At 63.1% G+C, this 57,671-nt stretch carries 42 protein-coding genes (2 of these 42 running past the window's edge); 20 read left to right on the top strand and 22 right to left on the bottom strand.

Annotated elements, in window-relative coordinates:
• The 7 genes from BGP00_RS02295 to BGP00_RS02265 form a co-directional block, all read left to right on the top strand.
• A protein-coding gene (locus BGP00_RS02295; protein WP_168601613.1) for a sensor histidine kinase crosses the window boundary here: on the top strand, nucleotides 1–262 show its 3' end. The gene continues 1,139 nt to the left of window position 1, outside the view; the window shows 262 of its 1,401 coding nt (coding positions 1,140–1,401); its start codon lies off the left edge, out of view; the stop codon is at nucleotides 260–262.
• A 145-nt stretch (nucleotides 263–407) separates the two neighbouring features.
• A complete protein-coding gene (locus tag BGP00_RS02290) occupies nucleotides 408–1,766 on the top strand; it encodes a 2-hydroxycarboxylate transporter family protein (protein WP_292925696.1) in 1,359 nt (452 codons plus the stop codon).
• Nucleotides 1,767–2,058: 292 nt separating this feature from the next.
• Nucleotides 2,059–4,278 carry a TonB-dependent receptor gene (locus BGP00_RS02285; protein ID WP_292921684.1) on the top strand — a complete coding sequence of 740 codons (2,220 nt, stop codon included), beginning with the start codon at nucleotides 2,059–2,061 and terminating at the stop codon, nucleotides 4,276–4,278.
• Nucleotides 4,279–4,375: 97 nt separating this feature from the next.
• Nucleotides 4,376–5,521, top strand: a complete 1,146-nt coding sequence (locus BGP00_RS02280) for a PepSY-associated TM helix domain-containing protein (protein ID WP_292921686.1) — start codon at nucleotides 4,376–4,378, stop codon at nucleotides 5,519–5,521.
• Nucleotides 5,522–5,539: 18 nt separating this feature from the next.
• On the top strand, nucleotides 5,540–6,547 hold the full coding sequence (locus BGP00_RS02275) for a LysR family transcriptional regulator (protein WP_292925695.1): 1,008 nt from the start codon (nucleotides 5,540–5,542) through the stop codon (nucleotides 6,545–6,547).
• A gap of 128 nt (nucleotides 6,548–6,675) precedes the next feature.
• Nucleotides 6,676–7,812: an alkene reductase gene (locus tag BGP00_RS02270; protein ID WP_292921690.1), complete on the top strand. Its 1,137-nt coding sequence runs from the start codon at nucleotides 6,676–6,678 to the stop codon at nucleotides 7,810–7,812.
• Nucleotides 7,809–8,993: an MFS transporter gene (locus BGP00_RS02265; RefSeq protein WP_292921692.1), complete on the top strand. Its 1,185-nt coding sequence runs from the start codon at nucleotides 7,809–7,811 to the stop codon at nucleotides 8,991–8,993. Before BGP00_RS02270 ends, BGP00_RS02265 begins: the two co-directional genes overlap by 4 nt.
• 49 nt (nucleotides 8,994–9,042) lie before the next feature.
• On the opposite strand, the gene BGP00_RS02260 is transcribed toward BGP00_RS02265, so the two are convergent.
• The 3 genes from BGP00_RS02260 to BGP00_RS02250 all read right to left on the bottom strand — a co-directional run bounded on the left by BGP00_RS02260 (nucleotide 9,043) and on the right by BGP00_RS02250 (nucleotide 15,237).
• A complete protein-coding gene (locus BGP00_RS02260; RefSeq protein ID WP_292921694.1) occupies nucleotides 9,043–10,614 on the bottom strand; it encodes a sulfatase-like hydrolase/transferase in 1,572 nt (523 codons plus the stop codon).
• Nucleotides 10,615–10,624: 10 nt separating this feature from the next.
• On the bottom strand, nucleotides 10,625–12,223 hold the full coding sequence (locus BGP00_RS02255; protein ID WP_292921696.1) for a carboxylesterase family protein: 1,599 nt from the start codon (nucleotides 12,221–12,223) through the stop codon (nucleotides 10,625–10,627).
• 104 nt (nucleotides 12,224–12,327) lie between these two features.
• Complete coding sequence (locus BGP00_RS02250; RefSeq protein WP_292921698.1) at nucleotides 12,328–15,237, bottom strand: TonB-dependent receptor; 2,910 nt, start codon at nucleotides 15,235–15,237, stop codon at nucleotides 12,328–12,330.
• A gap of 212 nt (nucleotides 15,238–15,449) precedes the next feature.
• Here BGP00_RS02250 and BGP00_RS02245 point away from each other — a divergent pair, with 212 nt between their 5' ends.
• On the top strand, nucleotides 15,450–15,608 hold the full coding sequence (locus BGP00_RS02245; RefSeq protein WP_292925694.1) for a hypothetical protein: 159 nt from the start codon (nucleotides 15,450–15,452) through the stop codon (nucleotides 15,606–15,608).
• A gap of 105 nt (nucleotides 15,609–15,713) precedes the next feature.
• On the top strand, nucleotides 15,714–16,646 hold the full coding sequence (locus tag BGP00_RS02240) for a LysR family transcriptional regulator (RefSeq protein WP_168601619.1): 933 nt from the start codon (nucleotides 15,714–15,716) through the stop codon (nucleotides 16,644–16,646).
• A 16-nt stretch (nucleotides 16,647–16,662) separates the two neighbouring features.
• Here the strand turns inward: BGP00_RS02240 and BGP00_RS02235 are convergent, their stop codons facing one another.
• Nucleotides 16,663–17,583 carry an alpha/beta hydrolase gene (locus tag BGP00_RS02235; protein WP_292921701.1) on the bottom strand — a complete coding sequence of 307 codons (921 nt, stop codon included), beginning with the start codon at nucleotides 17,581–17,583 and terminating at the stop codon, nucleotides 16,663–16,665.
• 146 nt (nucleotides 17,584–17,729) lie between these two features.
• Nucleotides 17,730–20,072, bottom strand: coding sequence for a TonB-dependent receptor (locus tag BGP00_RS02230; protein WP_292921703.1), 2,343 nt, complete (start codon nucleotides 20,070–20,072; stop codon nucleotides 17,730–17,732).
• A gap of 264 nt (nucleotides 20,073–20,336) precedes the next feature.
• Between BGP00_RS02230 and BGP00_RS02225 the strand changes: the two genes are divergently transcribed.
• On the top strand, nucleotides 20,337–21,503 hold the full coding sequence (locus BGP00_RS02225; protein WP_292921705.1) for a glycoside hydrolase family 68 protein: 1,167 nt from the start codon (nucleotides 20,337–20,339) through the stop codon (nucleotides 21,501–21,503).
• Here BGP00_RS02225 and BGP00_RS02220 read toward each other — a convergent pair.
• Nucleotides 21,485–22,489: a LacI family DNA-binding transcriptional regulator gene (locus BGP00_RS02220; RefSeq protein ID WP_292921707.1), complete on the bottom strand. Its 1,005-nt coding sequence runs from the start codon at nucleotides 22,487–22,489 to the stop codon at nucleotides 21,485–21,487. The two genes, BGP00_RS02225 and BGP00_RS02220, sit on opposite strands and share 19 nt — an antisense overlap.
• 67 nt (nucleotides 22,490–22,556) lie before the next feature.
• Nucleotides 22,557–23,627: an alpha/beta hydrolase gene (locus BGP00_RS02215; RefSeq protein ID WP_292921709.1), complete on the bottom strand. Its 1,071-nt coding sequence runs from the start codon at nucleotides 23,625–23,627 to the stop codon at nucleotides 22,557–22,559.
• A 73-nt stretch (nucleotides 23,628–23,700) separates the two neighbouring features.
• On the opposite strand from BGP00_RS02215, the gene BGP00_RS02210 reads away from it, so the two are divergent.
• Nucleotides 23,701–24,204 (top strand): DUF3237 domain-containing protein, encoded by a 504-nt coding sequence (locus BGP00_RS02210; RefSeq protein WP_292921711.1) that lies wholly within the window; start codon nucleotides 23,701–23,703, stop codon nucleotides 24,202–24,204.
• Between the two features lie 3 nt (nucleotides 24,205–24,207).
• On the opposite strand, the gene BGP00_RS02205 is transcribed toward BGP00_RS02210, so the two are convergent.
• Nucleotides 24,208–25,938, bottom strand: a complete 1,731-nt coding sequence (locus tag BGP00_RS02205; RefSeq protein ID WP_292921713.1) for a tannase/feruloyl esterase family alpha/beta hydrolase — start codon at nucleotides 25,936–25,938, stop codon at nucleotides 24,208–24,210.
• A 65-nt stretch (nucleotides 25,939–26,003) separates the two neighbouring features.
• A complete protein-coding gene (locus tag BGP00_RS02200; protein WP_292921715.1) occupies nucleotides 26,004–26,903 on the bottom strand; it encodes a LysR family transcriptional regulator in 900 nt (299 codons plus the stop codon).
• Nucleotides 26,904–27,034: 131 nt separating this feature from the next.
• Between BGP00_RS02200 and BGP00_RS02195 the strand changes: the two genes are divergently transcribed.
• The 6 genes from BGP00_RS02195 to BGP00_RS02170 all read left to right on the top strand — a co-directional run bounded on the left by BGP00_RS02195 (nucleotide 27,035) and on the right by BGP00_RS02170 (nucleotide 34,102).
• Complete coding sequence (locus BGP00_RS02195; protein ID WP_292921717.1) at nucleotides 27,035–29,371, top strand: TonB-dependent receptor; 2,337 nt, start codon at nucleotides 27,035–27,037, stop codon at nucleotides 29,369–29,371.
• 23 nt (nucleotides 29,372–29,394) lie between these two features.
• On the top strand, nucleotides 29,395–30,831 hold the full coding sequence (locus tag BGP00_RS02190) for a sulfatase-like hydrolase/transferase (protein ID WP_292921719.1): 1,437 nt from the start codon (nucleotides 29,395–29,397) through the stop codon (nucleotides 30,829–30,831).
• A 205-nt stretch (nucleotides 30,832–31,036) separates the two neighbouring features.
• Complete coding sequence (locus BGP00_RS02185; RefSeq protein ID WP_292921721.1) at nucleotides 31,037–31,594, top strand: peroxiredoxin; 558 nt, start codon at nucleotides 31,037–31,039, stop codon at nucleotides 31,592–31,594.
• A 39-nt stretch (nucleotides 31,595–31,633) separates the two neighbouring features.
• Complete coding sequence (locus BGP00_RS02180; protein WP_292921723.1) at nucleotides 31,634–32,875, top strand: thioredoxin family protein; 1,242 nt, start codon at nucleotides 31,634–31,636, stop codon at nucleotides 32,873–32,875.
• Nucleotides 32,876–32,910: 35 nt separating this feature from the next.
• Nucleotides 32,911–33,468, top strand: coding sequence for a sigma-70 family RNA polymerase sigma factor (locus tag BGP00_RS02175; protein WP_292921725.1), 558 nt, complete (start codon nucleotides 32,911–32,913; stop codon nucleotides 33,466–33,468).
• Between the two features lies 1 nt (nucleotide 33,469).
• A complete protein-coding gene (locus BGP00_RS02170) occupies nucleotides 33,470–34,102 on the top strand; it encodes a DUF1109 domain-containing protein (RefSeq protein ID WP_292921728.1) in 633 nt (210 codons plus the stop codon).
• Nucleotides 34,103–34,287: 185 nt separating this feature from the next.
• Here the strand turns inward: BGP00_RS02170 and BGP00_RS02165 are convergent, their stop codons facing one another.
• Genes BGP00_RS02165 through BGP00_RS02150 form a run of 4 tightly spaced genes read right to left on the bottom strand, consistent with a single transcriptional unit; the run spans nucleotide 34,288 to nucleotide 37,867 of the window.
• Nucleotides 34,288–35,322: an aromatic ring-hydroxylating dioxygenase subunit alpha gene (locus BGP00_RS02165; RefSeq protein ID WP_292921730.1), complete on the bottom strand. Its 1,035-nt coding sequence runs from the start codon at nucleotides 35,320–35,322 to the stop codon at nucleotides 34,288–34,290.
• Nucleotides 35,319–35,747, bottom strand: a complete 429-nt coding sequence (locus BGP00_RS02160; RefSeq protein ID WP_292921732.1) for a DoxX family protein — start codon at nucleotides 35,745–35,747, stop codon at nucleotides 35,319–35,321. The genes BGP00_RS02165 and BGP00_RS02160 overlap by 4 nt, the downstream gene beginning before the upstream one ends.
• A gap of 1 nt (nucleotide 35,748) precedes the next feature.
• Nucleotides 35,749–36,825, bottom strand: coding sequence for a fumarylacetoacetate hydrolase family protein (locus BGP00_RS02155; protein WP_292921734.1), 1,077 nt, complete (start codon nucleotides 36,823–36,825; stop codon nucleotides 35,749–35,751).
• 37 nt (nucleotides 36,826–36,862) lie between these two features.
• Nucleotides 36,863–37,867, bottom strand: a complete 1,005-nt coding sequence (locus BGP00_RS02150) for a VOC family protein (RefSeq protein ID WP_292921736.1) — start codon at nucleotides 37,865–37,867, stop codon at nucleotides 36,863–36,865.
• 105 nt (nucleotides 37,868–37,972) lie between these two features.
• Between BGP00_RS02150 and BGP00_RS02145 the strand changes: the two genes are divergently transcribed.
• Nucleotides 37,973–38,833, top strand: coding sequence for a LysR family transcriptional regulator (locus tag BGP00_RS02145; RefSeq protein WP_292921738.1), 861 nt, complete (start codon nucleotides 37,973–37,975; stop codon nucleotides 38,831–38,833).
• A 37-nt stretch (nucleotides 38,834–38,870) separates the two neighbouring features.
• Here BGP00_RS02145 and BGP00_RS02140 read toward each other — a convergent pair whose 3' ends face one another.
• The 3 genes from BGP00_RS02140 to BGP00_RS02130 form a co-directional block, all read right to left on the bottom strand.
• Nucleotides 38,871–41,252 carry a TonB-dependent receptor gene (locus BGP00_RS02140; protein ID WP_292921740.1) on the bottom strand — a complete coding sequence of 794 codons (2,382 nt, stop codon included), beginning with the start codon at nucleotides 41,250–41,252 and terminating at the stop codon, nucleotides 38,871–38,873.
• Nucleotides 41,253–41,373: 121 nt separating this feature from the next.
• Nucleotides 41,374–42,450, bottom strand: a complete 1,077-nt coding sequence (locus BGP00_RS02135; protein ID WP_292921742.1) for an amidohydrolase family protein — start codon at nucleotides 42,448–42,450, stop codon at nucleotides 41,374–41,376.
• Complete coding sequence (locus BGP00_RS02130; protein ID WP_292921744.1) at nucleotides 42,447–43,499, bottom strand: aromatic ring-hydroxylating dioxygenase subunit alpha; 1,053 nt, start codon at nucleotides 43,497–43,499, stop codon at nucleotides 42,447–42,449. Before BGP00_RS02130 ends, BGP00_RS02135 begins: the two co-directional genes overlap by 4 nt.
• A 208-nt stretch (nucleotides 43,500–43,707) precedes the next feature.
• Between BGP00_RS02130 and BGP00_RS02125 the strand changes: the two genes are divergently transcribed.
• Nucleotides 43,708–44,832 (top strand): helix-turn-helix transcriptional regulator, encoded by a 1,125-nt coding sequence (locus BGP00_RS02125; RefSeq protein ID WP_292921746.1) that lies wholly within the window; start codon nucleotides 43,708–43,710, stop codon nucleotides 44,830–44,832.
• 48 nt (nucleotides 44,833–44,880) lie between these two features.
• Here the strand turns inward: BGP00_RS02125 and BGP00_RS02120 are convergent, their stop codons facing one another.
• From BGP00_RS02120 to BGP00_RS02100, 5 genes are all read right to left on the bottom strand, one after another.
• Nucleotides 44,881–47,073, bottom strand: a complete 2,193-nt coding sequence (locus BGP00_RS02120) for a TonB-dependent receptor (RefSeq protein WP_292921748.1) — start codon at nucleotides 47,071–47,073, stop codon at nucleotides 44,881–44,883.
• A gap of 25 nt (nucleotides 47,074–47,098) precedes the next feature.
• Nucleotides 47,099–48,334, bottom strand: a complete 1,236-nt coding sequence (locus BGP00_RS02115) for a serine hydrolase (protein ID WP_292921750.1) — start codon at nucleotides 48,332–48,334, stop codon at nucleotides 47,099–47,101.
• A gap of 221 nt (nucleotides 48,335–48,555) precedes the next feature.
• Nucleotides 48,556–50,565, bottom strand: coding sequence for an SPFH domain-containing protein (locus BGP00_RS02110; RefSeq protein ID WP_292921752.1), 2,010 nt, complete (start codon nucleotides 50,563–50,565; stop codon nucleotides 48,556–48,558).
• 114 nt (nucleotides 50,566–50,679) lie between these two features.
• The gene (locus BGP00_RS02105; RefSeq protein ID WP_292921754.1) at nucleotides 50,680–51,327 is read right to left on the bottom strand and encodes a hypothetical protein; all 648 of its coding nucleotides are present in this window, start codon (nucleotides 51,325–51,327) and stop codon (nucleotides 50,680–50,682) included.
• 115 nt (nucleotides 51,328–51,442) lie between these two features.
• Entirely contained in the window at nucleotides 51,443–52,963 is a 1,521-nt protein-coding gene (locus tag BGP00_RS02100; protein ID WP_292921755.1) for a carboxylesterase family protein, read from the bottom strand.
• A 384-nt stretch (nucleotides 52,964–53,347) separates the two neighbouring features.
• Here BGP00_RS02100 and BGP00_RS02095 point away from each other — a divergent pair, with 384 nt between their 5' ends.
• Nucleotides 53,348–55,663, top strand: coding sequence for a TonB-dependent receptor (locus BGP00_RS02095; RefSeq protein WP_292921757.1), 2,316 nt, complete (start codon nucleotides 53,348–53,350; stop codon nucleotides 55,661–55,663).
• A gap of 54 nt (nucleotides 55,664–55,717) precedes the next feature.
• Here BGP00_RS02095 and BGP00_RS02090 read toward each other — a convergent pair whose 3' ends face one another.
• Nucleotides 55,718–57,671: the 3' portion of a TonB-dependent receptor gene (locus BGP00_RS02090; protein WP_292921759.1), read on the bottom strand. 317 nt of this gene lie beyond the right edge of the window; the window shows 1,954 of its 2,271 coding nt (coding positions 318–2,271); its start codon lies beyond the right edge, outside the window; the stop codon is at nucleotides 55,718–55,720.

Here is a 57,671-nt window from a genome sequence, read left to right as displayed (position 1 = left end):
CGCCATCACCGTTTCGGTCGAGCCCGATCACGAGTTGGTCTGGGTCTCGATCGAGGATCAGGGGCCGGGCATTCCCGAGGCCGACCGGGCCAAGGTCTTTACCCGTTTCGCCCGTCTGGACCGCGACGCCGACAAGCCGGGCAGCGGGCTGGGTCTGCCGATTGCGGCCCGGCTTTCGGCCGTGCTGGATGCTCGAATCGCGCTGGATTCGGGCCGGGGCGGCGTGGGCTTGCGCGCCAGAATCGGCTTTCCACCCGCTTGACAGGGTGATGTCAGCAATTTGCGCTAGGGTGGCCGCAAGATAGCCGGTCCGTCCAAGGGCCGCTTGTGGCGAATGGCGCATTTGTGTTCCCCCCGTTTCCCGAACGCTTCTGCGCCTTTCCATCACGCCTGTGTGGAGAGATTGAATGACCAACGCCATGCCGCAAGTTCTGGAGCCACCCAGCCTGCCTGATGAAAAGGCGGCGCAGGGGGGGAGCCTGCGCGAATTGTGGTGGCGGGCCATGGATTGGCGGATCGGCATCGTCCCGGTTCCGGTCGGCTTGATGCTGCTGGGCTGCGTGGCGGCCTTTGTTGCCTTGGGCAAGGTGCCCACCGACATTACCATGATGATCCCGGTCTTGGCGGCGGGGGGTTTTGCCTGCGCCGAAATCGGCAGGCGCCTGCCGCTGCTGCGCCGTGTCGGGGCGGCGGCCATTCTGGCCACTTTCGTGCCCTCGCTGCTGGTGCGTCTGGGGGTTTTGCCCGCTTCCCTGACCGGCGCGATCACCACCTTCACCGATCAGAGCAACTTTCTCTATCTCTTCATCGGCTCGATCATTGTGGGCAGTATTCTGGGCATGGATCGGGTGATGCTGATCCGGGGTTTTCTCAAGATTCTCGCGCCTATTCTGGCCGGATCGCTGGCCGCTTTTGCGGTGGGCACGATGACCGGCATGATGCTGGGGCTGGGCCTGCGGCATACGATGTTCATGGTGGTTTTCCCGGTGCTGGCGGGCGGCGTGGGCGAGGGCGCGATCCCGCTGTCCATCGGCTATTCGGCCTTTTCCAGCCATCCGCAGGGCGAATATCTGGCTGAAATCCTGCCCGCCGTGATGTTTGGCAGCCTGACGGCGATCGTGCTGGCGGGCGGACTGAACCTGATCGGCAAGCGTCGGCCCCATCTGACGGGGCGCGGCATTCTGCAACCGGGCGCGCATGATATGGGCGAGGCGGGCAAGCCGCTTCCGGTGGCCGATTTGCAGGGGATCGGCGGGGCGCTGGTGCTGGCAATGACGCTCTATCTGGTGGGCGAGCTGATTCAGGATGTCACGCGCTTTCCCGGCCCGGTCACGATGCTTGGCCTGGCGGTGCTGATCAAGCTGCTGCGTTTGGCCACGCCCATGATGGAGGCCGCCGCCTATCGCAATTACCAGTTCTTTGCCCAGATCGTCACCTATCCGCTGCTGTTTGCCATTGGCGTTGCCAAAACGCCCTGGGACAAACTGGTCAGCGCCTTCAACCTGCCCACGATCACCACCATTGTCGTCACGGTCGTGACGCTGACGGCGACCGGATTTTTCACCGGGCGCATGGTCGGCCTGTTTCCCGTCGAGGCCGGGATCATCACCGCCTGTCGCGCCAGTCAGGGCGGTACGGGCGATGTGGCGATCCTTTCGGCCTGCGACCGAATGGTGCTGATGCCCTTTGCCCAGGTGGCCACCAGAATTGGCGGCGCGCTGACGGTGACCGTGGCGCTTGCGCTGTTTGTGTGGTGGCATGTTTGATGAGCGCAGTTAAAGATATTTTATGCAGCGCCCTGATTGACAGGACCATGTCAGCAAAAATGCATATACTTTGCCCATAGTCCGGCAAATGACTGAAAAAGCTGTTTGAAACAAAAGTCATGCCGGGAATGAAACCGACCGGGGCAGCGCAGGCGGGGTGCGCTCAAAAGAGTCGGTTCCTATAAAAACAAGCAAAAATTTATGGAGGGGAATTATGAAATCAGCACTTCGCGGCTTGCTCCTGGGCGCATCCCTGTTGCCCGTGACAGCATTTCTCATGCCGTCTGCGGCCATGGCTCAGACCGCGCCCGACAGCGGCAAGCCGACCGCCCCGGAAATCATCGTCACCGGTCGTTTCATCGCCAGCGGCGCGGCCAGCGCGACCAAGCAGAATGTCTCGACGCTGGAAACGCCTTTTTCGGTCTCGGCCTACACCGGCGATTTCATGAAGGCCGTTCAGACCACGCAGGTCGCTGATCTCTATCGCTATATGACCGGTCTGCAAAAGGCGGGTTCGACCGGCTATGACATCACCCTGCGCGGATTTTCCACCACGGCCAATGACCGCAACACGGTGATGGTCGACGGCCTGCCCGGCCTGTCGGTGCGTTTTGGCTCGCCGCCCACGGTGGGCACCGAACATGTCGAGGTGGTCAAGGGTGCGGCCTCGCTGCTCTATGGCTCGGTGCAGCCGGGCGGCTTTGTCAACATGATCACCAAGAAGCCCTCGGCCATCGCCTCCACCGAAATTTCGGCGCGCGGCACGGTGGGCGGTTCCTCGCGGGCCTCGCGGGTGCAGGGCGGCGATCTGGCGCTTGACAGCACCGGCGCGCTGACCGGCGATGGCGCCTTGCTCTATCGCTTTGTGGCGCAGGGCAGCACCGACAATTATTTCCGCGACCGCCAGTATGAGCGCGGCCTCTATCTGGCGCCCAGCCTGACATGGCATATCGGCGCTTCCTCATCGCTGATGCTTCAGGTCGAATATCGCAAGGTCAAGACCAGCTATGCCAATGTCTATCTGCTGGCCCCCTCGCTGGCGGGCGGGACCAGTGTGGGCTGGCTGGCGCCGTATAACACCAATTACAGCTCGCCCACCGACAATCTGCGCGAGGAAGGGCTGACCGAATCGCTCACCTTTACCCATGATTTCGGCCGGGCGGTGAAATGGACCGTGGCGCTGCGCAATGTGGACCACATCGACACGGCCAGCGCCTTTGACATCAGCGGTTATAACAAGAAGGACACCACCTTCTCGACGCTGGACCTGCGGGCGCGCGGCCAGCACAATTACCGCAGCTATGCCTTTGCCGACACCTATCTGACGATCAAGGGCGATACCGGGCCGATCAATCACCGCCTGATCGTGGGCGCCAGCATCGGCAAGGAGGTGGATGATTTCACCCGCCTGCAATATTGCCAGATCAATTCGCCCGACAAGCCCAATGCCGATGCGACCTGCAACCCGACGAGCGCGCAATATACGATCTCGGTCCAGCACCCCGATTTTTCGGGTATCCCGCCGCTGTCCTATTTCGGCGCCGGCGCGCTCAGCCCGAAGAACCGCAGCCGCAGCTATGGCATCAATGTGGACAAGGGGGCCTATATTTCGGACCTCATCACCTGGCTGCCCCAGTTGAAGACCACGCTGGGTCTGCGTTATGCCACGGCCAATCAGACGCAATATGCCAACCTGCTGCAAGCCCCGCCGGTTCCGGGCGACACGCAGGTCAGCAATTCGGCCGTTCTGCCGCAGGCCGGTCTGATCTATCAGCCGACCAAGCATCTCTCGTTCTATGCCAGCTACAGCACCTCCTTCTCGCCGGTGCCGGGCGGGACGCAGGACGTGAACGGCAATTTCAACTTCAAGCCCACCCGCGGCACCGGCTATGAAGTGGGCGCCAAGACCGAACTGGGCCATGGCCTGTTGACGGCCACACTGGCCTTGTTCCGCATCGACCAGACCAACATCATCGTGCCTTCGACATCGACGGCCTGTTCGACGGGTTCGTGTTCGCAACAGATCGGCGCGGCCCGTTCGCGCGGCATCGAGCTGGAATTCACCGCAAGGCCGCTGCCGGGCTGGTCGCTGATCGGGGGCTGGGCGCATACGCTGGCTCGGGTGACACAGAACAATGATCCTGCCAGCGGCCCGATCCCTGGCGGCGCCATGCCCAATGCGCCCGAAGACGCGGTGCATCTGTGGTCACGCTATGATTTCAGCGCGGGCGCGCTCAAGAATCTGGGGCTGGGTATCGGCTATTCCTATACCGGCGCGCGCATCGCCTATACGCCCACGGCCGCCTTGCCCACGCCCTTTACCGTGCCGTCCTATACGGTGGTCGATCTGGGCGTCTATTACACGTTCAATGAGCACCTGCAGGGCACGCTCAAGGTCAACAACCTGTTCGACCAATATTACTACGCCAGCGGCAATGTCGTTTCGGGCATGGTCAATGTCATTCCCGGCACGCCGCGCACGATCATGGCCAATCTGAGCTATCGGCTGTGAGGAGCGGGGCGCGGGCGGCGTTTGGAACCGGCCGCCCGCGCTCCATCCGTCCGGTTCCCGATGATGCAGGCCGCCGCAATATTCAGGAGGATTGGCTGTGAAACTGACAAGACGCACATGGATACCCGTGCACCGCTGGAGCGGTTTGACGCTGGGCCTGATTCTGATCTTTTCCGCCTTTACCGGGCTGGGGCTTGCTTTTCGCACCCAGTTGGAAGGGATGGTCTATCCCGGCATGGGCGCGGGGCAGAATTGCGCAGCCCCGGTCGCGCTCAGCCGGATGGCGCAGGTCGCCCAGCGGGCCCATCCGCAGTCCAAGGTGGATTACCTGCGCGTGAAGATGGGCAGCGGCCTGCCCACGGCGGTCCGCTTCTTTGACAAGGAAACCTATTATTTCAACGCCTGCAACGGCTCGATCGTGGCGCAGCAAAGCCGATATGGCGGCTTTTTCGGCTTCACCGAATGGCTGCACAAGGGCGCATGGATCAAGGAGATCGGCGGCATCATCATGGGCATCGGCGCGCTGACCTGCGTGTTGATGCTGGCGGGGCTGGGCGTCTATCTGTGGTGGCCGCGCGGGCCGCGCACGTTCAAACAGGCGCTGACCATCGACAACCGCGCCAAGGGCAAGGCCTATACGCTGGGCCTGCACCGCACGGTGGGCGCATGGGCGGTGGCGCCGCTGCTGCTCAGCGCAATCACCGGCATTCCGATCGCCTTTGAGCCCTTGCAGAAAGCGATGATCGGCAAGGAGCATGTCCGCCTGCCCGGCGCCCCGAAAACGGCCGCGCCCAAAATGGCGGCGGGCGAGGGCAAGGCGAAATGGATTCCGGCCAGCGATGCGGTGATTGACGCTACATGGGCCGGGATCATGGCTAAGACCCATCAGCCCAGCGAAGTGTTGTTCCATGTGGCCCACAAGCCGGGTGAGCCGCTGGAAATCTACGTGATCGACGGCAATGCCCCCCATGCGCAGGCCCGCAGCATGATCTATGCCGACCCCGCAGACGGCGCGATCATCAAGACCCGCCCCTATGACAGCGCCCCCTTCACCTATCGGCTCTATTACTGGATGCTGGCGCTGCACAACGGGCTGGTGGGCGGATTGCCGGGCCAGATCATCCTGTTCCTTGGCTGCGCCGGGGCGGTGTTCATGGGCGTGACCGGCGTGATGTCCTATTTGCAGACCCCGGCCAAGAAGGCCCGCAAAACCGCTGTTGCCCGGTCCGAGCGGATGGCCTGAACGGGAGGTGCAGGGGGCTTGCGTCCGATCTTTGGCGCAACCCCCACCTTCGCTTGGCTTTTTCCGCTCACCGGCTATGACGATGCCATGGATATGTTTGCAGCCCTGCGCGCCTTCGTGGCTGTGGTGGAGGAGGGTGGTTTTGCGCCCGCCGCGCGGCGGGCCGGACAGGCGCCATCCTCCTTCACCCGCCACGTCGATGCGCTGGAATCCTCTCTCGGGGTCAGCCTGCTCAACCGCTCCACGCGCAATGTCTCGCTGACCACGGCAGGGGAGAGCTATTACCCGCGCGCCACCCGCCTGCTGGCCGAACTGGACGAGGCCAACAGCCGCATCCGCGAGCGAGAAGGCCCGCCGCGCGGCCGTTTGCGGGTCAGCCTGCCAGCCTCCTTTGCCCGGATGCACATCACGCCCTTTCTGCCGCGCTTCATGGCGGAATATCCGCTGATCGAGCTGGATCTGGTGATGAGCGATGCTTTGGTCAATCTGGTGGAGCAGCGGATCGACGTTGCGGTGCGGCTGGGCGCGCTGGATTCCTCCAGCCTGATCGCGCGGCGATTGGCGCCCCACCGCCGCATCGTCTGCGCCAGCCCGGCCTATCTGGCGCAGCATGGCGCTCCCGTCGCGCCGCAGGATATCGGCACCCATGCCTGCCTGACATTCGCCTTTGCCGATGGCGAAAGGCTCTGGCGGTTCAGTCAGGGCCAGCGCGCCGAACAGGTCCGGGTCAAAGGCCCGCTGCGCGCCAATCAGGCCGAGGCCCTGAAAGAGGCCGCGCTGGCCGGTTTCGGGCTGGTCATGCTGCCCACATGGCTGGTGGGCGAAGAGATTGCGCAAGGCATGTTGCAGCCGGTGCTGACCGACTGGCAGGCGGATATCAGTCGACCGGGCGCGACCGCTCTGCCCGATGGCGGCATCCACGCCCTTTATCTGCCCGATCGCAAGGAATCGCCCAAGGTTCGCGCCTTCGTCGATTTTCTGGCCGAGCGCTTTGGCGCGCCGCCCTACTGGGACCGCGCGCTTTGATCTTTGCATCCTGCGCAAAGATGTTCGCCGAAATGGCCTGATTATCAAAGTCTGCGAACAGGTGCACATCACAGGCACCAACCCCGGACGCGACCCCAACGGCCCCGTCCCAACGGAAAGCCCTGTTGATGAACGATCTGCTCTTTACCCCCACCCGTATTGGCGCGCTCGATCTGCCCAGCCGGATCGTCATGGCGCCGCTCACCCGCTCGCGCGCGGCGCCGGGCAATGTGCCTTCGCCGCTGGCCATTGACTATTACCGCCAGCGCGCGTCGGCTGCGCTGATCATCACCGAAGGCACCCAGATTTCCCAGCAGGGCCAGGGCTATGCCTGGACCCCCGGCATTCACACGCCCGCCCAGATCGAAGGCTGGGCCAAGGTGGCCGAGGCCGTGCATCAGGAGGGCGGGCGCATCGTGATGCAGCTTTGGCACGTCGGGCGCATATCGCATGGCGTGTTTCAGCCGGGCGGGGCGCGCCCTGTTGCCCCCACGATCATGCCGGTGCCGGCCAAGGCCTTCATTCCCGGCCCGGACGGCAAGGGTACTTTCGTCGATGTGCCCGAACCGCAGGAATTGAGCATCGCGGGCATTCAGATGATCATCGCCGATTATGTTCAGGCCGCCCGCAATGCGATGGCCGCCGGGCTGGATGGCGTGGAACTGCACGCGGCCAACGGCTATCTGCTCGACCAGTTCCTCAACAGCGCGAGCAACTGGCGCACCGACCGCTATGGCGGCTCGCCGGAAAACCGGGCAAGGCTGCTGCTCGAAGTGGTCGATGCGGTTTCCGCCGCTATCGGCAGCGAGCGGGTAGGGGTGCGTCTGGCGCCCATGGGCAAAGCTTTCGGCATGGACGAGGCCAATCCCGAGGCGCTGTTTCAGCATGTGGTCGGCGAACTGGATCAGCGCCATCTGGCCTATCTCCATCTGGTGGAACCGGTGGTGAACGGGCGCGAAATTGCCGCCGAGCCCGATCCGCGCGCGCAGGCCCTGATGCGGGACATCCGCGCCCGCTTTTCCGGCCCGATCATTCTGGCGGGCGGCTATACAAGGTGGAACGCGGAAAAGGCGCTCTGCGATGGGCGCGGCGATCTGATCGCCTTTGGCCGCTCGTTTATTGCTAATCCCGACCTTCCCGCGCGGTTGCTGGCTGATGCCCCGCTCAACGAGGCCGACCCGGCAACCTTTTATGGCGGCGACGCCCGTGGCTACACCGATTATCCCCCTTTGGCCGAACTGGCCGCGCAAGAGGTGGTGTCATGACCGCCACGCCCGCCCGGACCATGCCTCCCGGCCTGACCTTCAGCATGGCCGCCGCCACGGGTCTGGCCGTGGCCAACATCTACTATAATCAGCCGATGCTGGGCCTGATCCAGCGCGCCCTGCCGGGGGCCGCCGCCGGTTTTGTGCCCACGGTTACCCAGCTTGGCTATGCTCTGGGCCTGTTTCTGCTGGTGCCGCTTGGCGATCTGCTGGAGCGCAGGCGGTTGATCGTGGGTCAGTTCGTGGTCCTTTCGGTGGCGCTGGGCCTTGCGGCCCTCGCCCCGACGGGGGCGGCCCTGTTGCTGGGGTCGCTGCTGGTGGGGGCCTTTGCCACGGTGGCGCAGCAGATCGTGCCGATGGCCGCCCATGTGGCCCCGCCCGCCCAGCGCGGCGCGGTGATCGGCAAGGTGATGGCCGGGCTGCTGCTGGGCATTTTGCTCAGCCGCACGCTGGCCGGTTTTGTGGCGCAGCAGTCCGGGTGGCGCAGCATGTTCTGGCTGGGCGTGCCTTTGGCCCTGTTTGCCGCCGGGCTGTCGCGGGTCAAATTGCCTGTGTCCCAGCCGGACCGGGGCCTCTCCTATCCCGGTCTGATTGCCTCCTTGTGGCATCTCTGGTGTGACCTGCCGGTCCTGCGTCGCGCAACGCTCACCCAGGGGCTGCTTTTTGCCGCCTTCAGCGCCTTTTGGAGCACGCTGGCCTTGCAGGTTCAGCAGATGGGCTATGGTCCGTCGGTGGCGGGGCTGTTCGGTATCGTGGGCGCCGCAGGGGTGCTGGCCGCGCCTCTGGCGGGCCATTTGGCCGACAGGCGCGGGCCGGGCGCGGCCATTGTCGCGGGCACTTTGCTGACCATCGTCGGTCTGGCGATCGCCGGCCTACCCCTTGGCATCGCCGGATTGGCGCTGGGCTGCATCGTGCTCGACCTTGCCGTGCAGGGCGCGCTGATTTCCCACCAACATATCATCTATGCGCTCCGGCCAGATGCCCGCGCCCGGCTCAACACGCTGTTCATGGGCGGCATGTTTCTGGGCGGTGCCGGGGGATCGGCTCTGGCCATCACCGCATGGCAGATGATGGCGTGGCAGGCCGTTTGTCTGCTGGGCAGCGCCCTGGCCGCCGTGGCCTTCCTTCTCCATATGGTGGCTTCAAGGCGTTCCCCCGCTGGCGCGCGCCTGTCCCGCTAAAGGCGGCCGGGGGGAGACCCGGCCACGCCTGAAGGCATATATGGAATGATCACCGCTTTTCGAATTGGGGCATGACATAATAGGGTGGTGTTTCGCGCCCGTCCCGTTCGATCGGCGGCACGCCGGTGGTCGAGATGTAATGGGCCATCAGATTGTCGGCCATGGCGTTGCGGACCTTGGCCAGTTTGGGATCATCGATCAGGTTGCGCAGTTCAAGCGGGTCGCGCTTGCGGTCATAGAGTTCGTACTGCCCGCCCGGACGCGCCACGAATTTATGAGTCTGGGTGGTCACGGCGGCGGCGCGGCGGACGGTGGCGGGCTGGCCCACCTGCAGGTCGTGCTTGGCGGTATAGAGATTGGCGGGCCCTTCCATTGCCGGTTCAAAGGCCTGCGGCTCGAACGTGTCATAGCCCGCCTCGGTATAGGCGGCGCGGGTGGGGTCGCCCGCCGCGCCCATGATCTGGGGCACCAGGCTGCGGGCGAAATGGGTATGCCGGGCCTGCACATGGCCCGCTTCCAGCATCGTGGCCATCACGTCATAGAGTTCGACCATTTCGGGCACCACATGGCCCTGCGCCCCGCCGGGCATACGGATCATCAACGGGACATGGGTCAGATTGCCCTCCAGCCCGCCCGGCCATTTTTCGACCATGCCGTAATCGCCCGCATAATCGCCATGATCCGAGGCGGCGATGACCATCGTGTCCTTTGCCCGTCCGGTGCGCTCCATCGCCTCCATCAATTGGCCGAACAGCCAATCGGCATAGCTGACCTGACCGTAATAGGTGGCGCGGATCTGGCGGAAATCGGCATCGGTGGCCTGATCGAGGTGATAGGCCTTGCGCACCGCCTCATGAAACATCGGCTTTTGGGCCAATCCGGGCGGGGCCAGCGGCGGCAGGCTTTCCGGCTTGTAGAGATCGTGGAAGCCCTGTGGCGCCAGATAGGGCGGATGCGGCTGATTGAGGGCGATGAACAGACAGAAGGGTTTGTCCTGTTCGCCCCGTTCAAGGATGCGGATCGCCTGCTGGATCAGCAGATAGTCCGAAGTGGCCTTGGGATCGACCTTGGCGTTGATCAGCATCAGGTTGGGCTTGCCCGTATCGAAGGCAGGACCACGCCCTCCCGCACGCGCCCATGTGTTCACCTCGCCATGCCATTCGGTCAGGCTGAGCGGAAAGCTCTCGGGCGCCAGCGCGTCATTCTTGCCCAGCCAGAACGTGTCATAGCCGCCATCCTTGAGATAGCGGAACAGATTGGGTTCGTCGCGGCGCAGGAAGTAATAGAGGCTGCGATGGCCGGTGTTCGACACCGGCAGGCCCGTCAGCAGGCTGCACCGTGACGCGCCGCATACCGGATGCTGGACATGGCAATCGGCAAAGCGCGTGCCCTGCCGGGCAAAGGCATCCAGATTGGGCGTTTTGCACACAGGATTGCCATAGGAACCCAGCGCGTCGGCGCGGCATTCATCCATGAAGAACAGGATCATGTTGGGCCGCCGGGCGCCGTCTTTGGGCGCGGCCATCGCCGGGCCGAACATCGCCCCGGCCAGCCCCCCGGCCACGCCGCCCAGCACATCCCTGCGCCCCAGATGGATGGATTTGCGTATTGGGTCAGACATGACTTTCTCCTCAATCCCTGAGAGCGCCGCCGGTTGGCCGGGGCTGGTTTTCCTTGCGAAAGAATTCGAACTTTGCGCGGTCGGGCCATGGCGCGGGCTTTGCCGAGGCGCCAAGTTGCAGCAGAATCGGCGAGGCCGCCACATAGGGCCGCCAGTGCAGGGCGGGCGTATCGGGATTGCCGGTCCGGGCAAAGGCAATCAGCGATTGCGTCATCGCCTTGCTGAAGGCGACATCATCGGCCGTCCATGCGCGGGTCTTGCGATAGAGGTTGAAGCTTTCCAGTGTGCCCAGCCAGAAGGGAACCTCGGATGTGTGATAGGCCCCCGCCGTGGCCGGATCGAGGTCGGAAAAAGCGGCCCCGGCCGCATAGGTGTGGGGGCGGGCGAATTCATAGGAATAGACCCGAGCATGGCCATGGGCGGTCATGGCATCGGCCCACAGACCCATTGAGGAGGCCATCGTGCTGTCGCGGTCGGCGGCGCGGGCAGAATCGCGCGCTTCGCCATCATTTCCGGCCGGATAGAGCGCCAGGAACTCTGCCGCGCGGGCTCCGTATCGCGCCTCGACCTTGGCGCGATAATCGGCCAGATCGCGCACCGGGCCCAGCCCGCCAAAGGATTCATCATGGGTAAAGCCGATCAGGGCGGGCACATCATGATGCGCGCCGCGGGCCAATGTCTGCTCGATGCTCTGGGGCAGGACATAGCCATCCTGCGAAGGCCCGATCTTGGGCCCGTCGGGCGTGCGAGGCACGACGATCCTGTCGGCGGGCATCGCGCGCAATTCGGCAAGGCTCTTGGCGCGCAGGACCGATTGCAGCTTTACCCCCTCGCGCTCCGCCTCGGCCAGCGGCGGGGTGGCGCTGGGGCCGCCCGCAATGGCGCCGCTCATGCCCACCACCCGGTGAAACAGATGCGCGGTCAGCGGACTGGCCTGAAGCGCCTGCACCGACATCGAGCCTGCCGATTGACCCATGATCGTGACATTGGACGGGTCGCCGCCGAAGCGGGCGATGTTGCGCGCCACCCATTTCAGCGCCGCGATCTGGTCCATAAAGGCATAATTGCCCGAGGTCCGGTACGGCGATTCAGCCGAGAGTTCGGGATGGGCCATGAAGCCCAGCGCCCCCAGCCGATAGTTGAAACTGACGAAAACAGCGCCCTGACGGGCCACCGCCTCGCCGCCATAGATCGGCATGGCCGAGGAGCCGATATAAAAGCCGCCGCCGTGGATATAGACGATCACCGGCGCCTTTTGCAGTCCGGGCCGGGTCCAGACGTTGAGATAGAGGCAATCCTCGCTGGTGATTTCGGCGCCGGAATATTGGTTGGCGCGCAGGTTGCGCTGGGGCTGCATGCATTGCGGCGCGTGGCGGTCGGCGTGATAGATGCCCTGCCAGGCGGCCACCGGCTGGGGATCTTTCCAGCGCAGATCGCGCACCGGCGGGGCGGCATAGGGGATGCCCAGAAAGGCCTGCACACCCGAGGCCAGATGGACCCCCTCGACCCGGCCGCCCTCGGTCATGGCCGCAGGCGGGGGGACGGGGGCGGCAGAAGCGGCGGAAACCGGGGCAAGCAGCAAACAGGCAAGAGCAAGCCGGAACGTCATGGCGGTGGCACCTTTGACCAGAATGGAAGCATAGGCCGTTGGCGCCAGCCCCGCCCCCCAGCGGTGCCGGCGCCTGCCGGGCGAAATGGCCGCCCGGCCCGAGATCAGAACCGGAAGCGCACGCCGCCCTTGTAGGTGCGCCCCATCAGGTCATAGTAGGCGCTGCCGTTGGCGGGCAGCGGCGGGTCCTTGTCCAGCAGGTTGGCCACGTTGAAATAGACCATATAGCGGCCATCCGGGCCAAAGCTGTAGCGCAGGCCAAGGTCGACATAGGCCACCGCCGGGATGTTGTTGTTGCTGATGCTGGTGCTCAGCGCGGGGTTGTATCCGGCCTGATCGGGCCCGAACAGGCCATTGTTCTGGTGCGAGGGCGAGACGTAGCGGATATTGCCGTTGATGCCAAAACCGCCCACTTCGTAATCCAGCGTGGTGTTGACCAGCCATTTGGGCAGGCCCGCCGGACCGCCAAAGGCCGCCCCCGTTTGCCCCGCGCGGTCGATGCCGTTGGGGAAGAGGGTGGAAATATCGGTCGAGGACCAGAACGACATCACATGCGTTGCCAGCATGTTGACCGTCAGGCGGCCCTTCAGCCCGAATTCCTCCATGGGCTGGCGATAGGTGGCCTGGAAATCCAGACCCTTGGTGCGAAACACCGCCACATTGGCCGTCACGCCCTGCACACCCGTCATCTGCCCGGCCACGGGGTCATTGTTGGCAAAGCTGATGAGCGAGCACCACGAATTGCCGGTATAGGACCCGCCGATGAAGCAGTTGTTGACCACGCCCTGCGTGCTGGTCGAGGTGATCGCGCCTTCGATGCGGATGTTGTAGTAATCCGCCGACAGGTTGAGCTTGCGGAAGAACGAGGGCCGCCAGGTCACACCCACGGTCTGGGTGGTGGAGGTTTCGGGCTTCAGATTGGGATTGCCGCCCACGATGAAACCGGCATTGTTGGTGGGCCGCGCCACGCCGCTGCGCGGATCGGTGGGCAGGGGCAGGGATTGGGTCTGGGGCGTGTAAAGCTCGATCAGGTTGGGCGCGCGGATATCGCGCGAACGCGTCGCGCGGAACATCAGCCCGTCCACCACTTCCCAGGTCAGACCCGCCTTCCAGGTCGTCACGCTGCCCGATGTGCTGTAATCGGTGATGCGGGCCGCGCCGTTGAACTCGATCTTTTTGGCAAAGGCCATGTCGCGCGCCAGCGGCACGATGGTTTCGACATAGGCTTCCTTCACGTTCTGGCTGACCGTGGGCAGCGACGAACCGGTGCCCGAGAGCCACCCGGAAGCCTGCGAAAGCGCATCGGTCACCAGACGCACCGATTCCTTGCGATATTCCGCGCCCACGCCCACCGAAACCGGCCCGGCCCAGGTCGAGAAAGGCTCGCCCTGAAGATTGGCGGCAACGTCATGCAGCACGGTCTTGCCCGAACCGGTGGCGGTGCCAAGGATATAGCCTGCCGCCGCCGCAGAGACGTTCGGGCTGCCCAGAATATTGATCGGCGCGCATCCCGCCGCCACCGCCGCCGCGTTGCGGCAAACGATCTGGCCGCCCACATTGACCGCATCCAGCGCATTGCGGAAATTGGCACTGTTGAACGTGTTGGCGATGGTGACATGCGATGTGTTCTGGCCGAACAGATAGGACACGTCCCATTTCCAGTTCGTTCCAAACCGGCCCTTCAGCCCGGTCTGCACGCGCACCAGTTCATTCTGGATGGTGCGGACGCTGGGGCCGAAACCCTGGCCCGAATAGCCGATCGACAGGCCGCCTGCCGGGACCAGCGCCAGTTGCGCCGGGGTCAGCGCCTGCGCCAGATAGGCGTTGTCCTTGGCAATGGTCAGCCCCGGCCCCGCGCCCGCGCCATCGCGACGGATGATGAGAATGCCGGTCGTTTTCACATTGGAATAGAGCGGCTCGACATAGGCCGTCAGATTGTCGTTCACATCGAACGAAACCTTGCCCATCGCGTTGTAGCGCGTCTGGGCCGGGCGCAATTGCTGGGTGTTCAGGTTGTTGATGCCCGCGGCCGCATTGGCGGCAAGGCTGCTGGGGGTGAAGAAATCGAGGCTGGCGGTCATGTTGCTCAGGCCGCGATTGAAGGTCGTGGTGGTGACCCCGCCATTGGCGCCCGGTACAAAGGCCAGCCCCTGCAGAGCGCCCGGCGTCAGGATCAGGCCACCGCTGGTGGCGGTGCCGAAATAATTGCCATAGGGGGCAAGGATCGTGTTGGGCGTGCCGGTCGGGCGGTTGGTGATGGTGGCGTTGTTCCACGCATCGCGGCCCCATGCGCGGGCGGTGTTATAGGCCGCCGTGCCGCCATCGTCATTATATTCGCCGCCCACCACGATATGACCCCGGCCATCGGCGAATTTCGCGCCATAAGCCAGCGTGGCGAACTTGTTTTTGGCATCGCCATAGCGGGTTTCGCCATATTGGGCCGAACCCTTGAGGCCGACAAAGCGGTCATCGATCTGGAAATTGATGACGCCCGCGATCGCGTCTGAACCATAAGCCGCCGAAGCGCCGCCCGTCACCACATCGGAATTCTTGATGAGGACAGTGGGGATGGTGTTAAGGTCCGTCGTGCCCGCCGTGGTGGTGACACCGGGCACCATGGTTTGCGGCATGCGCCCGCGATCCAGCAAAACAAGCGTGCGGATCGGCCCCAGACCGCGCAGGTCCGCCAGAAACGCACCCGTATTGCCCAGACCGCCCGCATTGGGCGAAACCGCCGCGCGGAATGCGGGCACTGCGTTCAGCGCGTCGCCGATGTTGACGGTGGCGCGTTGCTGAATGAACTCCTGCCCGATCACGGTGGTGGGCGTGGGGGCGGTATAGCCGTCGCGGGCAATGCGCGTGGCGGTCACCACGATGTCGGATGCGGCGGGCGTGTTGTCCTGTCCGGCCGTTCCAGACGCGGGCGCGGTTTGCGCCAAGGCAGCCACAGGCAGGGAAACCGCGGCGGCTCCGATCAGCCAGGCAAGGCGCCGGGCCGAAGCCCGTTGCGCCATGGTGCGCGCCGGCAAGCGGGATGAAAGCTCGTGATAGCTCATTTCAAGTCCTCCCATGCTGGCTTCTCCAAAAGCCATTTATTGGTTTGACCTGTTTCTAGCTTTCTGGTTTGATTGACGATAACGCTAATTCTTTGTGTATGATGATCGATAAAAGTGATGGATGGGTCGGCCCCGGTTAGAGGTGAATCGCGAGATTGTTAATTAAGTATATGTTTTTAAATGATAAATATATGATGCGGGCGGGAGCGGGCAGCGGACGATTCATATTTTTAACACTGATGACCGATGAAGATGAGAAGGGGGAAATCGACAGGATGGCGATCTTTGTCTATCCAATTTCCCCTTATTGCTCAGCCATGCACGATTGAACGCCGGGTGTTCGCCTTGCTTTTGCAGGCGGCGCAATCCGGAGATAAAACAAAGCGGCCGGAAAGGAATGGATCCTATCCGGTCAAGGCGGCAGAGGGCAAACCATGCGACTAGACCAATTTGACCTGAATCTCCTGATCGCCTTCGATGTGTTGCTTCGCGAACGCAGCGTCACAAAAGCGGCCAACAGCCTGCATATGACGCAGTCGGCCATGAGCGCGGCGCTCAAACGGCTGAGGGAATCCTTCAACGACGATATTCTGGTGCAGCATGGCAAGAAAATGATACCCACCGCGCGCGCCATCGCTCTGGCCCCGGAAATCAGTGCGACCATTCAAAGCCTGCGCAACCTGATTGCATCCGCCACCGGGTTTGACCCTGCCGTCTCGGCCCGGCGTTTCCGTATTGCAGCATCCGACTATATCACGACCGTGCTGATCACCCCGCTGTTGACGAGATTGCAGCAGAGCGCCCCGTTGATCGAATTCGAACTGCTGCTGCCCGGCCTACATTCCAGCCGCGCGATGGACGATGGAGAACTTGATCTGCTGCTCACGCCGCAGCAATTTCTGGCCCCGGATCACCCCAGTGATTTCCTGTTCAGCGAGCGCCATGTGGTAGTGGGATGCCAAAGCAATCCGGTCCTGCAAAAGCCGCTGACGCTGGAGGCTTTTGAGGGGTGCGGCCATGTCGCCGTGGAAATTCAGGGCCATCCTGTCTTTATCGAGGCGGCCGTCAAGGCAGCCGGTGAATGTCGGAAGATCGAGGTGGTGGCCTCATCTTTCCTTCAGGTGCCGTGGCTGCTGCGAGGCACGAACCGGTTGGCGCTGGTCCATGAACGCCTGGCCGTGCTGCTTGAAGGTCCCTTTTCGCTCGCCATTGCGGATTGCCCGATCAATCTGCCCGCCATGAACGAAATGATGCAGTATCATTCGGCCAGAGCGGGCGATCACGGCCTGCTCTGGCTGCGCGAGCGTCTGCGCGAGGCGGCGCGCGACAGTATTCCTTTGCGGCCCTCTCATCCCGCAACAGCATGAGAGGACTCACCCCCTCTTAGATCAGCCGCGCCAGCCATTTTTGGGCCAGCACACTCCATTGCCCCGCAGACCCATTGGCCGGGCCGATGCCGAAACCGTGCTTTCCTTCGGCAAACAGGTGCATTTCGGGCGCATGGCCTGCCTTGGTCAGAGCATCGGCCATCATCAGGCTGTTCTGATAAGGCACCGCGTCATCATCCAGCGCATGGACCAGAAACACCGGCGGCGTCTGGGCCGAAACATGCTGAACGGGCGAGCGCCGCGCGATCAGACCTGCATCGGGCGCCGGGCCAAGCAGCGTCTGGGCCGACCAGACATGGGTATAGGGCGCCACCATGCTGATCACCGGATAGACCAGAATCACGGCATGGGGCCGTGCCTCCAGCCTGTCGATCGCGTCGACCGGCGGGGCCAGTTTTTCATCAAATCCGGTCAACAGCGAGGCGGCCAGATGGCCCCCGGCGGAAAAGCCGATGACGGCGATGTTCGGGTCTGAAACTCCATCCTGCGCCGAGCGTGAACGGATCATCCGCATCGCGCGCTTGGCATCCATCAGCGGCACGTCGGCGCGATCGGCCCAGCCTTCGCCGGGCAGGCGATAGACCAGAACATAGACATGGTAGCCCGCCGCATTGAACACGCGGGCCACATCGACGCCTTCGTTGCGGATCGAGACGAAATTATACGCTCCGCCCGGAATCACCAGCAGGGCCTTGCCATTGGGCTGGGGCGAGCGAAACAGGCGCAATTCCGGTTCGGCAATATTGCTCAGAAATGTCTGCGGCCAGTCGGCGCGGCGCTCGCGGGGGGCAAAACCCTTGCCCGGAACGCCCGTTGGCCACAAAGGCACGCGCTGCGCCTCGATCCATGGCCCGGGCAGGGGGCCGCCGCCTTCGGGGATCAGCAAAGGTGCGGCGGCTTGGGCGGGCTTGGTCATGACGGCTCCGGCAAGGGCGGCAAATCCGGCCTGAATTGTGCGGCGTCGGTTCCAGAACAGGGGGCTTTCCTTTCGTCACACATCGGGGCGCGGCAAGAGGCCGCCGACCGAACATGGTCGAGCGGCCCCCAATTGCCAAGATGGTTTCAGTATTTGAAGCCGATCCGTACGCCATAGGTGCGCGGCGGGGCATAGCTGGCCGTGGTCGAACTCCACACCGGGACCACGGTGGTGGCGATGCGGCGGTCCTCCACATTGTTCATGAACAGGTTGATATAGGCATGGCCGCCGGGTTCGTCATAGCGCAGGTTGAGATCGGTTTTGGTATAGCCCGCGATGCGGCCCTGCACGGCATTGTCGCTGCTGGCAAAGGTTTTGGACTGGGCATAGAAATCGACCGACGGCGTGATCTTGCCGCCCGATGCCAGATCAAACGCGTGGGCATAGCTGAAGCGGGCGGAAAATTGCGGCGCATTGGTCAAACGCTTGCCGGAATAATCCGCCGAGGCCGAGGGAATTGCGGCATAGCCAAGGATCGGTGCAAAGATGTTGTACATCGTATCGGCCGAATGCAGATTGTCCGAGGCGCCGGGGAAGCTGACATATTCGGCCACCATATAGGCCACATAGCCCGAGAACGTGTCATTGCGGGTGGGGCGATACGAGGTTTCCAGATCGACGCCGCGAATGCGCGCCTTGGCCGCATTGGTGGTGACGGCAATCGGCCCCTGCACCGGATCGACCACGATGGAGGAAACCTGAAGGTTCCGGTAATCCATCTGATAGCCGGTCAGCCCGATGAACAGACGATCACCCAGCAATTTGGCGCGCAGGCCCACTTCATAATTGGTGACGGTTTCGGGCGCATATTGGCGATAGGCGACAGGATTGCCGCTGGATTGCAGGCCCCCGCCGCGATAGCCGGTCGACACCGTGGCATAGGCCAGAATGCCCGGCGTCAGGTCGTAATCAAGACCCGCCTTCCAGCTCACCTTGCTGAAACTGGCGGCGGCGCGGCCCCGATCATCGGTATAGGCGATGGCAAAGCCGCCGGGGCATGAGGAGGCGTTGATATTGGCCCGCGTGACCGTGGCGCCGGGGCAGACCAATTGCTGTTCGCGCCCGTTCACATCATCCCATGTGGCGCGCACGCCCGCCGTGGCGCGCAGGCGGTCGGTCAGCGAGAAGGTGCCTTGTCCGAACAGGGCGCGCGATTTGCTGCCCTCGCCGGAATAGGTGTTGACCACGTCCACGGCGTTAATCGTGCCGATCTGATTGCCGGTGCTGGCCACCAGCGGGCCGAAGATGTTGTAGACGGAGGCGAAAGGCGCGGGCGCGGTGTTGCCCGCATGCAGCAGACGCTGGCCCGAGGGGATCTCGTCCTGATAGATATAGGCGCCCGCCACCAGCTTGACCGGCCCGCGCTGGAAATTGACATCCAGTTCGTGCGACCAGCTGTTGGTCTTGTGGTTGATATATTCCTGCGAAAACACGCCAGAGGCCGCCGCCACGCCATTGTTCACCAGCGAGGAGTAACCCGCCAACCAAGTCAGGCTCAGGCTGTCGGTCGCCTGCCACATCAGCTTGGAGCGCACATCATAGCTTTTGACATTGATACGGTTGTTGCGGACCTGATCCAGCCCCGGGTTGATCGTGTCAAAGCTGGTGGGGATGATCGTGACCGGGCCGAACGTGCCGGTGGTCAGATTGGCCTGCGGATAGTAATTGTAATTGCGCAGATAGACGGCGGGCACCGTGCCGTTGTTTTCGGCATAGGAGCCCGACACGCGCCATGTCAGGCGGGGGGTGATGGCCCATTTGGCGGTCAGCCGCACGCCGCCCAGATCGGTCTGGTCAAAACGCGCGGTGCCCAGTTGCGGGCCATAGCCGTCATTGATCTGGCGGAAGGCGGCGATGCGCAGGCCGAACGTATCGCTGACCGGCAGGTCGACGGCGGCCTGGGCGCGGATCTCGTTGAAGCGGCCATATTGCAGGCTGGCGCTGCCGCCCAGATGCTTGCCCGGATCGGCGGTGTTGATGTTGACCACGCCCGCCGTGGCGTTGCGGCCATAAACGGTGCCCTGCGGTCCGCGCAGCACCTCGACCGAGCCGATGTCGAACATCGCCAGACCCAGCGCCACCGAGGAGGGATTGTAGATCCCGTCAAACTGCGTGGCGACGGTGGAATAGCCGGAAAAGCCATTGTTGCTGCCGATGCCGCGGATGGCAAAGCCGTTCTGGCTGAGCTGCAGCGAAGGCACGGTGGAGACCAGCCGGTCGGCGCTGGTGATCGATTGGCGGTCGAGCGCGGCCTGCGAAACCACGCTGACGGCGATCGGCGCCTTGGAAATCTTTTCGCTGCTCTTTTGCGCCGTCACCACGATTTCGGTGGTGAGCTGGTCATTGGCGGCGGCCGCATCCTGCGCAAGGGCAGGGGTGGCCAGAGGAAACAGTGCGGCGCTGGCAAGCAAGATGGCGGAATATTTCATGGCGTCCTCCCGGGGTCATACCTGTGTTTTTCCGGCGCCGGGGGCGGCGCCACTCTCCTTACGGCTGCTGCAACGAGTCGCTGCTATTGCACAACCGATTGCGCATCTGTTACAATCGATAGCATTCGTTGCCTAGAGGGAATTTTCTGCGGGTGATTCCAGTGTTTGGCCACGGAAATATCGGTCTAAATAACTGATAGTATGTATCTATTTTTGATCCGCCGTTGTGGGGGAGGGATTTTTATGAACAAACGTTTGCAACATGTGGCTGATTCGCCTCACCCCTTGGCCTTTTGCTGGACCGCCGCCCATATGTCCGCGCTGCGTCCGAACGGCGCCAACACCATCCCCGGCTTTACCCACGAGGAATGTGCGTCGCGCCTTCCCGGCCTGGATATTTGGGACATGTGGCCCGTCGAAAATCTCGAGGGCCATGCACACACCTTTGCGCAAGGCTGGCTCTGGCTGGCGCTCGCCGCGCCGGTTTTGCCTGACCCAGAGGACCGCCATGCCATCGCCCGCATCCATCTTTTGCTGCAGATGATCGACGGCTCCGGCTGGGTCGATTGCGGCCCGGCCTTTCCCGATGGCCACACGCCGGGCAGCCGCGAATGGTCGGGCAGCGCGCTCTATGATGCAGCGGATCGGCGCGTCCTATGCTGGTTCACCGCCGCCGGGCGCCGCGACGAAACAGTGCCCACGTTCGAGCAGCGCCTGTTCCTGACGGAAGGGTTCCTCCATTGGCGCGGTGATGCGCCCGCCATTGAAAACTGGACCCGGCCCGAAGAAGCCGCCGCCGCCGATGGCGAAATCTATCTGCGGGTCCGGGGCAGCGAGGGTGGCGCGGGCACAATCAAGGCTTTCCGCGACCCCTGCTATTTTCAGGACCCCCGCAGCGGAGAGCATTTCCTCTTCTTCACCGCGTCAAAAGCCGCTTCCGCCTCATCATGGAATGGCGTGATCGGCGTCGCTCATTCGCTTGCCGGACCGCATGGGCCGTGGCGCCTTCTGCCCCCGGTGGTGGATGGCGATGGGCTGAACAATGAGCTGGAGCGGCCGCATATGCGCCATATCGGCGGCCTGTATTACTTGTTCTGGTCCACCCAGCGCAAAGTCTTTGCCGCAGATGGGCCGCAGGGGCCGACGGGCCTCTATGGCGTGGTGGGCGAAGGTCCGCTGGGGCCGTTTCGCCCGATCAATGGCGACACTCTCGTGGCGGGCAACCCGGAGGAAACCCCCTGGCAGGCCTATAGCTGGTGGGTTTTGGGCGACGGGCGCGTCACCAGCTTTGCCGACTTGCCCGGCATTGCGCCGGATGCCGCGCCTGCCGATGCGTCGGGCCGCCACCGCGCCTTTGGCGGCAGCCCCGCGCCGTGGTTCACGCTGCGTCTAGCGGGCGATACCAGCCGGATTCAGGTCGATTCACGCTGAATGAGCTGCGGGTCGATCAGCACGCTGCCGGTCGGCTCGCCCGCCATGCGTTTGAGCAGGAGATCGACCATCACCCGCGCGCCATGGCGCAATTGCTGGTCAATCGTGGTCAGCGGCGGCGAAACCAGCTCGCCCAGCGGCAGGCCGTCATAGCCGATCACTTTCACCTCATCCGGGACACGAAGGCCCATCGTGCCCAGCGCGCGGATCACGCTGATCGCCGTAACATCCGAGGCTGCCACAATGCCATCGGGCATGACCGGCAGCCCACGCAGCAGGCCCAGCGCATCGTCATAGGCCGCCGCCGGTTCACAATGCGATGGCATGACCTGCAATTCCTCGCCCCGCCCGGCAATCGCCAGCGCCTGACGCACGCCATCCAGCCTTGCGCCGAATTCCGGCCCCTCGACCGGGCCCAGATAGGCGATGCGTCGGCATCCCCGCTCCATCAAATGGCGTACGGCCATCATCCCGCCCGCACGATTGTCCGATCCCACCGAACAGTGGTGCTGTCCCGACACCTGACCGCCCCAGACGACCATCGGGTGATAGGCCAGCGAGGTGGCCTCGATCACCGCCAGCTGGTTGGACTGGCCGATGATCAGCACGCCATCGACCCGGCCCGAGCGCGCATAATTCTCGATCCAGCGCTCATCCGAAGGGATCACGCGCGAAAGCAGCAGGTCATAGCCCTGATCGGCCAGCGCATCGGCCAGATAGCCGCTCATCGTGTTGAAAAAAGGGTCGGACAGATGCTGGAGATCATCATGGCCCAGCGGCACCAGCATGCCCACCGTGCTGGTCTTGCGCATCCGCATGTTGCGCGCCAGCAGATTGGGCTGATAGCCCAGCTTTTGCGCCAGCGTGATGATCCGCTCGCGCGTTTTGGGGCTGACCCGGCCCGAACCGGAAAGCGCGCGTGACACCGTGCCCGCAGATACCCCCGCCAGCTCGGCCAGTTGCTTGATATTGGTCGGGCTGTTCAATCCATTGGCTCCCTGTTCATCACCGTCGTTCTATCGCCGCGCCCCATTGGGGCAAGCAAAACCGGGATCAAAGCCCGAATGCGCGCCGATAGGCGGCCGAGCGCGCGGCCAGCACTTGCCGCGATACCCATGCGCCGGGCATCACCTTGTCAAACCCGTGGAATGCGCCGGGCAGTACCAGCAGTTCGGCGGGCACGCCGCTGGCTGTCAGGCGCTGGGCATAGGCGATGTCCTCGCGGGCGAAGAGGTCGATCGAGCCCACTGCGATAAAGGCGGGCGGCAGGCCGGCCAGACTGGCGGCGCGGGCGGGCACGGCGCGGTGGGGCACATGCGCCTGACCCGGCCTTTGCCCCAAAAAGGCGCGCCAGCCATAGCGGTTGGCATCCCCATCCCACCCGATACAGCCCAGCCCCGGCGCGGGATTCCATGTCGATCCGGTCCGGTCGTCCAGCATCGGATAGATCAGGCATTGGAACGCCACCGGCACCTCGCCGCGATCACGCGCGGTCCGGGCCAACAGCGCGGCATGGCCGCCGCCCGCGCTTTCGCCCGCCACCGCGATCCGCGCCCGGTCCACGCCCAACGCGGCGGCCTGACGATACAGCCAGAGCAGGCCCGCATAGGTCTGCTCCATCGAAACCGACCATGGCGCTTCGGGCGCGAGGGAATATTCGACCGAGACGATGACGCAATCCAGCTCACGCGCGAGATCGATCAGCCCGCCGATTTCCAGCAAAGCCGAGCCGGTGATGAAGCCGCCGCCATGCGTGTGCAAGATAGCGGGGCGCGCCGCGCCGTCGGGTTTTTCATTCAGGACATAGAGTTTCACCTCACCCAGTCCCTTGCCTACAGGCGCCATGACGGTGCGGACCGGCACGGCGGGACGATCGGGCATTTGCGCCTTGGCAATGGCGGCGCGCAGCATGGGCAATTTGGACGGGCCCATCGGATAAAAGCCGCTGGTCATGGCAATGATCTGTTTGGCCGCCCCGCGCAGTTCCGGATCGACAAAGGGGAGGCCCGCAGCCGCGCCCGTTTCCTTGGCGCTCAGCGATCCGCCCGGCAGCATGGCGGCCCCGGCGCATGTCATCCAGCGCAGGGCGGTCCGCCGGTCCGGGGCGAAAATGTTCTTGTCCATCTCAGTCATCCTTGGAATGCACAAACGTTTGCCTTACCATAGCTGACAATCACAACTGATGGGAGACTCTATCGTGCCTGTTCTGAAAATCGCCGCTTTGGCCCTGTCCCTGGCGCCGGTGGCTGTGGCGGCGCAAAGCGCGCCGCCCGCGCCGCAACTGGAATTCATGTTCGAGGCCGAGGTGTTGCTCGCCCCGCGTGTCGAGGTCGGTGGCACCGCCTTTGGCCAGCGCGGCTATATCCCCATCATCGGCGGCACATTTTCCGGCCCCGCCATCAAGGGAAAGGTGGTGCCCGGCGGATGGGACTGGCAATTGCAGACCTCGGCGGGATGCAGCAGCCTGCATGCCGATTATTTCCTGCAGACCGATGATGGCGTAATGTTCAACGTGGTCAACCATGGCCAGTTCTGCCTTGAAAAGGGCCAGCCTTTCACGCCCGCCTTCACCCAGCCCCGCTTCGAGGCGCCGATGGGGCGCTATGGCTGGCTCAACCATGGCGCCTGGATCAGCCGGTTGGAGGGGGGCAAGGATCCCGCGCATCCCTCGGTGGTGATCCGTTTCTATCGGGCGCGCTGATCCTCAACTGCAGACAAAGCTTTCCGCCTTTTCCGGGTCGCCATGGCCGCGATAGCGGGCGATCTTGGGGAAGGCGCAAAGCGGTCGCTCACGCCCCGGAAAGGGCGACGCAGGGCCAGCGCGGGCGATGATCCTTTCGGGCGCGTGTTGTTGCTCAACCCATGCGACCATGGCGTCAAAGGCGGCATATTGATCGGTGGCGGGGCCGCCGGTGCAATGGTTCATGCCCGGCACGGCGAAAAAGCGCGTATTGGCCCGCGCCGCATCGCCGCCCCGCGCCAGCATCGCGCGATACCAGTCCAGCGTGTCGGCGATGGAGAAGACCGGGTCCGACCCGCCATGCAGCACCATCAGCCGCCCGCCATGGCCCAGAAAGCTCGAAAGGTCGGTCGAGCGGGCCGAAATATCCTCCCACCCTGATGTCGCGAAATCGCCGCCGCGCGCCAGAATGCCCTGCTCGGCCCGGTCCAGATCGAGCGCCATCTGAAAGGCCAGACCACCCTCGGCGCCCGGCGCCAAAGCCTGCGGCGGCACCGAGAAGATCGAGGCCAGCGCGCCCGCCCCCATCAGCATGTTGAGCGAGGGAACGCGCCCGTCCGGCGTCCCCAATTGCCAGATGCGCCAGTCCGCCGCGCCCCATCCGGCATCCCAGGGGAAGCCGGGATAGATGCCTTGTCCCCGGCTGTTGCGCGGGCCGCCGTTGACGCGCTGCAGGGCGGTGATCTGCTCGCCGGTAAGGCAGGTGTCGGTCTTGGCGCCCTTGCACCGGATGGCGTTGAAGGCGGGCAGGACCCGCGCCGAAGTGCATTGGCCCACGGCCAGAATCATGCCGTCGGCCAGCCCGTCCAGCCGGTCGCAGGCGCGCAGCATGGCCCGCCGCGCAAGGGCAAAATCGGCATCGGAAAAGCCCTGCGCGATATTGAGCGGGGTGAGCGGGCCATGGCCATTGGCGGCCGAGAAGCTGAAGCTCTTGGTGTTCCACGCCTCGCCGATCGCAGCGCGGGGCAGGGACAGGCCCGGCGCCGTCACCACCACGCCGTCAAACAGGGTGGGGTATCGCTGCACCAGCGCCAACCCTTCCTGACCGCCTTTGGAGCAGCCGACGAAATAGCTGCGGCGGGGCGCTTTACCATAGCGGGCGGCGATCACCTTGCGCGCAGCCAGCACCGATTTTTGCAGTGAGGCATGGCCGTAATTGGTGCGGGCCAAGGGGTCGAAGCCAAAGGCCAAGGTGCCGCCGCGTTTGGGGTCGAAATTGGCCTTGTTATCGTGGCCCGAATCCTGCGACAGCACCGCATAGCCCCGCGCCAGCGCCGGAGGCGAGATGCCCATGGCCCCCAACGCATCGCCCAGATCACCGTCGCTGCCGCCGCCGCCCTGAAAGAAAAGGCCGCCGTTCCATGCCTCTGGCAGGCGCAGGTGAAAGCGGATGGCATAGTCCTGACCATCGCGTCCCACGCGCTGTTCGGTATGGCCGATCACTTCGCAATGGGCGGGCAGGATCGGAGCGGGGGGCGGGGTCATGCCGGGCGGTACGAGCGCGGCAGGGCCGGGACCTGCGGGATGGGCCTGCGCCGTTTCGATCACAAGATCGGGTAGGGCACCCTGCTCCAGTCCTTTGCACAATTGCTCTGCCCCGGTCGATGCCCTGGCCGAGGGGGTGCCCAAGACAAGGAGGGGCAGGATCGGGGTAAGGTACCGGAGGCGGATGGTGCGTTTCGGGGGCGATCTCATGCGGCGCAGGCTATCATGCGCAAAGGATTGCGCAAGGTCATTTTTGTATAGGCGCGCGCTGCCGTTCAGGCGTTTGGGGCCGGACCGCTCAATTTCTGCGCCGCCTTGGTGAAAAAACCGCGCAGGGTCTCGGCATGGTCGCGTGCCAATTGCGGGGAAAGGTAGAGCCTTGTCTGCCACACGCCCAGTTTCTGCACCTCTTCCAGAATGCCCGAGGGATCGAGCGAAGTCACGATGCTCGAGAGCACAACCAAAGCGCCCACGCCCTCGCTGGCCATGCGGATGGCCACATCGTGAAAGGGATAATGGCCTGCGATGCGAAAGTGGACCCCGGCATGGCGCAAGTAGCGGATCTGCGATGCGGCATCAGGCTGATCGCTGTTGGGCAGGATCAGGTCGATCGGCTGTGCCGGGTTGGCCCTGATCCGCGCGGCGATGGCGGCGCAGGCATAGATGCCCATGTCGGTCTGCGCCAGCACCTGCGATTGCGGCAATTCCTCTGCTGAACTCACATTCAGCAGGGCGCCCTGAACCTTGCCCGCCACAATCGCCTGTTTGAGCCATTTGCGCGTTTTGGGCATCACCAGATTGAGGTTGATATCGGGATGCAGGCGCAGAAATTCGGGCAGCCCCGGACGCAAGGCATCCTCCAGCAGATGCGGCCCGGTGTGGATCGTGATGCAGGTCGGCTGGGCGGGTGAGGGCGCCAGCCTTTGCCCCAGCGCCAGTCCTTGCCGGACGAACTGGATGGCCGCATCGCGAAATTCCTCGCCTTCGGGCAGCAACTGGATGGCCGCGCCTCGGCGGCGGCGGAACAGGGGGCCGCCCAATTGCTCCTCCAGCAGGCAGATCTGGTGGCTGATTGCGGCCTCGGAAATGCCCAGCGCTTCGGAGGCGCGGCGGAAGCCTTCCGCTTCGCAGACCTTCAGGAATATCTCGATCTGGCGGATGGTGAAGCGGAACATGCAGGCAGAATAACCGATAAGTCCAGCCTTGTCACTTATGACAAGGCCAGCCCCCTTTGCATGGGAGCGCCCGCCTTCCCTAGGCTGGCCATCTATCACCGACGGCAAGTTCGGGATCAGGGGAGAGGAACATGTCGAAATTTGCTGGAATGCGCTATGTCCTGTTGGCATCGGGGGCGCTGTTGCTGGCCCAGGGCGCGATGGCGCAGGAGGCCAATAAGCCCGACACCGGGGTTGCTGAAATTGTCGTCACGGCGCAATTCCAGTCGCAGAAATTGCAGGACACTCCGCTGGCCATCACGGCCATCAATGCCTCCGGGCTGGAGGCGCGTTCGATCAACCAGATTGCCGATATCAGCAACAGCGCGCCCGGCGTCCTGCTCAAACCATCGGCTGCCGCCTTTGGCCCGGCGGTCACGGTCTTCGTGCGCGGCCTGGGGCAGAGCGACAGCAGCATCGCCATGGAACCGGGCGTGGGCATGTATGTCGATGATGTCTATTACGGTTCGCTGTTCGGCGCCAATTTCGACCTGCTCGATCTGGAGCGGGTGGAGATCCTGCGCGGGCCGCAAGGAACGCTGGCGGGCAAGAATTCCATCGGCGGGGCGGTCAAACTCTACAGCCGCAAGCCCGACGGGCGCGGCGCGAATTACCTTGAGGCCAGCTATGGTTCGCGCAATCTGCTCAGCTTTCGCGGCGGGGGCGATTTCACCATCGTGCCGGACAAGCTCTATGCCCGCGCCTCGGGCGTCTATACGCGGCAGGACGGCTATGTGACGCGGCTCGATTATGGCTGCCTCCATCCGTCATCGGGGGTTCCGGCGGCGGGCATTTCCGGCAATTGCGTGCTGGGCCATGAAGGAGGCAAGAATTACGGGGGTGGGCGGCTTGCCCTGCGCTACACGCCCAATCCGCAATGGACGGTCGATCTGTCGGCCACGGTGATCAAGGACAATTCCGAGGTCGCGCCCACGGTCCTGCTGGCCGCGAACAGCACTTCGGCGGCTTATTTTGCGCCGTTTGATTCCGCGCTCTTTGTCGTGCCCACCGGGGCCAATTACAATTACGCCACCTATGCCACGCCTGCCTTCACCGACCCGACCATCTATAATGGCAAGGTGGGCGCGGGCAGCCATCCCGCGATCAGCGTGCCGAGCCATAATGACCTGCTGCAAAGCACGTTCAACGGCACGATCACATGGCGGCCGGGCGAGAACCTGACGCTGACCTCGATCACCGGCTACAGCCGCACCAATGTCAGCTATGGCATTGACGGCGATGCCAGCCCGATCACCACCCAGACCGCGCTGTATCAGGCCCGCAGCCGCCAATTCAGCCAGGAATTGCGCCTCAATGGTCGGGCACTGGGCACTTTGCTCGACTGGACCGTGGGCGGCTATTATTACCGGGCGGACAATAATTTTGCCGGGTCGAACATTCTTTATCCCGGCAAGCCGTTCGAAAACCTCAACGCGCCCGACGATGACGCGATTTCCACCAACAAGAGCGTGTTTGGTCAGGCGATCCTGCATCCGTTTTCGGGCCTGAACCTGACGGGCGGCATCCGCTATACCGGCGACACCAAGGACTACACCTATCGCCGTTACAACCCGTTCCTGCCCGGTGTGCCCACCTTTACCGCTGCGGGCGTGCTGACCGGGGTGCAGAGCCATTATCAGGCGAACAAGGTCGATTACCGGGTCAATCTGGACTATCGCTGGAATGATCAGTTGATGACCTATGCGCAGGTATCGACCGGATTTCGCGGCGGCGGCACCAATCCCCGGCCTTTCGTGCCCGAACAGGCGGTGCCTTTCTATCCCGAAACGATTACCGCCTATGAGATTGGTTTTAAAAGCGATCTATGGTCGCGGCGGGTGCGGGTCAATGGCTCGCTGTTCCTCAATGATTATTCGAACATCATCTTCACCAACACCGCGCCCACGGCCAACAGCGCGCTCAACGCCACGCCCACCAATGTCGGCTCCGCGCGCTACAAGGGCGCCGAACTGGAGGTGACCGCGCGGCCCGTGGGCGGGATGCTGATCGACGCCAGCGTCAGCTATCTGCATTTTCAACTGACCTCGATCAGCGCGGCGGGCGTGGTCATTCAGGGCGTGACGCTGGCCAATGCCGCGCCCTTTGCCCCGGCATGGAAGGCGGCGCTTGGCGCGCAATATGGGGTGGAAACCAGGATCGGCACTTTCACCCCGCGCGTGGATTACAGCTATCAATCGTCCTATTTCACCACAATTGCCAATAATCCCGAAGGGCAGGTGGGCGCCTATGGCGTCACCAACGCGCGGTTGACCTTCGATTCCCCGAACAAGGACTGGCGCCTGTCGCTGGCCGTGCGCAACCTGTTCGACACGACCTATTACAACAACAAATTCTTTAATCTGGGCATGACCCTTGCCCAGCCTGCGCCGCCGCGTGAAGTGTCCGTGACGCTGCGCCGCAATTTCTGATCATTCGCTCAAGGACAAATGCCATGGCTTCTTTATCGCGACGTTCGCTTATCGTCCGGTCAACGGCTCTGATCGGGGCGGGTCTGGTGCCCGAACTTGTCAGAGCAGCGACGGGCAAGGGGCAACGCCGACCCAATATCCTGTTCATTCTGGCCGATGATATGGGTTTCGCGGATCTCAGTTGCTATGGTCGGCGCGATTATGCCACGCCCGCGCTCGATGCTCTGGCGGCCGGGGGACTGCGCTTTACGCAGGCCTATGCCAATTCGGCGGTCTGTTCGGCCACGCGCACGGCGCTGATCACCGGGCGCTATCAGAACCGGCTGCCCGTCGGGCTTGAGGAGCCGCTGGGCCAGCGTCCGGTCGGCCTGCCGCCCAGCCACCCCACGCTGCCCTCGCTGCTGCGCCAGGCGGGCTATGGCACGATGCTGATCGGCAAATGGCATCTGGGGGCGCTGCCCGATTATGGGCCGCAGCAAAGCGGGTATGATCATTTCTGGGGCTTTCGCGGCGGCGGTCTGGACTATTTCACCCACAAGGCTTTCGGCAAGGCGGACCTGTGGGATGATGCGCGCCAGATCGACCAGCAGGGCTATCTGACCGACCTGCTGGGCGCCAAGGCGCGCGAGGTGATCACGGACCATGCGCGGCAGGACAAACCCTTCTTCCTATCGCTGCATTTCAACGCGCCGCATTGGCCTTGGGAAGGGCCAGAGGATGTGGCCGAAGCGCGCCGTCTGGACGAGAGCGGCAAGCCCATGGCCATGTTCCATTTCGACGGGGGCAGTGCGAAGATCTATGCGCAGATGGTCACGCGGATGGATTACCAGATCGGCCTGATCCTCAAACGCCTTGAGGAACTGGGCATGGCCGAGAACACGATCGTGGTCTTTACCAGCGACAATGGCGGCGAGCGCTTTTCCGACACCGGCCCGTTCACCGGGCGCAAGACCGAACTGCTCGAAGGAGGGCTGCGCGTGCCTGCTATCATCCGCTGGCCCGGCGTGACCAAAGCGGGCAGCGTGAGCGAGCAGACCATCATGACGATGGACTGGTTGCCCACCTTGCTTGCCGCCGCCGGGACCACACCCGATCCGGCCTTTCCCTCTGATGGCGAAAACCTGCTGCCCGTTCTGCGCCGCCCGGATCAGGCGCATGAGCGCAGTTTCTCATGGCGCTATCTCAACCTCAATCAGGAGGCCTGTCGCAAGGGCGACTGGAAATATCTGAAAATCCTGAACAACACTTTCCTGTTCAACGTGGTCGATGATCCGCAGGAGCGGGCGAACCTGAAGGAGCGGATGCCGGAAAAATTTCGCGCAATGCAGGCCGAGTGGCAGAAGTGGAACGCCCAGATGCTCCCCCTCGATTATGACGCAGGGACCAGCGGTTTTACCGGCGCGCAATTGCCCGATCATTTCGGCATAGAAAAGACTCAGACATTCGTGCGGCCCAAGTGAGGCGCGGCGCGCGCTCTCGGGCGCCAGGCTGAGCCGGAGGGCGCGCCGTTTCCTTCACTGCAGGAGCCACATCGGGGGCAAGGGCAAAAATTTTTTGCCCCGGATGATTTTGACCGCAACTTTTTGCTGAGCGCCGACGAAACCGTTTGTGAGGGGCGGGGGAAAGCCCATCCCCTTCAACCGATTTCGTATTGGAGCAGAGCAGATGAAATTCCGTAAGAACCTTGCCGTTTCGCTGGCGCTCGGGCTGCTGGCCGCCTCGCTTCCGACCCCGGGCTTTGCCGCCCTGCCGCAGGGCGCCGCCGCGCCCAATTTCACGCTGGATGCGGCAAAGGGCGGAAAGACGTTCAATTTCACGCTCAACCAATCTTTGCGCAAGGGGCCGGTCGTCCTCTATTTCTTCCCGGCGGCTTTTACGCCCGGCTGTACGGTCGAAGCGCATCTCTTTGCCGAAGCCACCGACACATTCCGCAAGATGGGCGCCACGGTCGTGGGCGTGACGGCGGGCAATGTTGAGCGCGTGGCCGAATTTTCCAAGGTGGAATGCCGCGATAAATTCGCTGTAGCCGCCGATCCGGGCGCCAAGATCGCCGCTGAATACAAGACCACGATGACGTTCAAGGACCGTCTTCTGTCGGAACGCACCTCCTTTGTGATCGCGCCCGACGGCAAGATCCTGCTGAGCTATACCGACGGCAATCCGCAGGCCCATATCGAAAAGACCATGGCCGCCGTGCGCGAATGGAAAGCCAAGCACGGCTGATCGCTGATCGGGTCCCTCTCTGTCGTTACGAGGCTTTTGATGCTTGTTGCCATTCTCTCCGCCTTTTTGGGCGGGCTGATCCTCAATTGCATGCCCTGCGTCTTTCCGATCATCTCGTTAAAGGCGTTCGGCCTCGTGCGGCAGGGGGGCGATCCGGCCCTGCTGCGCCGCGAAGGTCTGGCTTTCATGGCCGGTTCTGTGCTGGCGATGTTGGCGCTGGCGGGCGTGCTGCTGGCGCTGCGGGCCGGGGGCGAGGCGGTGGGCTGGGGGTTCCATCTGCAATCGCCGATGATTGTCGCGCTGTTGGCGCTGGTGATGATCGGTTCGGCGCTCAATCTGATGGGCCTGTTTGAAATCGGCCTTGGCCTGCAACGGGCCGGGCAAAGCGTCAGCGGGCGCGAGGGCCTGACCGGGGCTGCCCTGACGGGCGCGCTGGCGGTGGTGGTGGCCACGCCTTGCGCGGGGCCGTTCATGGCCGGGGCGCTGGGCTTTGCCCTGGTTCAGCCGCCGCTCGTGGGCCTTGCGATCTTTGCCGCGCTGGCGGTGGGTGTGGCCGCGCCGTTTACCGCGCTGTGCTTTTCGCCCGCGCTGGCCCGGCGTTTGCCGCGTCCGGGCCCGTGGATGGCCACGCTCAAACATGCGCTGGCTTTTCCGATGCTGGCCGCCGCCGCCTGGCTGGTCTGGGTGCTCGATGCCCAGACGGCCTCGGCGGGCCTGCCCTTCATTCTGGGCTGCGCGCTGCTGCTGGCATTCAGCGCGTGGATCTATGGCTTGGCCCAGCGCCGCGCCATGTCGGGCAAACCGGCACGCACTCTGACGCTGACGGCGCTTACGGGGCTGGCGGTGATTGGCGGGGCCTTTGCCATGCCGGGGGCCGCGTTTGAAACACAGGCGCGCAAACCGACCGTCACGGCCGCCCGCGATGATCGCCCGATCCGCTGGTCGCCCCAACAGGTCGCGCTTCAGACCGCCGCAGGCAGGCCGGTGTTCGTCGATTTTTCGGCCGCATGGTGCCTGACCTGCAAGGTCAATGAAAAGGCGGTCCTCTCGACGCCCGCTTTCAAGGAAGCGATGGCGCGGACCGATACAGCCTTTATGATTGCCGACTCCACCAATTATGATGCGGGAATCGAAAAAGCGATGAGCGATCTTGGCCGAACGGGTCTGCCGCTTTACCTCGTCTATCCGGCGGGCGGGGGCAAACCGGTGATCCTGCCGCAGGTGCTGACCAAGGATCTGGCGATCAAGGCGCTGGAAGCCGCCGCGCGCGCAAAGGGCTGATCCTATGCCTTACCTAAGGATGCGATAGGCCCAGCGTGCCCGGCGGCCTTCCCCCCGAAAGCGAGTGGCCCGCATGGATGCGGCGGGCGCAGGACGGCGACCATGCGGCCTATCGCATGGTACTGCGCGCGATTTTGCCTGCCATCCGCCGCATCGCCGCGCGCCGCATTTTCGATGAGGATCTGGTGGAGGACGCGGTGCAGGACACGTTGATGACGATCCATCGCCTGCGCCACACCTATGACCCGGCGCGGCCGCTGATGCCATGGGTGGGGGCGATCGCCGTGTCGCGCGCGATTGATGTCCTGCGCCGGTCGGGCCGGACGCGGCGGTTTGAGATCATGGATGACGAAGCGATGGATGCCGCCGCCGACCATGCCTCTGCCGATCCGGGCGAGGCATGGGGCAATGAACGCGAAGTGGCCCGTTTGCTGGGCCGTTTGCCGCAAAGGCAAAGGATGATGGTGGAAATGGTCAAGCTGAAAGAGATGAGTCTGGATGATGCGGCGGGCGCAAGCCGGATGTCCGTTTCGGCGGTCAAATCCCTGCTCCACCGCGCCCTTGCCCGGCTGCGCGAGGATGGAAATGCCTGATATGCGCGATTCTGAAGCCCTGATTGAGGCGCTGACCCACGACCTGCGGCCCGTTGCCCGGGTGGCGCCGGTGTGGCGGCGGGTGATGGTTTGGGCGCCGGTGGCGCTGGGGCTGGGCTTTCTGGCCACGCGAATGCTGCATCGTTTCGCCACCGACTGGGCATCCGCCCATGCGGTGATTTCGGCGGCCAATGTGGCTTTGTCGCTGACGCTGGGTCTGGCGATCTTCGCCGCCTCCCTCTCGATCAGCATGGCCGACGGACGGGTCCGGGGCAAGGGCTGGATCATGGGCGGATTGGCCGCATGGCTGGTGCTGGCCATGGTCAGCATGGCCCTGTCGCCCCGGTTGATCAGTTTTCAAAGAGGCGTGGGCAGTTACTGCTTCACCTTTGTGCTGACCGCGGGCGCGCCGATGATCCTTGTTGCCATTGCCGCCCTGCGGCGCACCCGATCCCTGAATCCCGGGCGATCCTTGACCGTGGCGGGGGCGGGGATTGCCTTCATGGCCTTTGGCCTGCTGGGTTTTTGTCATCCGGCGGAAATGTCGATGACGGATTTTGTCGCCCATCTGCTGGCGGCTTTGGTTTTGGGAGGGATTACGGTTCTGGCGGGCCGCCCGTTGATCCGGGCCTGAAAAACGGGCGCCCGTTGCCGCTAGTGGTCTGATTTCGACATTCGATACCGCTGGAGGCAAAGCTGTGCTCGAATGTCGAAATCTCTATGGACCACTAGAAACTCATGATTCTAGTGGATTTTACGGTTTTGACATTTGCAGAGCCATCCCGGCCGACAGGGGATGCAAATGTCAAAATCAATCCACTAGCCGGTCGCCTGTTCGGCCAATTCGCGGCCCAGCATCCGCGCAAGGATGCGCCTTGCCCGGATCGCGCCTTCGTCAAAGGGCAGGATGGCCGGTTTATGCGCCATGAGATCATTGGATCGCATCCGGCTGCGCACGGCCGCGATCATCGGCTCATCCTCAAATTCAAAGGCGTTTTGCGTGCCTTGGTGCAGCATGGCCGAAACCTGCTCGCTGTCTTTGGCGCTGTTCCTGCCCGCCGCCCAGAAATAGCGCGTGGCATTCTCGCCCTGCGGGACCAGCAGATGCATGACCACCAGTTGCGGATCATCCCCAGCCGCGCTTTCCCCGCGCCCCATGCTGGTTTTCAGCGAGAGGCGGGCGGGTGCCTGCCAGACAATATCGGCCACCATATTCGCCCGCTCCGGGGCATCGGGCCACAGCAATTGGAACAGGCCCGTCACCGGCTCCTCCCTGATCGTATAGACCGAGCGGACCTCATCGCCCATCTGTTCACAGCGATAATGCGTGCGGGCCGCATTGCCCGGCGAGGCGAGGAAGGGATGGAGAAACTCAACATGGGTCAGGTCGAGCAGATTGTCCGTAACCAGCTCGTAATGGACCCGCACATCAAGCTGTCCATGGACCCACGTCAGGCCGGGATCGTCGAAAAGCGGCAGGTCGGGCAGGGGGTGACTTTCCTCGCCCCCTTCTGCGCCCATCCAGATCCATAGCATGCCATAGCGCTCGGCGACCGGAAAGGCGCGGACGCGTAGCGCCGAAACGGTGGCGCCATGGCCATGCGGATTGTGGACGCATCGCCCCGCCCCATCGAATTCCAGCCCGTGATAGCCGCAGACGATCCGGCCATTGCGCGACTTGCCCCGGCTTAAAGGGGCAAAGCGGTGGGGGCAGGCATCATGAAGCGCCTTGGGCTGCCCGCCTTCGCCGCGGAAAAGGACGATGAACTGATCCAGCATGGTCAGTTCCATCGGCGCATCGCCCAGAGCGGCGGACCATGCGGCCGGATACCATGCGTTGCGCAGGAATGTCATGCTTTCCTCTCCCGATTGTCCCGTCGCCGGGCGATGATGGCATCAAGGCTCCACGCGCCGCCCCCGGCCAGCGCCAGATAAAGGAACACAAAGCAGAACAGGATGGCCAGATCCCCCTGATTGACCACCGGCATCCAGCCATCCTTCATGGCCAATCCGGCGGGGAAATGGATCATCCAGTAGGCGACCGCCATCTCCCCGCTCAAAACAAAGGCGACGGGGCGCGTGGCAAGGCCCAGCACGATGGCCAGACCGCCGAAAAATTCAAGACAACCCGCCAGCCCGGCAAGGCTGAAGATCACCAGCGGGCCGGGGTGATGTACACTGGCGGGCCACAGGAACAGCTTTTGCACCCCATGCTGCATGAAGATCAGACCGGAGACGATGCGCAGCAGGCCAAGGCCGATCCGGACCGGCGGGTTCATATCACCACTCCGTGATAAAGGGGCCATAGGTGGGGCTGCGCCCGCCCGTTTCCTCGGCCACAATGCGGTTGGTCTGGCGGCCCAGACCGGTGATCTCGCTTTCCATCACATCGCCCGGTTTCAGCCATGCATTGCCCCACATCGCCCCATTGCCCGGCGGCGAACCGGTGATCAGCAGATCGCCCGAAACCAGTCGGATGCGTTCGGAGGCATAGGACAGGATCTGTTCGGGCTGAAAGATCATGTCGGAAATCGGCCAGTCCTGACGGATCTCGCCATTCACCTTCAGGCGGATCTGGACCTTGTTGCGGTCGACAAATTCCTTGGGCACGGCAAAGGGGCCGAAGGGTTTGAAATTGGGCTGATGCTTGCTGACCCAATCATACATGAAGCGGACATCGGCGCGGCGGAACTCGTCCACGGTGCCAATGTCATTGACCATGACATAGGCCGCGATCAGATCGCCTGCCTCGTCCGGGCGGATATAGCGGCCCGTCCGCCCGACGATGGCGCCGAATTCGAGCTCCCAGTCGGGATGCTGCCCGATCAGCGGCAAAGGCACATCCTCATTGGCGCCGCAGAGCGAGGAATGCAGGCCGGTCCAGAAATAGGGCATGCCTTCGCGCGCGCGCCGGTCGATTTCGCCCAGGTTGCGCTCAAAGAACGCCTCGTCGCTCTCGCCCGCGATGCGCTTGTCCTGATTGAACTTGTTGAAGGTCATCATCTCGGCGACATGCTGGCGGTAATTGGACCCGGCGCACAGCAGGTTGGGATGGGCCAGCACCGGCAGGATGGTGAGCGCCCGATAGTCATGGGCATGGCGATCCTGACGCGCGGCCACGTCATTGGCCAGATTGGAGGCGCGCGCCCAATCCTCAAAGACGGCATGGGTATCGCGGTATTCCTCGGCCAGACTGTAAACCCCGCCGCCGGGCACCACCACGCCGGGGAAGGCCGCGCCATCGCCATCGCGGAACGTGCCGATGCCAAAGGAGCCGGATACCAGCCCGGTGATATCGTCAATGCCCTCAGGCTCGGGCGCAGCGGGAAGGGGTTTGAGAAAGCTGTGGTCTGTCATGGTATGACCTCGAGTAAATGGTTGTAAAACAAGACGTTCAGGAAAAATAACGGTCGGGCGGGTCCGAGCTCCACACATCCATTTCGACGTCATGGACATCGTGAATGCGGGTGCCGTCCGATTTGCGCAGGCGGTCGGTGTCGGTGAAGGTTTCGAAGCGATTGCGGTCCGGGTCGCGCCAGACATCGAAAACATGGCTGCCATGGGGATGGCGCCCTACGCCCCAGACCAGATCATAGCCGCGCGATTCCAGATAGCGGTGCGACATGAACTGGGCTTCGAAATCCTGCGCTTCAAAGCTGATGTGGTGGCAGTCGGTGCGCCCATCCATGCTCTGCATCAGCGCGATGCAATGGTGATCGACCAATTCCTCGCCATGGTCGAGGCGCAGGAAGCCGATGATCTGGACATGGGGCAGGCCCGGCACGTGGTAGATGTCGCTGGGGATCAGGCCCAGTACATCCCTGTACCACGGCAGGCTGGCGAGAAAATTGGGGACGAACAGGCCGATATGGCCCAGCCGGAACAGTTTGGCCGGGGCCATCGGGCGTTTGGGTTCAAAGCGCCCCTCGCGCGGATAGGCGAGCGGTGAGTTGATCTGCCACGCGGGATAGGCGGGCAGGGCCTGTTTCGCGCCGACGCCATGGACCAGATCCACGCGAAAACCGTTGGGATCGCTCAGCGTCACGCAACGCCCGCCACCCGGCAGATCAAGTTCGGCGATGCCTTGCGCGCCATGCGCCGCGATGGCCTCCTCCAGATCGGCCGGGCTGGCCACTTCAAAGGCCAATCCGATGAATTTGGGCTCCTCGGCGCGATAGGCGACATAGGCAAAGGCGTCGCCGCCCTGCGTGGCCATGACCAGACGCTCGGCCGTATGCTCGACGGTGATCAGGCCGAAGTCCTGCGCGAATTGTTCGGTTTGCGCCAGATCGCGTACATGGAATGTAACATGGTGCAGCTTGCGCAGCATCACGGCCTCTCTCCCCGGTTCCTGTTTCGCGGCGCGGCCATACTGCGCCTGCGGTGTCCCGGCATTCATCGGCCAGTGGGCAGCAAGCGTCCAATCGAATATTGGAGTTGCTTGGTATAACTAAGGCTGATACAAAGCCCCATGCGATTTGACGGGCTTGACCTTAACCTGCTGGTGGCTTTCGAAGCCCTGATTGAGGAGCGCAATGTTTCGGCGGCGGCGCGGCGGCTGAACCTGACGCAACCGGCTGTCACCGGCGCGCTCAACCGGTTGAGGGATTATTTCCGCGACGATCTGCTGGTGCTGCACGGGCGCAAGATGCAGCCCACCCCCAAGGCGGAGGATCTGTCAGGTCCTGTGCGCCGCGCCCTGCTGCAAATCCGGGGCGAGATCACGCGGGCGGGCGATTTCACCCCGGCCACGTCCAGCCGCCATTTCCGCATCATCGCTTCGGATTATGCCTATACGATCGGGCTGGCCGATCTGTTCGTGCGCGCCTCGGCGCTGGCGCCCAAGGTGACGTTTGAGGTGATCCCGCCCAGCAGTCAGGCCTCGGAAAGGCTGGAGCGGGCCGAGGTGGATGTGGCGATCACCGTGCATCCCTATGTGAACGCCAAATATCCCTCGATGGAATTATGGCGCGACAGCGACGTTATCATCAGTTGGCGCGATGCGGGCTATACGACCATCACCGAGGATATATTTTTCGAGGTGGGCCACGCCGTTTCCACCTTTGGCCCTGACCGCCGCCCATCGGTAACCGACGAATATATCGCGAAAATGGATCGTGAACGCCGGGTCGAGGTTTTGCTGCCCAGTTTTGGCGATCTGTGTCGCGGTGTTGTGGGCACGCGCCGACTGGCGACCATGCACCGCCGCTATGCCGAATATTTCGCGCAGGTCTATCCCATCGCCATTCACGAAACGTGGCAACCCTTCCCGGAGATCATCCAGATCGCGCAATGGCACAAGGTGCGCGACAGTGATCCGGGCCTGCATTGGATCCTGCGCCTGTTGAGCGAAATTCAGGCATGAGGACGGGGGAAGGGCATCGCCTTCCCCCACCATATCATCAGAATTTATAGGACACGCGGCCGCCAAAAGTGCGCGGCGGGCGCAAGGTGGTGGCATAAAAGCTGGTCCCGGGCGTGGGGAAAGCCTGAGAGAGCAGCGTCTTGTCAAAAATATTGTTTATATACAGGCCCAGCGACAGGCCCGAAGAGCGCAGGCTGAAATTGATCTGTGCATCGGTCAGCCAATAGGCGCCTTGTGTTTCGACCGGCGCGAATTCCATGCCGATCACCGTGGCGGTCTGGTAATGCGCCTTGGCATTCAGCGTGAATTCGCCAAAAGACACCGGCACATGCTGTTCCAGCCCCAGATTGAGCGTCCATTCCGGGGCATTGACGGGCCGCCTGCCGCCGCAATCAATGATATAGGCGCCCGAACCGACAAAGCCCGCCGTGGGGCATGAGGTGCCGTTAAACACCCCGCCGTTCGAATTGGGGCTTTGAAAGGTGAACTGGTCATAGCTGGCGTCGAGGTATTGCAGGTCGGCCGACAGGGTGGTCTGCGCCGTGGCGGCAAAGCGCGCCTCCAGTTCGAAGCCCTGAAACGTTGCGCGGCCCACATTTTCGGTCACGAAGGTCGGCACACCCGCCACGGTCAGCAGGTGGCTGATCTGTTGATTGCGGTATTTCCAGCGAAAGAGTTCAAGGTTCAACTGGACCCGATTACCCCAGAAACGGTTCTTGGAACCCAGCGTGACGGCCTGAAGCGCCTCGGGATCGAAGGAACCGCCCGCGCCGTTCGGGCTGTAATAGAAGCCGCCCGCCTTGAACCCGGTTTCAAACGAGGCATAGACCAGATTGCGCGGCGTAATGTCCCAGTCCGCGCCCGCGCGCCATGTGAATTTGCCAAAGCTTCGGGCCTGATTGTTGGTAAAGACGGTGGCCGACTGGATGACATTGGGGGCATTGACCACATCGGGCAGCCCGCCATAGGGCGCGGCCCCCAGCGTGGGAACCAGCACCGAGGGGAAGGCGCCCAGGGCGGCCGGTGTCGGGCCATAGGGCAGCGAGGGCGCGGTGGGACAGGATGCGGCCGTGCAGATGCGGGTCAGAGACACGCGGCTGCCGGTAAAGTCCTTGTCTTCCCATGTCTGCCTGCCGCCGATGGTCAGCCGGATGTCGGGCGTTACGGCATAGGTCAACCGTCCGAACAGCGCCTTGCTGGTGGTGTTGAGCAGCATATCCTTGTCATATTGCGCGTTCCAGTTGGACGCATAATCGCCATAGGGGCCATAGGTGTGATCGTGATAATAGAAGGCGCCCAGCAGCGCGCGCAGCGGCTTTGACTCGGGCGTGGCAAAGCGCGCCTCCACGCTGGTCTGGGCGTTGCGTTCGACCGCGTTGACCTGAAAGCCCGGCGTGAAACTGTTATAATTCAAATGGCCTTCGCGATAGGACGGCAGAATGGTCAGCGTGCCAAAGTCGCTGACCCATTCAGCCGATCCCGCGATCCCGAAAAAATTATTGCGCAAATAGGGCTGGAAGCCAGACGGGAAGGGCTGAAACGGTCGGCCCAGCAGGCCCGCGCGCTGGCTGGTGTAAAAAGCCTGTCCCTGGGGCGAGAAGATGCCGATGCGGCTGTCAGGCGATATGGTTGCCGCCGTGGCAACGCCTTGCGGGGCCAGCAGCGGGGTCATGCCCACGCCCCGTCCGCCCTGATCGAAATAGTCGGCGATCAGATTGAGGTGGACCGCGCTGCTCGGTTCAAAGCGCAAGGATCCGCGCAGGCCGACATCGTCCTGATCGTCGGTGCCGTCATTCATATAGCCGTCGTGCTTGACGCGCATGGCCGCGATCCGCGCGGCTGCCCTTTCGCCGATCGGGACATTGAGGGCGGCGTCCAATCGCAGCGCCGCGTAATTGCCGACATCCACCCCGGCAAAACCGCCCCAAGCCCCCAGTTGCGGCTTTTGCGGCAAGACATTGATCGCACCCCCGGTGGCGTTGCGACCATAAAGCGTGCCTTGCGGCCCTTTGACCACCTCGACCCGTTCGAGGTCATAGAAAAAGCCCGACGTGGCCGAAGGACGGCCAAGATAGACGCCCGCGAAGTTGAACGCGATGGCGGAATCGGAAAAGGCATTGCCGTTGAAATTGCCCACCCCGCGAAGATAGAACAGGTTATAAGGCCCCGCCGCAGGCGCCACCTGCAACGAAGGAACCACATTGCCCAGCGCCGTGGGCTGGGTGATGCCGGTGTTTCTCAATTCATCGCCGCCGATGGCCGAAACGGCAATGGCGGCCTTTTGCAGGCTCTCGCTGCGCCGCTGGGCGGTGACGACAATGTCCTGAATGGCCGGCCCGCTGTCGGTCTCCGTCGCGCGGGCCAGATCGGGCATGACCAGCGCCAGCAGGCTGGACGCGATGAAATAGGCTGATTTCATGTCTCTCTCCCCATTTTGGTTTTTGCTCTTGTGGCAGGCGATGAAATCACGCGATCCGATCATTCGTCCAATCATCAGTTGGGCAATCAGAAATCATTTTTATTGATAGTTTGACGCAGGCTCATTCCCGCCCGCATGAGTCACATAGAGGGCTCAGACCCAGCAATTGCGCCGCGTTCAGTCCCAGCAGGCGGGCCTTGACCGGATCGGGCAAATGCGCGTGAAAACCCAGCGGATCGGGCTCGCCCATGTCGAAGGGGTAATCCGTGCCCAGACACAATTTGTCGGCGCCATGGGTGTGTACCAATGCGTCGAGCTGATCCCGGTCGAACACCAGTGTGTCGAGCCAGACCTGGCGCAGATAGGAGGACGGCTCACGCGTGATGAACCGGCGGCAATCATCGCGCGCGCGATAGGCATGATCCATCCGCCCCCAATAGGCGGGCAGATAGCCGCCTCCATGGGCCACGCATAATTTCAGCCGCGAATGCTGTTCCAGCACACCGCCGAAAATCAGATGGCTGAGCGCGATGGAGGATTCGAGCGGATTGCCGATGATATTGTCGAGATAATGTTCGGCCAGACGCGCGCCATGGGTAAAGCCGAGCGGGTGCAGAAACAGCAGCACGCCCAGTTCCTCGGCCGCCGCGAAGAAGGGCCGGAACGCATCCTCGGCCAGCTCGCGCCCCGCCACATTGGTGCCGATCTCGATCCCGCGCAGCCCCAGATCACCCACACAGCGGCGCATCTCCCGCACCGCCATTTCGACATTCTGCAGCGGCACCGTGCCCATGCCCACCAGCCGGTCGGGATGCTGCGCCACTGCCGCCGCGATCCCGTCATTGACCATCCGCGCGGCATCGCGGCCCAGTTCATCGGGGGCGAAATAGTAATATTGGCCGGGCGAGGGGCTGATGGCCTGCACATCGACGCCAAGCCGGTCCATATCGGCCAGCCTTTCGTCAATGCCGTTCAATTTGCGCCCGATGGCGGCGAAAAGCTTGGCATTGGTGGCCATCGAGGCCGCAGACATGAAGGCCAGTGGATTGGGCGGATTTTCGACCTCGGCGCGGATCAGCGCTTCGGCGGCGGCAATGTTCATGTGGCAATGCAGGTCCACCACCAGATGCCTGCCCCGCTGCGCCACAGGGATCGGCGCGCGCTCAGGCCCGCAGGCGCAGAGGTGATCGCCGCTCATGCCTCGGCCTCCAGCATGGCGGCGATGCGGCGGCGGACCTTGACCGCGGGGCCATCGGATTTGACCAGCAACTCGCGCTGGATCTGCGATGCGGCATCGACATGGGGTTCGACGGCCTCGATCGCGTCAATGTCCTGCTGGCGGATCTTCTTGTCCGATTCCAGTTGGAAGGCATCGAGCACCTCGTCATCAAGGCGGAAATTGCGATTGGCAAAGCCGAAATAATGCGAACTCGTTGCCGTTTCCGGAGTGATGCCATGCAGGATATGCAGATGGCCCAGTGCGGATGGCACATGATCATGCCCCGGCACGCTGGTGAACAGCGGCATATTGGTGCGGATCAATTCGGGGCCATAGAAATCGGTGATGGATTCCCAGTCGGCCAGCCCTTCGTACCTATGATCGGCGCCCCATAACAGATCGTGGAATCCGCCCCATGGCAGTTTGCCGCTGCGGATCAGGCGATAGCTGCGCTCGCGCTCTTCCTCACGCATGGGCATGGCCTTCATCGCCTCGCCGCCCGCGATATGGTGGTGCAGATAGGGCAGGTGGGTCAGGTCCATCAGATTGTCGATCAGCAATTGTGCCCGCGCCCGGATGGTGAAATGGTTGGGCGAACTGTAGCGCCACCCCTCGACCCCCAGCCCGAAATCCGCATAGGGCGGGATCAGATCCGGGTCGCACCGATCCGCATCCCCCATCCAGATCCAGCAGAGCGGGCCGCGTTCCTCGACCCGATAAGTGGGCTGGCAAAAGCCCGCGCCCGTGCCCTGTGAAGGGATGGCGCTGCATTTACCATCCGCCTCAAACACAAAGCCGTGATAGCCGCAGACCAGCGCATCGCCCTCCACCCGGCCCTTGGCCAGCGGGAAATAGCGGTGCGGACACAGGCCATACATGACCACCGCCTCGCCCGCCTGCGTGCGATAGAAGGCCAGCGGCTTGCCGAGGATGGTGCGGCCAAAGGGTGTGCGCGTGATTTCTTCGGAAAAAGCCGCGATATACCAGCGGTTCATCACAAAGGGCTGCGCCTTGCCAAACGGGTACATGCCTCTTCCTTTTTGTGGTTTTATAGGATTTTCGTCAGTTTAGCGGCAGGGCTTTTGAAATTAAAATCAATCTTGGATGATGAAGGTATCACCATAATCTATGGAGTGGCCGCGCCCGCGCCATTGACCGGGCATGTCATCGCGTGACGGATCTCGCTTTGACGCCAAAATCGGAGTAGCTTGACCCTCAGGCGGGCCGGAGAGCACCGTGACGGGCAGAGAGGAGCGGCAGCCGCCGGTGGATGACAACCAACTCATCGCCACGATGTATGGCGCGGTCGGCGAGGAATTGCGCTGGACCGCCGTTCTTGATGCGATAAAAATGCGGTTGGGCGTGGCCAGTGCCGTGTTTCAGAGCTTGGTTGCCGACAAGGACGACCTTGTCCCCTTCCTTTGTCGGCGCGACACATGGTCGACGCAGGAGGCCGAGCGCCACGATGCCTGGGCCAATTCGCCGCTCAACCCTCGCTTTCGCCGCGATACCGAACCGCAGGGGCAGGACGAGATCGAGAGCGACCAGCGCAGCCTTGCCTTCACCGCCGCCGACCGAGAGGCGTTACGTCTCGGTCTGGCCACCTGCGGTCTGGGGCCGGGGTTCTGGCTGGGGTGCAAGACCGCGCCGGGCGAACATACGACGATGATTTTTCATCGCCATGTCGGCGACGGGCGCGACATGACCGAGGCCGACCTGTATTTTCTGCAACAACTCCTGCCCCATTTCCAGCAGGTTTCGCTCCTGCTTGCCAAAATGGCCGGATATGACGCCCGTCTCGCCATGACCGAGGCTTTCATGGATTCCACCAGCCTTGCGCTGGTGGCCTGTGACCGGGATCTGGGCCTGCAATGGATGAATGCCGCCGCCGAAAGGCTGATCGACACATTGCCGCAGATCGCGCGCTCGGCCGGAAAGTTGCGCCTTCGCGCGATGGAGGCCGACCAGATGGTCCGGGAAACCATCCGGGGGCAGAAGGGGGATACCTGCCGCATTGCAGGGGATGAGCCTGCGCAAGTGCTGCATCTGCGCGTGCTGCGCCGTGATGCCGTTGACCGCCGCCGTCCGGGCAACAGCCTCGCGCTTGTTGCGCTCTGCTCGCCCGGCACAGCGCCCAGCATCAATGCGGCCGAGGTGGCCGATCTGTTCGGGCTGACCATGGCCGAGGCGATGCTGACCACGCATCTGGTGGGCGGCATGACGGTCAAGGATTTCGCCGCCCATCGCGGCATTGCCGAGGGCACGGCAAGGATGCAGCTCAAAAGCGCGCTGGCCAAGGCGGGCGTGGGGCGTCAGGCCGATCTGGTCCGCCAGGTCTGCCAGTCGCTCGCGCGGCTCTAGGGCGGCCGGGGCGGCCGAGGCGGAATGCCGCGGCCCCGGCCGCTCCCATCAGAAGGTCACGTTCAGCTTGACACCAAACTCACGCGGCGCGCCATAGAACTCGTTCGAGTTCAGTTGCCCGGTGATATATTGCTTGTTCGTCAGGTTCGTGCCCCAAGCCTCGACCTTCAGCCTGTCGTTGAGCTTGAGCGTGACAATCGCGGAAAGCAGCCCGCGCGCACTGAGCCGGTCCGACAGCGGCGAATAGCCGATATAGGTGAATTGCTCACCCACATAGGCATAGTTCACCCGCGGCGTCAGCGTCACCTCGCCGCCCAGCGACAGTTCATATTCGATGCCGCCCCCCCACGTCAGGCGCGGCGCATAGAGGTTGGGGCCGCCGCCCGTGGTCTGGATAAAGGGGCGATAGTCAAAGCAGAGCGGGGGCGAGGAGGGCTGACCGGCCGGGCATTGCGGGCCGAGATTAGTGCCGCCCAGTTGCCGCGTATTGACGAAGGTCACGCTGGCCAGATGCGAATCCACAAAGGCGACATTGGCGTCAAAGCCCAAGCCGCCAAAGCGCCCCTGCACCTGCGCCTCGACGCCCTTGATCTTGACCGTGGAGATGTTCTCCACGCCCGAAAAGCCGGTGCTGGGCTCGACCACGTTGAACTGGAAATTGGAGTATTGGTTGTAGAAAGCGCTGAACTGGGTGCGGATGCGGTTGTGCAAAAAGGCTGATTTCCAGCCCGCCTCATAGCTGATCACGCGTTCGGGGTCGAAATTGGACGTAGGCGAATTGAAGCCGCCCGGCTTGTAGCCGCGCGCGACCAGCGCATAGAGGAGGTTGTCGCGGGCGATCTTCCAGTTGAGCGCGAATTTGCCGGTTGCCAGCGAGTCCTTATGGTCGCCTGCCAGCGAGGCCACGGCGAGGCCGCCCGTCGGAAAGCCGGGAATGCCGCGCCCGATCGTGACATCGCCATAGCCGGTCGCCTTATAGGTCGAATAGCGCGCGCCCAATTGCGCCTCAAGGCCCGGAATGATCTCGTAATTGCCCTGCGCGAACAGGCCGGTCGTCGTGCGCTGATTGCCGCCGATGATGTCGGTGGGAAAGCCGCCTTGGTCCTGAAGGATGCGGATGCGGATATCGTTGCGCTGGAAATAGCCGCCCAGAATCCAGTCGAACCGCCCCGCCGTGGGAGATATGATGTTGATTTCCTGCGTATAGACCTTTTCGCCCGCGAAATAGTTTTCCGCCACGCCGCCCGGCCCGGCCGAAGCATCGACATCGTTGAGCGCATTGATCCGCTTATTCTGATAACCCGTGACCGAGCGCAGCACGATCCCGTTGGCCAATTCCTGTTTCAGCTCAAGGCTGGCCTGAAAGGCGCGTTCGCGGTTGGCGACGGGTGTGTCGAAGCTGAGTGTGCGGATATCGCCCACGCGGTAGGCATCAAAGGGCGTGCCAAGGATCGGGCGATAGGCATAGCCGCCTGTGTTGCGATCATTGAAGGACACTTTGGCGATGGCCTGAAACGATCCGGGCTTCCACATGGCGGTCAGGCGGCCGCCGCCTTCCTGCAGCTTGCCCGCGTCCGTGGGCACCGGGCCGACGCTGGTGTAATAGCTGCGGTGGCTGCGATAGAAACCGGCCGCGCGCAGCCCGAATGTGTCGGAAACCGGCAGATTTACCGCGCCTTCGGACTGGAACGAATTGTAATTGCCGACGCCCACCGTCGCATAGCCGCCCAGCCCCTTGCTGAGCTGCGGGTTCTGCGTGTTGATGAAGATCGCCCCGCCGGTGGAATTCGACCCCACCAGCGTCCCCTGCGGCCCGCGCAGCACTTCGACGTTGGCCAGATCGTAAAAGCTGTTCCCCTGCACGATCGGCGGCTGGAACAACCCATCGACATAGGTGGCGACACCGGCCGTCACGCTGGGCGAATTGCTGGCAAGGCCGATGCCGCGAATGTTGATCGACTGGGTAATGCCGCCATCGGAGATCGAAAGGGCCGGGCTGGCATTTTGCAGATCGGACAGGTTGGTCACCGCTTTGGCAGCCAGCGAGCCGGAATCGAAGGCTGTTGCCGAGACGGCCAGATCCTGCAGCTTTTCCTTGCGCCGCTGGGCCGTGACGATGATGTCGCCGACGCCTTGACTGGCGCCCTCGGTTGCGGGGGCTGCTTGCTGCGCCAGACCGGCATCCGGTTGGAAAGCAAGGGCAAGCGCAAGAGCGCCCCCCAGCATAGAATGAAGTGTCATATTTCCCTCCCTTTGTTTTATGTTGTTAGGATTGGGGCTTCCACGCCGAGGCGGCGGCCAGAAATGCCAGCGTCTCCTGGCTCACTTCGCCGTCCTGCGGCGGGAAATAGCTCAGCTTGACCACCACGGTCCGGCTTGCCGGATCGATGTAGACATACTGCCCTTGCAGCCCGATGGCCGAATAGGCGGGCGAATTGGCCATGGTCCACCATTGATAGCCATAGCCGCCTTCGGGGCCGTCTTCCGGTCCGGCGGGGGCTTGCGCCGCCTTGACCCAATCGGCGCTGACCACGCGCTTGCCGTTAATCACCCCCTCGTCGAGCATCATCTGGCCAAAGCGTGCCCAGTCGCGCAAGGTGGCGTTGAAACCGGCGCCGCTGAACTCGCGCCCGGTGCCCGGTTCGCCATCCATGATGTAGAACCCGTCCGCCTCGGTGCCCAGCGGTTCCCACAGCTTGCGCGCGGTATAGGCCGCCACCGATCCGCCGCTGACCCTCTCGATCATCCAGCCCAGAACGGCGGTGTCGATGGTCTTATAGGCAAAGACCTCGCCCGGCTTGGACTTGCGCTTGATCGTGCGGGCCACATCGGCAAAACGCGCGACATTCTTGACCAGCGCGTTGATATGGTTGCTGGCCGCGATGCCGGGGTTGGCGAAATCATAGCGCTCCTCATAATCGACGCCCGAGCGCATCTGGAGGATCTGGCGGATGGTCACGCCATCATAGCCGCCGCCCTTCAATTCGGGCAGATAGCGGGTGATCGGATCATCGAGCGAGGCAATCAGGCCGTCCGCCAGCGCCGCCCCGACCAGCGTTGAGGTGATCGATTTTGTCATCGACCAGCCCATGAAGCGCGTTCGCTCGTTCGACCCGTTGCGATAGATCTCGGTGACGATCCGCCCATCCTTCATGATGAGCAGCGCGTTGGTATAGGTCCGCTCCAGCGCTTGCTGGGCGGTCCAGGTCTTGCCCGCGAAGGAATAGGTGAAGTCCATCGGCCGCTCGACCTTGGGCAGGGGCGAGGGCGCCCCCGAATGGCCGACGAGGCGCGTGGTGAACAGTTGATCCATGTTGCGGAAGGCGAAAGAGTTCACATCCGCATCGTTCATGTGCCAACGCATGACCTGCGTGGCCACCGGCACGTCGGAGCGGACCTCGCCCTTCAATTGGGCCGGAAGTTGCTGCTGGGCCCAGACCGTCGTCGGCCCCGCCAGCAAACCAGCCATCGCGCCCACGGCTAGACGAAATGCAAAAGTCATGTTGATCCATCTCCCTGCGGCCCGGCTTTCATGAGCCGCCGCTGAGCCCATATTGGCGCGCGCTGGGGAGGGGCGCATGAACCATTTGGTATATGCGATATCAATTTTTATGGATGGCGGATGCGGGCGCGATGATGGCGCAGCGCTTTTATGCTTGCTTGCCCGGCCTCGCTCCGCCGGGCGCCCCCTGAAAGCTTATGCGCTCTCAGGGGGCTCCTCGATCAACCTTCCTTCTGCGTCACAAGCACCGACCGGTCCCCTTCACTGGCGCTCAGCAGATCCTGACCCTTCTGGCTTAGCAACATGCCGATCAGCGCGGCCAGCGGCCCGCCGCCGGTTCCTTCGCCATGGTCCTGGCCCGTGTTGATCTGGATCCGGGGCACGATATCTACGCCCGACTTCTCCAGCGCCTCGGCAAGTCGCTCGACGATCTGGCGCGTCAACTGGTTATGCGCGCCGCCTGAGGCTTCGGCCTGCCGTGCGATGGTTTCGGCGGTGGCAAGGCCGGTCTTGGTGATGCGTTCGGCGTCGGCTGCGGCCAGAGCGATCATCTTGGCCGCCTCGCCCTCGCCGATCAGGCGGACGCGGTCGGACTCGGCCTTGGCCTGCATCCGGGTCTGCTCGGCCTGCTGCGTGGCCTGACGCAGGGCCGCCTTGCCCTCGTTCTCCTTCACAATGATCGAGAGTTCGGACTGGGTGATCGCCGTCTGCTGGTTGGCCTTGGCCTCGGCCTCGCGCAGCGCCTTTTCGCTTTCGGCGGCGATGCGCTGCTTTTCATAGGTCGCCACGCGCTCCTCGGCCACCTGCCGCTCGCGCAATTGCTGCAGCACCTTTTCGATCTGATCATTGCCCCGGCCCGCACGCGGCGTGCCGATCAGGACCTCCTGAAGCTCAAGGTTATAGGCGCCGAACTTGGTGCGCATTTCCTCGCCCGCCTGCTGCTGAATGTCGCTGCGTTCCTGAAGCAGTTCGATCAGCGTCTTCTTCTGGGCGATATTCTTGAAATAAGCCGACACCATCGGGTCCAGCGTCTGTTCGACCAGCTTCTTGATGTCGCCGAAACGCTGCACCACCAGCGGCGCCTTGCGATAGTCGATATGCACGACGACCGAGAGCGGCAGCGTGGGTTCAAAGGCATCGCGCGTGATCAGCGAGACTTCGGACAGGTTCTCGTCGAACTTGTGCTGGCCGACGGTGTCCTCTTCCCATTTCAGGATGAAATTGGTGGTGGGCACGATCAGGATCTTGCCCGCATAGGTGTTGAACGCATATTTACCGGGCAGTAAAGGCTCGCTCCACACGCCGCGCGATCCGCGCGCGACCAGCTCGCCATGGCGGTAATCCTCGCCCGATGTGTCGCCCGTGTCATTGCCGGTATAGCTGATGACGACGCCGACATGGCCGACCTCGATCACCGTCTTGGCCACCATTTCGACCGTGGCGAACAGGCGGTTGATGTAATAGCTGCCCTCGACCAGCACCTGAAGCTGTCGCCCGCGACGGCCGCCCGCCGCGATGAACTTTTCGGGGTCCTGAAAGCTGTTGTGGAAATGGGCCGCTTCGCTCTGCTGCGTGCCCACCTCGGGCGCGATGATATGATCCGCGTTCAGCGCCGGGCCGTCATGCACGGTCACAATGCCGATCTGGTCGGAACTGTCCTTGATGACCACGGCTTCGAAGCCGCCTCGCCCGGCAATGACGGTCTGCATCTGGCCAAACAATTCGCCGTCATTGGCGTTGAGCATCAGGCCGTAGATCTGATCGCGGGTGATGATGACGAATTGCGCGGTGTTGATGGCATAGGTGCCCTCGCGCAGGATGGTGCGTTGAGGGCCTTTCTGGCCGCCCTTTGAAAGGAAGGCACGCACGTCAAGAAAATCGGCCGTGGCGGCATTGCTGGCCAAAGTCTGCGTGGGGGCCAGCGGCGAGCCGTCGCGGGCAAAGACATAGCCGATCTGACCCTGCGGAATGGTCACCAGCGACTGGCTGTGGACGCGATATTGAAAGGGAAAGAAGAAGTGGTAGCCGCCGCGCAATACTTCGGGTTGAAAACCGGCCTCTTCGCGCAGGGCTATCAGGCCATCATTGATCGAACCGGCGCCGCTCCACAGTTTTTCAACAATGGCGACACGGTTATTGCCGACATAGCGCACACAACGCGAGGCGGCAAAGAGTGCAAGAACAAACACAAAAAGCCCGGCGCCGGCGCCGAGCACGATCATATTCTGCATGGAGGGTGACATCCTGTGGTGTCTTTTTAAGAAGCCGCGCAGTTGCGGCCGCCGCCGTATTTACGCCCAAACAGAATGCTGCGCTAGCGAAATCGGAACGTGACAAAGTATCCTTCAGTCGAATTTTTCACCATACTTGAGTTCGACATAATTGGCCAAAGTACGCGCCTTGTCCTGAGCGGAAATCCCGGATTCCCTTGATCGGGCCTCCAGCGCCTGTTTCAGTGTGGTCAGCGCCGCGGCGGTCTGGCGGCGCAGGGGCGCCTGCGCCCCATCGGCCCGGTCGATCGCGGCGCCTGATGCGTCGAGCAGACGTTTCAGATCCTGAACCACTTCGCGGGTCTGCGAGTCGTCGTGGTCAAGCGGCATGGCGGCGATCTGTTCGAGCAGCGCCTCGACATCGCCGTCAAAGCGGCCCCGCGCCCCGGCAAGGCTTTGGCTCAGGTCCGACCTGCTCTTGGCGGCCGGATCGCTCGCCTCACCGTGGGTGTCGGCGCGTGCGCCGCCGATGCGGTCGCTCATCGCGGCCAGAGCGATCAGCGCCATGCAGGCCCCGCCATAGATGACCAGAAACGCCCCGCCCAGCCCGAGCGCATGGGGCAGCCATCCCGCCCATGTCCCCGGCGCATGGCCCATGGCCGCATCGGCAATCAGCAAGAGCAGGTAAGCGGGGGCCAGAAAATGAATCGCCATACCGGCCATGAAGCGGCTGCGGGAAATGCGCTTCACTTTGCCGGTGGCAGGCATCGGAGCAGGGGCCATGCGCGTTCTTTCAGAATTGCACGAGGCTCAAGGTGCCGATTGCCGGAAATTTATACAAGCATGGCGAGCATGAAGCCCACCGCTTAGTGCCCGGGGCAGCAACCCCCTATCGGCTTCAGTGGTCGCCCCATAATGCCCGCTCCTTTCCGTCGGGATCGTTGAGCAGCGCGGGCGATCTATTGAGGTCCATCGTGGCCCGCTGATCCGGCTTGTAGGTGGGCCACACGGGCAGGCCATGGGCCGCAGGCGCGCCGCCCGCCACGAAATGTACCATGGCGCGATGCAGGGCGTCAGCCATTGGCTGATCAACGGCGGAAAGGCCAAAGAGGTTGGCGATGCCCTTTGTCTGCAGATGGTTGAAGGTGAAAGGCACGTCGAGCACATGGGGCGAGAGGCCCTTGAAAGGCCCGCCCGGCGCCGGATAGGTCAGGCGATAGCGCCAGACCGAGGCGCCGTTGCGGGCATGGGCCTCGGCCATGCGCAGGCAAGGCATCCCATATTCCTCGGCCGTCAGCAGCCGCCAATGGCGTTCGGCGTCCGACAGATCGGGAAAGGCCCGGGCATAGGCATGGTCGAGGGCGGCCATCCGCTCCATGCTTTCATTCGCCACCGACTGCGAGGACAGCGGCCCGCCGGCTGTTCCGGCGGGCAGGAACAGCCGGCTTTCATCGGCGTTGCTGCCAATCAGCATGGGGACGCGGGGCGCTTTGTCCGCGCGGATGCGGTCGAGCGGGACCATGGGCAGCGCTGCGCCATCGACCATCGGGCGAAAGGGGAAATTGCGCGGCCATGCCGCTTTCGCCGCCGCCTGCGCGGCCAGGATCTGATCGACGCTCGCGCCGAGCAGGCGATCGGCCCCGCCCAGCTTTTCCGCAAAGAGGCGTGCAAATTCATGAGCTTGCCCCTTGGTATGGACGGTTTGCCCGCCTCCGCTGAACACCACCGCGCGGGCATAGAGACCATCGGCCGCAGGCATACCGATCAGCGTACCGACATTTTTGCCGCCCGCTGATTCTCCGGCAATTGTGATGCGGCGCGGGTCGCCGCCAAAGGCGGCGATATTGGCCCGTACCCAACGCAGCGCCAGAATAAGATCGCGCACCCCATGGTTGGCGCTGCCCTCATAATCGGGGCCGAGCAGGCCGCCCAATTCCATGAAGCCGAGAGCGCCCAGCCGGTAATTGGCGGTGACGCAGACAACACCATCAGCGGCAAACCTGTCGCCCGCAATCAGGGGTTCGCCGCTCCATCCGGTCTCATTGGCGCCGCCGTGGATATAGAACAGCACCGGATGAGGCCCCGACGTGGCGGGCGCCCAGATGTTGAGATGGAGGCAATCCTCGCCCATGCGTCCCGCAAAGGGGGCCATGCCCGGCAATTGCGGCGCCACGGCGGCGGGGCTGGTGGCATCCAGAACGCCCGGCCAGTTGCGGGCCTCGAGGGCCGGGCGAAAGCGGGCGGCGCGGCCATAGGGGATGCCGGTAAAGACACGGATGCCGTCCTCGACGCGGCCGCGCACCATGCCGTGTCGGGTGGCGAGGGTCAGTTTGGCGGCATGGGCCGCCTGCAGTCGGCCCGCCACAGGGACGGCGGCCAGCAGGCCCAGCATTGCCCTTCGGTCAAGCGCATAGACCATATCCGATTTCCTTTCCTCTGCCCGATGATTCTCTGGTTTTGTATACACAGAGGTTCTTTTGGGTTGAAAGATTGGAACGGATCAAGGATAAATCTCCGAGGATCGGAATCTTTGTGCGCAAAATGGTTGGAAAATCGATTTCCTGCATACATTGCAGCGATTCCGGTTTGACAGCGCTGTAAACCTGAAATACCTCTCCGCAAAGGAGGCGCTGAACTGCATGCGTTGATCGGGGTTTCGGCCTTGATTGCATACATTAAGGCAGGCGGCGGGGGATGAGTAACTTCTGAAAAGGGATATCCAGGCCGGCCTGGCGATGCGCCGGTGGGCATGGCGATATCCTCTTTTAATGCATTGAAAACAAAAAATATTGGGAGACGGATTATGAAAACCAAACTCGCCATGTCGATTTCGCTCGCCAGCCTGATGCTGGGTCTGTCGGGCATGGCCCATGCCGCCACCGCGCCTGCCAAAGGCGATCAGAGCGCAGGCGTGGTCGACATCGTGGTGACCGCGCAAAAGCGCAGCGAGCGCCTGCAGGACGTGCCCGTCGCGGTCAGTTCGGTGAGCGGCGAAGTGCTCAAGGCCGCCAATCTGAGCAATATCACCGACATCCGCTTTCTTGCTCCCAGCGTCCAGTTTGCCGAATCGAACAGCGTGCGCGGCGAAGGTTTCGCCATTCGCGGCGTGGGCACTTTCGCCTTTGCCGATGGCACCGAACAGAGCGTGAGCGTGGTGGTTGACGGCGTGGTGCTGGGCCGTCCGGGCATGGGCACGGGCGATCTGGCCGATATTGCGCAGGTCGATATTCTGCGCGGGCCGCAGGGCATGTTGTTCGGCAAGGGCGGTTCGGCGGGCGTGGTGTCGATCACCACCAAGAACCCGGTCCAGAAATTCGAGGCCAGCGCCCGCGCTTCCTATGGCACGGACAATGAGACCAAGCTGGAAGCGATGGTCAACCTGCCGGTCAATGACAAGCTGGCCTGGCGCGTGAACGGCTATTTCAACCACCGCGACGGCTTTATCCAGAACGTGTATACCGGCAAGACGCTGGGCGGCCAGTCCGAGGGCGGTTTCCGCACCAAGCTGCTCTACAAGCCGAGCGATGATCTCTCGGTCCTGCTGGCACTGGATTGGGGACAGCACAATTCGGATTGCTGCCAATCGGTGATTGTCGGTACGACGGGCGCCTCGCCGACCAATTATGTGGTCCAGCGCATGAACGCCTATAACATCGTGCCCAGCCTCGACAACCGCAAGACCAATGTCGGCGGGCCGGTCTATCTCAACATGGTGCAATGGGGCGGTTCGGCGGAAATCAACAAGTCGATCGGCGATTACACGCTGACCTCGATCACGGCCTTCCGCCGCTGGATCATCCATGACAACACCGACACCGGCTTTACCGACACGCCTTTCTTCCCGATCAACGGCGCCGATGAGGCCCAGCAGCAATTGACGCAGGAATTGCGCTTTGCCTCGCCCAAGCGGGGGTTGGTCGATTATGTGGTGGGCCTCTATTACTTCAACCAGAACCTGAAGGCGGCCTATCCGCAGCAGGGCCAGCTTGGCCTGCCCGCATCGAGCGCGATTTACAGCCGCAAGGCCCAGCCCGATATTCAAACGCTCAACTATGCCCTGTTTGGTCAGGGCAACATCAATCTGACCGGCAATTGGAAGCTGATCGTGGGCGGGCGCTATACGCATGACGATCTGACCATGATCAACTACAATCGCACGCTGGTCAGCCCGACCGACAATCCTTTCCCCGGCGCAGCCCCGCTGGCCTTTGACCAGACCAATTATCCCAGCAACCGCAAGGCCGACAATTTCAGCTACAAGCTGGGCACCGAATACAAGATCACGCCCGATGTGATGGCCTATGCCACCTATTCGCGCGGCTATAAGGGGCCGGGCATCGGTCTGGTCAGCGGCTATGCGCTGGGGCAGCCGCTGTTTTCGAACCCGGAAATTCCCACCAACTATGAAATCGGCCTGAAGAGCTCGTGGTTCAACCGCAAGCTGGTGTTCAACATTGACGCGTTCCACACCGACATTCAGGATTTCCAGACCCAGGTGGCCACGCCCTTCATCTTCAACGGCACCAATCTGGCCATTCTCCAGATCGCCAATGCGGGCAAGGTGCGCACGCAGGGCGTGGAAATGGACTTTACCGCCCGCCCGACCCAGCGCCTGACCATCGGCGGCAACATGGCCTTTATCGACGCCATCTTTGCCTATTTCCCCAATGGCACCTGCAACTATTCCGCCCAGCCCGGATGCTTTGTCAGCACCACCATTCCGGGCACATCGACCACCGTTCCGGCCACCAGCTTCATGAACAACACCGGACGCACATTGCCCAACAGCCCGAAGTTCACCTTCTCGGTCAATGCCAGCTATGACGTGCCTGTCAGCGCCTCGATGACCGGCTTTATCAGGGCCAATTACAACTATCGCAGCTCGGTCAACTTCAGCGCCAATGGCGATCCGCTGACGGCCCAGCGCGGCTATGGCATTGCCGGGGGGCAGATCGGCATCCGCGACGCCGACGGGCGGTGGAGCGCGGCGGTCTTTGCCCGCAACCTGTTCAACACCAAATTTGTCACCGCGATCAGCAACAATGGCAGCTATCAGACCGCATGGCTGACCTCGCAGGCGATGCGCACGGTGGGCGTGACCGTGGACGCCAAGTTCTAAGGTCCAAACAGGATCAGGCCCCCGGATCGGGATCCGGGGGGCCTGATTGCTCCATCAGAAGCGCATCGAAGCGCGCACTCCAAAGGTGCGGGGCGGGCGCAATTGATTATAGAGCACGCCATTCTTGACCGGGCTCTGGAAGCTGGCGGCAAAGATGGTGGTGTTTTCAAGGTTGTTGACGAAGGCCGTGAGCGAGTAGCGGCCGCCCGCGGGTTCGAACTGCAACCTTGCGTTGCTGGCCATATAGGCGCCCTGTCGTCCACCGGCCAGATAGTCGATAGAGACATAGCTGGCGCTTTGCACGCGCGTGTCGGCGCCCAGCGTGAGGCTGGCCCCGCTCTTCAGCGCGAACTTGTGTTCATAGGCCAGATTGACTGTCCAGTCCGGCGCATTGACCACCGGGCGGCCGGAGCAATCCACGCTGGAAATGGCCGCGCCCGCCGTGGCGGCAAGGCGCGAGGTGGGCGTGACCGCGCAGCCCACCGCCGGTGTGGCGCCCGATGAGGAATAGGCAAGATAGCCAAAGCTCTTGTAGCGGGCATGGAGCCACTGGATGTCGGCGGTGAACAGGTCATCGCTGGTCGGCTTGAACAGCACTTCGGCCTCGATGCCATAGAGCTTGGCCGCGCCCGCATTTTCCGTCAGGAAAACCGGAGCATAGACCGGCCCGCCGGGCGTGGTGGCCACCTGCACCGGCCCCAGATGCGACACCTGCTGGTTGCGGTAATCCCACCAGAAGGCCTCGACATTCAACTGCAGCCGGTTGTCGAGAAAGCGGTTCTTGGACCCGATAGTATAGGCGGTAAGATTTTCCGGCGCGGAATAATTCTGGCCCGCAGCGGCATAGAGCGCCCCCGACTTGAAACCTGTCGCAACCGAGGCATAGAGCAGGCTGCGCGGCGCGACATCATATTCCACGCCAGCCTTCCACGTCGCCTTGCGGAAATGCACGTCGGATGTGGCGACGGCCGGGATATTGGCGAAGATCGGCGTGAAATTGCCGGTGGCCGGGCTGACAAAGCCGACAAAGGGCATGGTGGTGAAATTGGTCAACTGCTGCTTGTGGTCGTCGGTATAGCGCAGGCCGCCCGTTACCCGGAACGAGGGCGCGACAGTCACGGTCGCCTGACCAAAGGCGGCAAGGCTCTTGGTATCGAGCAGGGAGTTGATCTGCAGCCCGTTGCTGCCCTGATCATAGCGCTGCCGGGCATCGACATGTTCGTCGAACCAATAGACGCCCGCCACCCAGTTGACCGGGCCGGAGCGGTTGGCAAGCCGCGCCTCAACCGAACCCTGACGCGATTTCTCGATGTCGCGGATCAGGAAGGCGGAGGCATAGGATTGGAAATCGAGATCGGTCTTGCGCCATGCCGGGATCACCGTCAGCGTGGCAAAGCCCAGATCGGCATTGGCGGTCAGCGCCGCGCCATAATAATTGTTGTTCTGAAAACCATCGTTTTTGGCGATGATCTGCGGAACCGGGGCGGTGGGGCTTTGCGCCAGATAGGCGGCCACCACCGCCGGATCGCTGGCGCCAAGGCGGCCATTGCCGATCAGGGGCATGATCGTGCCGCCCGAACCCTTGCCGCCCACATGGCCGTAATCCAGCATCAGCGTGGCGTTGATCCCGGCGCGGTTGTCGAACTTCAACTGGCCGCGCAGGGCGCCGGTGTTCTCGTCATCATAGCCATCGCTCATATAGCCGTCATGGCGGGCATATTGGCCCGACACGCGCGCGGCCCATTGCTCGCCCAGCGGCAGGTTGATCGCGGCGGAGGTTTTGAACGCATTGTAATTGCCATATTCGGCATTCACAAAGCCGCTCGTTTCGCCCAGCTTGGGCTTGGCGGTGATGACATTGAGCGCGCCGCCGCTGGCATTGCGGCCATAGAGCGTGCCCTGCGGCCCTTTGAGCGCCTCGATCCGTTCGAGATCATAGAACAGCGCGGCGGGCGCGGCCGGGCGCGACAGATAAATGCCGTCAAGGTTGAAGGCCACGCCCTGCTCG

It is taken from the genome of Novosphingobium sp. 63-713 (assembly GCF_001898925.1).
Taxonomy (GTDB): domain Bacteria; phylum Pseudomonadota; class Alphaproteobacteria; order Sphingomonadales; family Sphingomonadaceae; genus Novosphingobium.
Note: the sequence above shows the minus strand (reverse complement) of the source record. Positions and strands in the feature narration are given on the sequence as shown.

Excerpts from the sequence above, each read along its gene's own strand:
- BGP00_RS02290 (WP_292925696.1), top strand. The coding sequence starts at position 408 with ATGACCAACGCCATGCCGCAAGTTCTGGAGCCACCCAGCCTGCCTGAT.
- BGP00_RS02285 (WP_292921684.1), top strand. The coding sequence starts at position 2,059 with ATGGCTCAGACCGCGCCCGACAGCGGCAAGCCGACCGCCCCGGAAATC.
- BGP00_RS02270 (WP_292921690.1), top strand. The coding sequence starts at position 6,676 with ATGAACGATCTGCTCTTTACCCCCACCCGTATTGGCGCGCTCGATCTG.
- BGP00_RS02265 (WP_292921692.1), top strand. The coding sequence starts at position 7,809 with ATGACCGCCACGCCCGCCCGGACCATGCCTCCCGGCCTGACCTTCAGC.
- BGP00_RS02260 (WP_292921694.1), bottom strand. The coding sequence starts at position 10,614 with ATGTCTGACCCAATACGCAAATCCATCCATCTGGGGCGCAGGGATGTG.
- BGP00_RS02255 (WP_292921696.1), bottom strand. The coding sequence starts at position 12,223 with ATGACGTTCCGGCTTGCTCTTGCCTGTTTGCTGCTTGCCCCGGTTTCC.
- BGP00_RS02250 (WP_292921698.1), bottom strand. The coding sequence starts at position 15,237 with ATGGCGCAACGGGCTTCGGCCCGGCGCCTTGCCTGGCTGATCGGAGCC.
- BGP00_RS02245 (WP_292925694.1), top strand. The coding sequence starts at position 15,450 with ATGTTTTTAAATGATAAATATATGATGCGGGCGGGAGCGGGCAGCGGA.
- BGP00_RS02240 (WP_168601619.1), top strand. The coding sequence starts at position 15,714 with ATGCGACTAGACCAATTTGACCTGAATCTCCTGATCGCCTTCGATGTG.
- BGP00_RS02235 (WP_292921701.1), bottom strand. The coding sequence starts at position 17,583 with ATGACCAAGCCCGCCCAAGCCGCCGCACCTTTGCTGATCCCCGAAGGC.
- BGP00_RS02230 (WP_292921703.1), bottom strand. The coding sequence starts at position 20,072 with ATGAAATATTCCGCCATCTTGCTTGCCAGCGCCGCACTGTTTCCTCTG.
- BGP00_RS02215 (WP_292921709.1), bottom strand. The coding sequence starts at position 23,627 with ATGGACAAGAACATTTTCGCCCCGGACCGGCGGACCGCCCTGCGCTGG.
- BGP00_RS02205 (WP_292921713.1), bottom strand. The coding sequence starts at position 25,938 with ATGAGATCGCCCCCGAAACGCACCATCCGCCTCCGGTACCTTACCCCG.
- BGP00_RS02200 (WP_292921715.1), bottom strand. The coding sequence starts at position 26,903 with ATGTTCCGCTTCACCATCCGCCAGATCGAGATATTCCTGAAGGTCTGC.
- BGP00_RS02195 (WP_292921717.1), top strand. The coding sequence starts at position 27,035 with ATGTCGAAATTTGCTGGAATGCGCTATGTCCTGTTGGCATCGGGGGCG.
- BGP00_RS02190 (WP_292921719.1), top strand. The coding sequence starts at position 29,395 with ATGGCTTCTTTATCGCGACGTTCGCTTATCGTCCGGTCAACGGCTCTG.
- BGP00_RS02185 (WP_292921721.1), top strand. The coding sequence starts at position 31,037 with ATGAAATTCCGTAAGAACCTTGCCGTTTCGCTGGCGCTCGGGCTGCTG.
- BGP00_RS02180 (WP_292921723.1), top strand. The coding sequence starts at position 31,634 with ATGCTTGTTGCCATTCTCTCCGCCTTTTTGGGCGGGCTGATCCTCAAT.
- BGP00_RS02170 (WP_292921728.1), top strand. The coding sequence starts at position 33,470 with ATGCGCGATTCTGAAGCCCTGATTGAGGCGCTGACCCACGACCTGCGG.
- BGP00_RS02165 (WP_292921730.1), bottom strand. The coding sequence starts at position 35,322 with ATGACATTCCTGCGCAACGCATGGTATCCGGCCGCATGGTCCGCCGCT.
- BGP00_RS02160 (WP_292921732.1), bottom strand. The coding sequence starts at position 35,747 with ATGAACCCGCCGGTCCGGATCGGCCTTGGCCTGCTGCGCATCGTCTCC.
- BGP00_RS02155 (WP_292921734.1), bottom strand. The coding sequence starts at position 36,825 with ATGACAGACCACAGCTTTCTCAAACCCCTTCCCGCTGCGCCCGAGCCT.
- BGP00_RS02150 (WP_292921736.1), bottom strand. The coding sequence starts at position 37,867 with ATGAATGCCGGGACACCGCAGGCGCAGTATGGCCGCGCCGCGAAACAG.
- BGP00_RS02140 (WP_292921740.1), bottom strand. The coding sequence starts at position 41,252 with ATGAAATCAGCCTATTTCATCGCGTCCAGCCTGCTGGCGCTGGTCATG.
- BGP00_RS02135 (WP_292921742.1), bottom strand. The coding sequence starts at position 42,450 with ATGAGCGGCGATCACCTCTGCGCCTGCGGGCCTGAGCGCGCGCCGATC.
- BGP00_RS02130 (WP_292921744.1), bottom strand. The coding sequence starts at position 43,499 with ATGTACCCGTTTGGCAAGGCGCAGCCCTTTGTGATGAACCGCTGGTAT.
- BGP00_RS02120 (WP_292921748.1), bottom strand. The coding sequence starts at position 47,073 with ATGACACTTCATTCTATGCTGGGGGGCGCTCTTGCGCTTGCCCTTGCT.
- BGP00_RS02115 (WP_292921750.1), bottom strand. The coding sequence starts at position 48,334 with ATGACTTTTGCATTTCGTCTAGCCGTGGGCGCGATGGCTGGTTTGCTG.
- BGP00_RS02110 (WP_292921752.1), bottom strand. The coding sequence starts at position 50,565 with ATGCAGAATATGATCGTGCTCGGCGCCGGCGCCGGGCTTTTTGTGTTT.
- BGP00_RS02105 (WP_292921754.1), bottom strand. The coding sequence starts at position 51,327 with ATGGCCCCTGCTCCGATGCCTGCCACCGGCAAAGTGAAGCGCATTTCC.
- BGP00_RS02100 (WP_292921755.1), bottom strand. The coding sequence starts at position 52,963 with ATGGTCTATGCGCTTGACCGAAGGGCAATGCTGGGCCTGCTGGCCGCC.
- BGP00_RS02095 (WP_292921757.1), top strand. The coding sequence starts at position 53,348 with ATGAAAACCAAACTCGCCATGTCGATTTCGCTCGCCAGCCTGATGCTG.